Here is a 57,671-nt window from a genome sequence, read left to right as displayed (position 1 = left end):
CATGGATGAAATGAAATTCGATATGTGTGGTGCAGCCTCTGTACTGGGTACGATCCGTGCACTATGTGAAGCAAAACTTCCTATTCATGTGGTGGGTGCAATTGCAGCAGCAGAAAATATGCCTTCTGGTAAAGCAACCCGTCCGGGTGACATTGTGACAACCATGAGTGGTCAAACTGTTGAAATTTTAAACACCGATGCAGAAGGCCGTTTGGTACTGTGTGACACATTGACTTATATCAAACGTTTCAATCCAGCTGTAGTGGTTGACATTGCGACCTTAACAGGTGCGTGTGTAGTCGCTTTAGGCAAAGTACTTAGTGGATTGTTCTCACCAGATGATGCCTTGGCAGCCGAACTCCAACAAGCTGGCGAGCAATCTTTTGATCGTGTATGGCGTATGCCCGTGATTGAGGATTATCAAGAGTTACTTGATTCACCATTTGCAGATATTGCAAACATCGGTGGTCCACACGGCGGTGCAATTACCGCAGCATGTTTTCTTGAGCGCTTTACACGGGAGTATCGTTGGGCTCATTTAGATGTCGCCGGAACAGCATGGCTTTCAGGTGCAGCTAAAGGTGCAACTGGCCGTCCAGTACCACTCCTCATGCAATTTTTAGCAAATCGTGTAAATACGAATGGCTAAAGTTAGTTTTTATCTGTTTGAAACCAGCGAAGAACGGCAAGTCGATAGTGCTTGCCGTTTATGTCGGAAAATTTTACAGAAGCATCCTAAAATCTGGTGGTATTGCCAAGATGGGCAACTACAACAGACTCTTGATGAAAGATTATGGGAATTTGACCCTATCAGTTTCATTGCACATGGTGTTGACCAGACTGATGCGGCTGTATGTATTTCGGCTAAACAACCGCTTGAACAAGGCCTGTTGGTATTTAATTTTAACAATCATGCACTTGAACAAGTTGATCATTTTAGCCACATTATAGAAATTGTTGAAAATAATGAAACAGCCAAGCAAATTGGTCGAGAAAAATTTAAAATGTATCGCCGTTTGGGTATAGAACCGCGGACCTTTAAATTATAACGCGCTAAAATGTAAATACTGTTGATCAAGGAGAAACATGGTGGCATTAAATGTCGGGCAAGATTTTAAAAAAAGATGGTTAAATGCGCCTGAAGCTGTCCGTCATGCCTATCAACAGGATCTGGCACGTATTTGTGACTTACTAGAGCCTCAAACGCCTATTCAGCTTTGGGTTTTAAATGATGAAAAAGCGCAGTTAGAATCACAGCAAAAAATTGAACAAGCCTATGCAGACCGCAAAGCAGAGCTTATTGAGCAAGCCCGTATTCGTCGTCAACTTGCTTTAGAAAAAGCGCTTGCGGACAAACGTGCATCAGAGGCTGCTTATGCTGCTGAGTTGCAAGCAGACGAAATTCGCAAGTTTAATGAACAGACTGAAATATTACACACATTACGTAATCATTTAGAACAAGAAGTTGCAGAACAAACTGCGCGTTATCAGAAAAACCCTGAAACACCCGTAGTCAATTACTCTGCTGGCGTAAAACTTAGTATTACCGATGATCAAATCTTATCTGAGCTTGAAAGTCTACGCCTTCGTTTAGAACTTGAAGCTGAGAGCTTAATTGAACAGTCTGTAACGGCTTTCCGAGCCAAGCTAAATTCGGCAGCCCAAGAAGAAATTGAATACATTTTAAAGAATTCTAAGTTTTCTGATGAAAAAATAGAAAAGTAAAGTTTTTAAGACTCTCTTTGTCATCAAAATGACATTTAATTGTCACAAAATAGACATAAATATTATTCTTGTAGATCAATTGATTATAAGAATAAAAAGTAACTATTTAAGATAATTAATGAGGGTAAGAGATGGACATTCTGCATCAGATTTCAAAGCAAGTTGAACAGCTTGATCAGGGTGAACAATGGACGTTTTCAGCACAAGAATTTTATATGAGTCATAACGACTTTAACTCTTTATCTATATTACTTACACGCGAGTCCGAAAACCGTGATTTTACAATTACTCGCACTCAGCATAACAAGCCATGGGTCGGCACCCACTCTGTTACGCTAACCAAGCATTAAATTTTCAAAATAAAAAAAACCGGAACATGCGTCCGGTTTTTTTTATTTTAACGATCTAGCTTTTTATTTTAAAAAGCCATTTTCAGCTAAAAAAGCCATACTAATATTGGATTCTGTTTTTTGTTCAGCAGCTTTATCACCTAGCAATAAACGCTCGATATAACGCGCTAAAACATCGACTTCAAGGTTTACTTTGCTGCCTACTTGCCATGTTCCAATGTTAGTACGCTCTGCTGTATGCGGAATTAAGTTTAAGCTTAAAATATTTCCACGTAAGTGGTTAATCGTTAAGCTAATTCCGTCAACGGTCACAGAACCTTTTTCTGCTAAATATTTAGCTAGTTCTGCGGGTGCCGTAACTTCATAATAGATTGAGCGAGCATCTTCACGCACTACGGTAATTTCACCCACGCCATCAACGTGACCACTTACAATGTGTCCACCAAAGCGTGTTGTCGGCAACATTGCCTTTTCAACATTGACACGTTGCCCAACTTTCCAGTGACCCAAAGTTGTTCGATTCAAGCTTTCACGAGAAACATCAGCTGCGTACCAGTTTTCGCCCCATTCAATCACGGTGAGACAGATTCCATTGGTCGCAATTGAGTCACCCAAATGTACATCTGACATATCCAGATCAGTCTGAATACGTAAACGCACATCACCACCTACGCTTTGCAGGCTTTCAACTTTTCCTAAACTTTCAATAATGCCTGTAAACATGGCTCAATCTCCAAATCTTTTTACACTGCTTAAATTGCAGTGCTTACCAAAGTGCGAGCTGTGTACTATTACCTGAAGTATCTACACCACCTAGCTCGGCGAAGTGGTAAAGCTGGCCTAATAACTGACGTAATGGTGGTCCTGACTTGGCATGAGTATCCGTAATCACAATAAACTCAAGCACGCGTGCACGTTCAGACTGTCGCTGTTTACTTACTCGATAGCGCGGAACATCTTGTGTTAACAAGGTGACTTTGCCGCGCTCCAGATTGGCCATAAGCAAATCTTTCGGCTCGATATTACCATCAGTTGAATAACTGGTCAGAATATAGCGGGCATTGATGGTTGAAAGTAGTTTTTCATACGCATCTTTCGCATATTTAGAAGAGTTATATGGACTTGGACGCTCTTTACGCCATGCTCTGTCAATTCCACTCTTATAACCTTTAGTATCTGGTGATGGTAAATCGACCTGATCCCATAAAGTTAGTGCGTTTAAAACATGGTAATTACTACTATATGCATGTTGGTTATAAGGTGGATCGAGATAGGCAACATCGACTTCAAAACCACTCATTTGATTTGCTAGATGCTGTGAATCTACACACCACATTTCAGCAGCAGGACGTTTACGGTCACCAATCTCGCAAAAACGGCTTGGTGTTAACCAAAGTAATGACTCAATTCGTTCTAATGCAGTTTGAGTACGTCCGCCCCACCCTTGATGAAAGCTTTTAAATACACCACTGGTGTTACTGACAAAACTTGCTGAATAGAGCAATGGCGCGAGCAATGCACTCATCTCTACATCATTAATTGCGCCTTGAGATTGCCATGTTGCAATCTGCTGGCGAATCGCATCAATACGCATACCATTACGGCGTTTAAAGAACAAACGGTCACGAGCTGGATCATAAATATCATCATTACGTGGGCAAAGGTTATGCGTTACCCAGCCTTTAACTTCAGGTAAGCGATTTAAATAATCGATTGCCTTCTGATAACCACCCAACTCTTTAAAAGCAGGTGCATCGGTACAAGCTAAAATCGCATGATTTAATGCATGGCTATAAGGTTCCCAGTCATTTGCAATCACACGGTAACCATTTTGACGCGCCAAACGAGATACGACACCACTGCCGGCAAAGAAATCGGCAAAAATCGGAGGATTCTTTTTCTTGCTATTCAGCGTCCCTGTAATTTCAAGGGCTTCTAAAATTAGATGGAGCAATCGGCGCTTATTACCCAAGTAAGGAACAAGCTGATGGAAAAGATATTCGTCTGTCGTACGGGCCGCATGACGACGTTTGTGATAAACCGAAGACTCTGGATTCATACTTTCTCTTGCGTAGGGATTAACCTTAAGCGTATATCTTGATCAAGTTGTGTCACATCAAGAAGTGTAAAACGAAGTTGTTGTGCCATATATTCAAACTCTGCATTGAACATGGCTCTTGCACTTTTCCCCAAGAATGTCGGGGCAATATAAATGATCAATTCATCGACCAAACCTTCTTGTAAAAAGGCAGTAGATAAGGTCGCACCGGCTTCCACCAACACATCATAAATTTGATGTTGCTTAGAGAGGATCTGTAACAGCATTTTTAAAGGCTGAATTTCTAATTGTATCACGCCTAAATCGGCAAGTTCTTGACGATATGGCCCCATCACCATCACAGTTTCAGGATTTTCTAAAATTTTAGCAGCAAGCGGCAGACGACCTTGGCGGTCTAAAATAATCCGTTTTGGCTGTGCAATTGTCTCAATATCAACACTGTCCAGACTTCGTACATTAAGCTGACAGTCATCTGCAATCACAGTTTCAATACCTGTAATCACTGCTCCTGAAATGGCACGCCAATGCTGGACATCTTGACGTGCAACTGCACCGGTAATCCACTTCGATTCACCAGATGCCATTGCAGTACGCCCATCTAGGCTTGAAGCTACTTTTAAGCGTACATAAGGCATGCCCGTAGACATCGCCTTTAAAAAACCTTGGTTTAATTTTTCTGCCAAATCTTCACAAATGCCAACTTCTACTTCAATTCCGGCATTTTTCAGAATCTGAACCCCCTTACCCGCAACAAGTGGGTTTGGATCAGGACATGCCACAACCACCTTTTTAACCTGTGCCTTAACCAGTGCTTCGGCACAAGGAGGAGTTCTCCCATAATGTGCACATGGCTCAAGCGTCACATAGGCTGTTGCACCTTGAGCCTGCTCAGCTGCCTGACGTAAGGCAAAAACCTCTGCGTGCGGTTGACCTGCTTTAGGATGAAAGCCCTCACCAATTAACTGATCATCTTTGACAATGACACAACCAACATTTGGATTAGGCTTAGTCGAATATAGACCTCGTTTGGCAAGTTCAATAGCTTGCTGCATCCAATATTGATCTTTTTTCAACTCAGACATAAAAATCTCAAATAATTATTGTTCACGTTGCTGCATTTGCTCAATTTGACGGCGAAAAGCTTCAACATCCTGAAAGTCTTGATAAACAGAAGCAAATCGGACATAAGCGACATGGTCAAGTGCAAATAGGGATTGCATAACGACCTCACCAATTGTTCGAGACTTCACGTCACGCTCACCTAAACGGCGAATCTGCAATTGAATATCACTTAAAACAGTTTCGATCTGTTCTTGAGTGACCGGACGTTTTTGCAAAGCATGCATTAACGAACGGCGTAGCTTGGCCTCATCGAAAGGTTCATTTTTTCCATTCGATTTGATCACACGAGGCATTACCACTTCATAGCTTTCAAAAGTGGTAAAACGTTCACCGCAACTTACACACTCACGACGTCGACGAATCTGACAGCCTTCGGCGGCTAAACGTGAATCGATGACTTTACTATCTGCGGCGTTGCAAAATGGACAATGCATAGCGGATTTATAGGGTCGATTACTTTGACCTAGTGTAGCAAAATTTCTACACTTACAGAACCAGCATTCTATAAGACAAAAAAACAGTCCGAAGACTGTTTTTTTCATTGGAATATATTACGAATTATTCTATGCGTTCGCCATGTTGGCTCAAATCCAGACCCATGCGCTCATCATCAGCGTTAACACGGATACCAATCACAAGATCAATCACTTTAAGAATTACAAAAGTAGCAACACCACTGTAAATCATAGTTGCCAATACGCCTTCAACTTGTACCCATAATTGACCAGCAAATGTTGGAGCTAAAGTCACGCTGGCTGCTTTGATAATTTCATCACTGTAAAATACGCCAGTTAAAATCGCACCGACAATACCGCCTACTGCATGTAAACCAAAGGCATCCAAAGCATCATCGGCTTTAAGTAAACGTTTAAGTGCAGTAATACCCCAGAAGCACACTACGCCACCAATAAGGCCCATGACTAAAGCACCGCCTACGCCGACAAAACCTGCTGCTGGCGTAATCACAACCAAACCAGCGACAGCACCAGAAGCACCACCTAATACAGATGCTTTACCACGAATCATGCGTTCAACAACTAACCATGATAATGCAGCAGCAGCGGCAGCAACTTGAGTCACTAAAATCGCCATGCTTGCACGAGCACCAGCACCTAATGCACTACCACCATTGAAGCCAAACCAACCCACCCAAAGTAAACTTGCACCGACGACAGTTAGAGTCAAGTTATGTGGAGCCATAGATTCACGGCCAAGGCCAATACGTTTTCCAAGCATGTAAGCAGCAACTAGACCTGCAACACCTGAGTTAATATGTACAACCGTACCACCAGCGAAATCTAATGCGCCTGCTTTAAACAACCAACCATCTGTTGCCCAAACCCAGTGAGTAATTGGCGCATAAACAACAAGTACCCAAATCGTAATGAATGCCATGAAAGCTGAATATTTCATACGGTCAGCAATCGAACCACTCAAAATTGCGACAGTAATGATGGCAAAAGTCATTTGGAAAATAACAAATAAGCTTTCAGGAATTGTTCCGCTTAGTGCATTAAAGCCTACGCCATTGAGCATTGCCTTAGACAAGTCACCAAAGTATGCACCTGTGCCAGAGAACGCGATTGAATAACCAGCAATCACCCAGATTAAACTTACCAAAATTGCAGCAGAAAGGCTGAACATCATGGTACTTAAGACATTTTTCTTACGAACCATACCGCCGTAGAACAATGCCAAACCAGGAATCGTCATCAACAGTACCAAAGCTGTTGAAACTAAAATCCAAGATGTATCGCCTGTATCGAGTTTTGGTGTTGGTGCTGGAGCTGCCGGAGTTACTGCGGCGGCTGGTGCTGCTGCAGTCGTTGCAGGAGCTGCAGACGTTGATGTTGCTGTAACCTCAGATGTCGGTGTTGTTACAGTCTCTTCTGCCCAAGCGGCAGTACCACCTAAAAGTGCGCCTGTTAGACTCAGCGCCATAAGCATTTTTTTCATTCGTGTCCCCCAACCTCATTTGCGAGTTATTTTCTACTCAGCAAGCTTTGTGCCAATTAGACAGCATCTGGTCCAGTTTCACCCGTACGGATACGGATTACTTGTTCCAGGTTAGTCACAAAAATCTTACCATCGCCGATTTTTCCAGTGCTTGCCACACGTGTAATTGATTCAATTACCGCATCGACCATTTCATCACTAATCGCAATTTCGATTTTTACTTTAGGTAAGAAATCAACCACATACTCCGCGCCACGGTAGAGTTCTGTATGTCCTTTTTGACGACCAAAACCTTTAACTTCAGTTACGGTAATCCCTTGTACACCAATGTCAGAGAGCGCTTCACGCACATCATCCAATTTAAACGGTTTTACAATTGCAGTTACAAGCTTCATGTTTGTTTCCTTCGGCTTCTTTTCACCAGTAAGGTTTTATGTTCAATTTTCATGCCAATATTTCAAAGGTTGAGGGAAATGAATCTATTGCATGAACTTTCTTTATAACCTATTTAGTGATCAAGATGTAGATGAGCTATTAAAAATAAAATGAATTTTCAGTATGGTTACATGCTGATTTAATGTTCTATTTATAGTAAAAGAATTGAAACCTATATCCCACGTTCAAGCAGTGGTAAACTGTAAAGCATAAGGTAATACAACACTTTGGATATTTCATGCTAGAAACTTTATTACAGGCCATTTTGGAACAAATTGATGAGCCTAAAAAAGATTTGGAAAAAAATTTACGTGCATTATTAAATGAAGCAGTCGAAAAGTTAGACCTTGTTTCCAAACAAGAGATTGACCGTCAAAAGACCGCACTTCAATCTGCCAACCAACGTTTAGCAGAGCTACAGAAACAAGTGGGTCTATTAGAAGAAACTTTAAAGAATAAAAAATAAGCACCAATGTAGCGCACTTATACTTTACAACGATTAAAAATGAAGCACCATAATGGAACAATAAGATGTCTTTTTCTAAAATTTATACACGGGGACTTTTGGGTTTACATGCACCTCTCATTGAAGTAGAGGTCCATGTGAGTCAAGGCTTACCTTCTCTTACCATTGTAGGACTAGCTGAAGCGGCCGTAAGAGAAAGTAAAGACCGAGTTCGCTCAGCAATTATTAACAGTGGATTTCAATTCCCGACTAAACGCCTGACCATTAATCTTGCACCAGCAGATTTGCCCAAAGATGGGTCACGTCTGGATTTACCAATTGCTATCGGTATTTTAATTGCCTCTGGTCAGCTCCCAGAAAACTGTGCCGAAGATTTTGAATTTATTGGAGAGTTAGCACTTGATGGCCATGTAAGGCCAGTGTCAGGTACTTTAACTTTGGCAATGGCTTGTCAACAGGCTAAGCATAAAATGCTTTTACCGTTTGATAATAGTCAGGATATTAGCCATTTACCTGACTTTAAATGTTATCCAGTGAGCCATTTAAAAGAAGTCTGTGAACACTTCCTGGGCACAAAGTCTCTATCTTCGGTTGAGCCTACGACCACTTCAAACCAAATGCCTTATAAATTTGATCTTGCAGATGTAAAAGGTCAACTACGACCACGTCGTGCGCTCGAAATTGCTGCCGCTGGGGGGCATTCTTTACTTTTTAGAGGCCCACCCGGAACAGGTAAGACTTTACTCGCCTCAAGGCTTCCTTCAATTTTACCGCCTCTGACTAATCAAGAAACGCTTGAAGTTGCGAGTATTTACTCTATTTCAAATACATCACATACTTTTGGTCAACGACCATTTCGAGCGCCCCATCATACAGCATCAGCAATTGCACTCGTTGGGGGCGGCTGTCAGTTCCACAAATAAATCAGAGTTTACACAAATAAACTAGAGCAAGAATAAAAAGTATATTATCTATAAGCTTTAATTTTTCATTTTGTAAAGATATATGCCTGTTAATAATGACAAAATAACGACTATTGATTGCTTCCCAAATGATAATATTAGTCGAGTGGTTTATAGATATGGTGGACTTGTTCGAAATGAAGATAACGACTCAACTAATCCTTTTGTTGAAGTGTTATTAATTGAGATTAGAAAAAGTGATCAATGGTTGTTTTTAGATAAGTGCTCAACATTCCTTGTTCCCGTACTTGATCTTGATGCTGTTCAACATGGCAGTATTTGGGATGGAAATGTTTTAACCGATCAATCCTATCGATTTTCAGGAAAACTCATTACAAAACGATTTTCTTTCGACTTCACCAATAATAAACCTAAGAATATAAAACTTACGGACAGAATCCCCAATACGTCAGAGTTCTACATTCCATTAAAAAACTATTTTCTCCCCAATAAAGTTGATTATGTTCTACAAGGCTATCCATTCACTAAATACACCAATGATTCATATCGTAAAGTGAATCATTGCCTAATGCATTCCAATGATGGAACTCAAGTCATCACATCATCAATTCATATTTTGCATAGCTTATTCGTCAATCGGAAGGATATTAGGGGACTTTTATTAGGAACTTCGAGTCAATCCATCATTAATCGTTTTTTAGAATCTTATACAACAGAAATTGTGGACGATAATGTTGAATATAAAATTAAAATCAGAAAGCCATATGAAGATATTGGTGAGACTGCAATTATTTTTCTTGCTAATCTAGCCTTAAATCAGCATGTTCAGACGATAGTTGATAAAATCCAAAGAAGTATGGAGATTACTGAGTTTAATCATCTTCAGCATGCCACAGGCACACGATATCCAATTGTATTTCCGCCACATCCCACAAAGCTTTTCCTTGAAGCAGAAGGAATTTGGCTAGATGACAATAAGACACGGTTTTTTATCACTAGAGTGAAAAAATTTGATCCTATTAACGATCACATGATTGATGTCAACAAAGACCTGACCAATACAATTTCAAAGCCTGATGAGAAAAACCCTCGACCTCGTGAAAAAAGTCAAAATAAGAATGAGCACATCAATACTCAAAAACCACCATCAAAAACAAGCGGTGAATATCGTAAGCGTTCTGAGGTGGAAACTGGAAATACACAAGGTATTCTGAAGTATTCTTTTAATGAACCAATCAATGATCCAATTGAAGTCGGAGCATCTAATCAACCTTATTCAGATAAATCAGAAGAGGTTGAAACATCTTCTGATGAACCCTATGGTAATCAAAATACTAAGATCAAAAAATCTGAAACGACAGATACACCACCTAGCAGAGATGAACGTTTTGACATTGAATATATTATCCAATCTCTCCAAGAACTTGCCTCAGAAATGGACTCTCCTCTAGAACATATTTCTGCAATTAATGAACATGGTGAAATGATAGCGAGTATTAATTTGCTTCAAATCAAAAAACTTGTGCGTGAACCCAAGCACCCCTCATGGATTGATTATGATAAAGGGCGAAAATTATTGTTCTTACAACTAGATTTAAAAGATCAAAATAGTTTTTCCTATCTCATCGATATACATAAAAATAAAAATCATGAAGCATTTTGTGCTTTTCTTATTTTTACTCAGCATAAGTTAACAAGTGAACAAATTAAAAAAATCTGCATTGAACTAGAAGGTGCCAAGGGAATAAAAAAATGGGCACTCTACTGTGATAGTTTCATTCATAAAATGATTGCAATAAAACATTTATACTCAACACCAGATGAGTGGAAAAATCGATTTAAGAAACTGCTCTTAACTTTAGGTAATACAAAGTCAAATATTTTATAAAGGTATATTTAAAAATCATCGTATTAACAACAGGAATAGAAAGGCTAATAATTATTTATTCCTGTTGGTTGACCAAATAAGAACTAAAAGACTAACTCAATACCTACTCCATATAACCACCCCTTTTCAGAATTTGTAGCTTCTTGAAAAGTTGTTAATTTCTGCCCTTTTTCATATTGATAAGCGACATCAACAAATGGTCTGATACGCTTATTAATCTCGTAACGAGTTTTTATACCTGTCTTTAACTCAGACAAACCTGACTTTGCAGCAAAATCAGAATTATCATTAAGCACAATATCTGCTGCAATATATGGCTGAGTAATTAGCTTTTGAGTGAGTAATAGATCTCGATCAAACTCAAAACTGGCTCCCCAAAAATTATTTTCACCACCATAAATGTAAGCTTTTGTCTCAAAGAAATAAGGAGCGAGACCTAATAATCCAATAACGCCATCAATGCGATTACTATTACGGTTATTTTTGTCCTCACTATACCTTACCCCAGCTTGTACATCCCAAAATGGTGCAACATTTCTACTGTAAAGAGCTGATACATCATATTTGGGATCATTACTCTCCGCTTTATTCATATTAGCTTCAACAAACATTCGATTTTCATCTGTTCCAATCAATGTTTCGAAACTCGAACCTAAACTGCCCTTACCATCTTTATCAACTATCCACTCATTGGAAAATTTAGTTGTTTGATAGATTTGCCCACCATGCTCGTTCAAATGTTTATTATGATTTTGGCTAAAAGCTAAAGTTTCAAGTTCTTTGCTGTTTGAAGACTTTTGATCAGTATTACGTTCAACATAGCCTAATCCGCCTGATTCTCTTAAAAGCACATTCATACTTGACGTACTCTTATTTAAATTCTCAGTCGAATTATCATTCGCAAATGCCATACCCGCTAAACTAAATAAAGCAACAGATAAAATTGTTTTTGAATATAACTGTTTAGTGATGTGCATGTTGATTCACTCCCTCATGGCTAGTTTGAGGTTGGGCAACGATACTTTTCTTATCATCATCATTGCTATCTACATTTGCCACAATGAGTTTGTTCATCATTCCAGCTGCCATGTGATATAACAAATGGCAGTGGATAGCCCATTCACCTAATTCATCAGCAGTAAGTAAAGTTGTAACTGTTTTCCCCGGTGGCACAATGATAGTATGTTTATTCGGCATATTACTTGGATCTTGACCATTTTCAAGCTGCATAAACATACCGTGCAAGTGCATTGGGTGAGCCATCATACTGTCATTCACAAATTTCAAGCGTATACGTTCCCCGTATTTCACTTTGAATGGTTCTGTTTCATTAAACTTCTTACCATTAATTGTCCAAATATAGCGCTCCATGTTCCCACCAAGACGGATTTCCATTTCACGTTCTGGGGCACGAGTATCTGGTTGAGGATTTAAAGATTGTAAGTCACTATATTGAAGTGCTTTTTGACCAACAGGTGTTGAAGCATTTGCCCAGCCATATACAACATCACTATTTTTCTCTTGTGTAGATGCACTCATTTGCATGCCATGGTTCATTCCAGACATTGACTGATCTTTTGAGCTGCCTGCCATAGACGACATATTGTGGTCCATGCCTTTCATTGAAGACATGTCATGGTTCATTCCAGACATTGGCTGATCTTTTGAGTTGCCTGTCAAAGACGACATATCGTGATCCATACCTTTCATTGAAGACATGTCATGGTTCATTCCAGACATTGGCTGATCTTTTGAGCTGCCTGTCATAGACGACATATCGTGATCCATACCTTTCATTGAAGACATGTCATGGTTCATTCCAGACATTGGCTGATCTTTTGAGCTACCTGTCATAGACGACATATCGTGATCCATACCTTTCATTGAAGACATGTCATGGTTCATTCCAGACATTGGCTGATCTTTTGAGCTGCCTTTCATTGAAGACATGTCGTGATTCATGCCCACCATAGAAGACATATCATGCCCCATCCCCATATCTTCCATAGTTAATAAAGAACGAGGACGTGACTTCGGCATTTTGATTTGATTTATTGGAGGAGTATTCTCATCATGTAAGGAACCAACTGAAAAACCACTCCTATCAATTGATTCTGCTTCAATTTGATAATTCGATTGTTTGGGTTCTACAATAACATCATACGTTTCAGCCGTTCCTATTCTGAACTCATCAACTGGAACAGGTTTCACTGGTTGCCCATCTGCACTGACTACCGTCATTTTCAAGTTAGGGATTCTGACGTCAAAGAATGACATTGCTGAAGCATTAATAAACCGAAGACGTACTTTTTCACCCGCCTTAAAATTACCAGTCCAATTTTGTTCTGGAGTCTTACCATTCATCAAAAAAGTATATTTTGTCACATCAGACATATCGGTCTTAAGCATTCGCATCTGATTCCACATCGAACGATCTTGCCAAGTTGCCTTCACACCATCACGTTTAACTTGCTTGAAGACATCAAATACTGTTTCTCTTTGATTTTGGTAATAATCAGCTTCTTTCTTGAGATTCTTCATAATCTGACCACTAGTAGAATTATGAAAGTCAGAGAGTAAGACTACGTAGTCTCTACCAACCTTTTCTCCTGCTGTTAAAGGCGCTTTATCCTTTGGATAAATAACTAGGGGACCATACAAACCATCTTGTTCTTGCCCTTTGCTATGCGAGTGATACCAATAAGTACCATTTTGGCGAACCTTAAACTTATATTCGTAGGTCTTATTAGGGGCAATACCGTCAAACTGATTAAATCCGGGTACGCCATCCATGATGCCCGGTAGAATTAACCCGTGCCAATGAATAGAAGAATCTTGTTTTTTTAGCTTGTTATGGACACGAATAATAGCATCATCACCTTCCTCAAATTCAAGAAGAGGTGCAACAAATTTCCCGTTGACCGTAATTCGTTTTAAAGGCTTACCTGTGATATTCACCGTTTGCTCAGCGATTGTTAAATCATATTCTTTAACCGCTGCCACAACCCAAGTTGATGAAAATAAACCTACTCCTATTAAAAGGACATGACTTAATTTTTTAGACATTTATTTCACCTATCTAATATAAAGATGGGGAGCTCAAGCAAACCAATTATTCGCTTTAATCTCCCCAATCTTTCATTTATCGTATTTGTTATTTATTTGATGTATTTGACATGTTCATCTTTGAGTGGTCCATGTTCATCATATTTGAATGATCCATATTACCCATTTTAGACTGATCCATATTCATCATCTTAGAGTGATCCATCTGAGACATATCAGCCATATTGCCATGCTCATGCTGACTATGATCCTGTTGGGTTTTCTCATCATTCTTCATATTACAAGGTTTTTGGCATTTCTCTGACATTTTTGAGTCCGCTTTAGTTTCAGTGACTACAGTGGTTCCCTGTTTAGCATCGGCTGCCCAAGACTGAGTTCCTGCAATTAAAGTTCCAATACACAAAAGTGTAGTTAAGCTACGACGGAATAGAGTTTTCATGTTTTGCTCCAAAAATTAACTTTATGTAAATACCTTAAAGGCCTTCACTAAACATCTATGTGACATGAAAATGACATTTTTGTAATCTACAACGAATCACGTATTTATAACGTTATTATGTTCTTAATGAGTGATATGGGATTTTTATCAATGAGAATCTTACTAGTTGAAGATGAACAAAAAACCGGTGACTACCTTAAACAAGGTCTATCTGAAGCTGGGTATATAACGGATTGGGTCACAGATGGATTATCTGGTAAACATCAAGCGCTTTCCGAAGAATATGACCTCATCATTTTAGATGTGATGCTTCCAAAGCTAGATGGTTGGGATATCATTTATGATATCCGAAAAAGTGGCAAAACTATGCCTATTCTTTTTCTTTCAGCACGTGATCAAATTGAAGATCGTGTGAAAGGCTTGGATTTAGGTGCTGATGATTATCTAGTCAAGCCTTTTGCTTTTGCTGAGTTATTAGCACGAATTAAAAGCTTACTCCGACGGGGACAACAAAAAGAAGATAGTAACCTTATTACAATTGCTGATCTTGAACTTGATCTTCGTAAACGCCGCGTCACTCGCGCTGGGCAACGTATTGACTTAACAGCTAAAGAATTCGCGCTGATGGAATTATTTATGCGTAGACGTGGTGAGATATTACCTCGTACGCTCATTGCCTCTCAAATATGGGACATGAATTTTGATAGTGATACCAACGTTGTAGAAGTCGCTATCAAACGTTTGCGCAGTAAAATTGACAGTAATTTTAGCCCAAAGCTGATACAGAACATACGTGGAATGGGGTATGTTTTAGAGGTAGAAGATGACTCGTAAATTGTTTAATGCAATCAGCTTTCGTATAGCAATCATCTTTTCTCTTTCTACTGTTATCATCTTAATGATTATGGGGTTGGTTATTCACAAGCTCGTAATGCATCATTTTGAAGCTCAAGACCGAACTCAATTAGAAGGCAAAATTCAACTTATAGAGAATCTACTTGAACAGAACCCATCTAACTCTCAAGAACTAAATTTATATTTAAAAGATGCCTTAATTGGACATCACGATCTGATTGTTCAGATTGAACGTCCAACAGGTCAAGTTATTTTTAGCTCAGCACCATCAGTAATTCATCCCCAAGCACTCAACAAATCAAAACAAGATCCATGGCTTGAATGGAAAATTAAAAATAAGACTTATCGTGGCTTAATTTATAAAAAGACTTTTGATCATAATGACTCGTTTATATCAGCTCAGATTATTGTTGGAATCGATACCTCTGAGCATCTACATTTCTTAAATGACTTTAGACGTCAACTTTTATACATTGGATTTGTGGGTACAATTTGTTTAATGTTCTTAGGGTGGTTCGCAGCATGGCGAGGGCTACGTCCAGTACAACAAATGGCAAAAGTAGCAGAGGGTATCTCAGCCCAACATCTTTCTGAACGTTTAGAAGTCGAAAATACTCCAACCGAACTTAAATCACTGGCTGTCGCTTTTAATGATATGTTAGATCGGCTAGAAGCCGCAGTAGAAAAACTTTCAGATTTTTCATCTGATCTTGCTCATGAAATAAGAACACCTATTAACAATTTGATGACTCAAACTCAAGTATGTTTATCTCGTAGTCGAAATATTAATACTTATCAGGAAGTTCTATTTTCAAATTTAGAAGAGTTTGAGCATTTAGCTCGCATGGTCTCTGATATGCTATTTTTGGCAAAAGCAGAACATGGTCTACATTTACCTAACCTACAACAGGTTAATTTAGTTAAAGAAGTTTCAGCATTATTTGATTTTTATGATGCTATCGCTGCTGAAAAGGGAATGTCACTAGAACAGAGTGGTTCAGGTAGTATAAAAGGTGATCCTTTAATGCTACGCCGCGCTTTGAGTAACTTGTTATCGAATGCAATTAAATATGGCAAATCAGATTCGGTCATCAAAATCACATGCCAACAAAACTTTGATACAACAACATTCATCATTGAAAATGAAAGCTCCCCACTATCATCAGAACAACTTAATCGGTTATTCGATCGTTTTTATCGAACAGATGTATCTAGACAGAGAGTTGAAGAAGGTACTGGCCTTGGTTTAGCAATTACCAAATCTATTCTTGATGTGCATGGAGCTTCCATTCAAGCGACTTATAACGAGGGACATATTTCTTTTAAAATTATCTTTAAAAATTAGTGATATCTCGGTTATTAAGCACTCATTCTAATGAGTGGTAAGTCGTGATTATTTTTGATGACGTAATCGTAAGGCATACCAATTACCAATGCAGAGCTTAGGCTCATTGCTAATGCAGCAATCATAGGAGAGAGTAACTAGTTATTGAATACTTTGTTTTCACGATGGTGATGATCCATAAAAGCCTCCTTCACATTTAATTTTTTAAATTAATAATTTCATTAAGATGGAAATAGACTCCCTCTTATTAGTTTATTTAATGATCATTGTTTTATTTAAAGTCAGTGTATCACTTGCGGTTTTTTAATTTTTAAAATGACAAAAATGTAATTTTGAAGTCATCGGGATGTTTCTCTCATTCTTTAATAATAAGCATAAGACAAGTGATGATCAGGTGATCCATGAATGCATTTCATTTGGTCATTACTGAGCCCAAGATTAGTTTAAAGAGGATGAAGAAATGAAAATTTTCAAAAATAAAATGTCAGCTCTACGTAACACTCTCGTAGGTGCAACACTGATTGTTACTGCTTCAAGTGCATTTGCACACGTGAAACTTGAAAGTGCGACACCTGCTATTAATGCATCTGTAGCTAGCCAACCGAAAAATATAACTTTGAATTTTGGTGAAAAAGTTATGTTAATGAACGTCAAGTTGCTTGATGCACAACGTAAGGACATTCCTTTAAATTATAAAATAACTCATGATATGAAAAAATCATTTGACGTCGCTGCACCTAAACTAAAAAAAGGAAAATATACAGTCGTGTGGACCACAATGGGAGCGGATGGCCACAACATGAATGGCGAATATAATTTCACCATTAAATCAGCAAAATAAAAATCAAGTGCTAATAGCAACATGCCAGCGAACTGCTGGCATGTTGCTATTACGATGGAGAAAATTATGATTCCTGAATCTTGGATATATGCATCATGGCTTGTTAAAGTCATTTTATATTTAGGGATTGCATTTATTATAGGTGGTGCTTTCTGCTATTTCTTACTTGGACGTTATGTTGAAATAAAGGGAACTATTCTCAAATACATAACTATTGGTACAGGATTAGGTCTTTTTTCAAGTGTTCTCGGCTTCTTCATTCTTATAGGAAGTTTTGCCAACACTGGCCTTTCAGGTATGTGGGATAGCAACTATATAAATATACTAGTCAATACTCCTACTGGACATGTCTATATCATTCGATCAATCAGTTTTGCACTTTTACTCATATTTATGATAGTCAAACTTAGTAAAGGGACGATTGATATTTCCAAAACTGAAGGAGCAATCTTTACCATACTGCTCACACCAATCGTTTTAAGTTTTTCACAACTCGGACACGTCACGAATTTACCCTTATTCGCTCAAGCTTTGTTATCAATACATGTACTTGTAATGTCCTTATGGATGGGGTCGCTTTATCCATTATGGAAAACAAGCAAAAAAATTAATGGCTTACCACTTAAAGAACGTATGCATCTATTTGGGCAAATAGCAGCCTTTATTGTAGGAATACTCATCGCTTGTGGTCTTAGTATTGCTTTATTACTCTTTAAAGATTTTAATACTCTAATCAATACACCTTATGGGCATGGATTTATTATTAAAATATTATTTGTCCTAAGTATTTTATTGTTAGCAGCCTTTAACAAATGGTATTTCACACCTCGCTTACAAAACCCGAAATTTGCGAAACAATTGGGCTATGCCATTTTATTTGAGATGTCATTAGGTCTATCAATTCTTTTAGCCACTGGTTATATCACCACTGTAGTCGGTATTGAATAATAAAGGATCACGCTATGACTTTATGGGTTAAAAACAACTTTATTATACTTATATCCTATGTATTAATTAGTTTCTAAGCTGGGCTAAACCTGCTTCAACTATAACGATGCATGTCCTTGATGATAGTGAGTTAAGTAAAATTACTGATCAAAATCACTCAGATAAATCATCTCTCTCACATAGACATGAACCCCTTATGAACAAAAAAAAGGTACCACAGAATTTAACTAAAGAAAATAATCCCAGAAAATAGGAAGTTTATAGTTTATCTAAACTAAATAGTAGAGCTCTTGCGAAAGTATACTTCTACGCGATTTTTAAATTAGCTAAACCTTATAAAACATAGATTACAACTGTTTGAATTTTAATGAAATAAAGAATTAAAATATATTGATTTATCAAATTATTTAGATAAAAACCTCCCAACAAAAAACTGAAAAATTTGAGATTTTGGATCGAAATTTAAACCTTATCTAGTACAACCCCTTATTTTTAAATCTAAGATTAAAAATAATTAATTTTATCCGACTAAAGTTTATAAAAATTGACTTTAAATTCCTAAGTATTAGCTAAGTTTACCTAGTTCACAATTATCTTAATTATCTGTAATAGGACTAATACCGTGCAAAAAAAACTACACTATTTAATGAATAAAGTTCCGCAAGTCACATTGATCTTTTGGCTCATCAAAATGATGTCTACAACTGTCGGTGAAACGGGTGCAGATTATCTTGCATTTAATTTTCATTTAGGCTTGCCTGTTACAGCACTTATTACAGGCTTATTATTATTATTCGCCTTATTCTTTGAAATCACATCAACTACTCAAAAACATTGGTTGTATTGGCTCAATGTACTCTTAATTAGTGTGTTTGGCACACTAACAACCGATTTGTTAACTGACCAATTTGGTGTTCCGCTTATTGTATCTACCCTCGTCTTTAGTGTCACCATGATCGGAGCATTTTGGGTATGGTATCGCTCTGAAAAAACTTTATCTATTCATCATATAAATACACCCAAACGTGAAATGTATTACTGGATAGTGATTTTATTTACTTTTGCCTTGGGAACTGCTGTTGGTGACCTTGTGGCTGAATCATTTAATTTAGGTTATTTAAACGCTACCTTGCTGTTTAGTGGGATCATTTCGAGCATTGCTCTAGCATTTTTTGCTAACAAAAAGTACAGCGTGTTGTGGTTTTGGTTGGCTTATATTTTAACAAGACCCCTAGGAGCCGCTTTGGGAGATCTATTATCACAACCGACTAGCAACGGTGGATTAGGTTTAGGTACTAGCATTGTAAGTATCGTCTTTTTAGGATGCATTTGTACTGCTGTTGCTTACAGCCATCATCAAGCAAAACAATCGCAATATCTACGCTAAACACGTACATTTGTTTAGCTCTAATATTTATGGAGTATCTAAGATGAACAATATCACCTCAAGTAATCCCCCCCTATCGAGCACCCAACTTAGCTTAACTAAAGTTCCTGAGATTGTTTTATTGTTTTGGATTATTAAAATTGCAGCCACGACCTTAGGAGAAACAGCAGGTGATGCCGTATCTATGTCGATGAATCTTGGATATTTAGCAGGCACAGCTCTTTTCGCAATCCTATTTATTGGCTTCGTTACAGCTCAAATTAAAACTACTAAATTTAACCCATGGTTGTACTGGACAACTATCATTGCGACAACAACTGTTGGTACGACATTAGCCGATTTTGCAACTCGCTCATTAGGTATAGGCTATGCAGGTGGAAGTTTATTGCTGCTTGGTCTCTTATCACTAAGCTTATTGAGCTGGTATAAATCAAGCGGTACTGTTGCAATTAGCTCATTAACTACACCTAAAGCTGAAGGATTCTACTGGTTAACTATTATGTTATCCCAAACATTAGGTACTGCACTAGGTGACTGGACAGCTGATACAGCGGGTTTAGGTTATCTCGGTGCTGCAATTATCTTTGGTGGATTGCTTGCCATTATTGCACTTGCACATTACAAAACTAAGATTTCATCAACAGTACTATTTTGGTTAGCATTTATTTTAACTAGACCTTTGGGTGCGGTCGTAGGTGATTTTTTAGACAAACCGATTGCTAAAGGAGGCTTAGAGCTTAGCCGTTACTCGGCATCTCTCACTTTAATTATATTTATTGTCGCATGCCTCATTTTATTTAAACAACGTGCTGCAACAAAAACACATTGATTTCGCTGATATGATATTAGAACCTTTGGATCAGGTTTAGTTTTTGAAATTAATCAAATACATCTTGAAATGTATAAAACGTTTCTTTCTGGGTGGCTAAACTATGATCTTTCAGGAATTATTAACGTTCCAAATCATTAACAATAATACGTTCGCAAGAATGTCAATTATTCAACTCTCTACAGTCTTAGGTCAATAAAATGAGAATATTATTAGTCGAAGACGATGAAATGATTGGTATAGCTATACAAGATGCTTTATTGAAGGCAAGCTATGCTGTAGATTGGGTTCAAGATGGTGAAAAAGCCTTAAGTGCCTTGTCATTTATCGATTACGATCTTATGCTCTTAGATATAGGGTTACCTCTAAAGAATGGTATTGAAGTTCTGAGAACGCTACGTTCACAAGAAAAATATTTACCCGTACTAATCATTACAGCCAAAGACCAATTACACGACCGAATTATAGGTTTAGATGCTGGAGCAGATGATTATTTGATTAAGCCTTTTTATGTACCTGAGCTCATGGCTCGATTGCGAGCACTAATTCGGCGTAACAATGGTAAAGCAGCCCCAATATTATCAAACGGCATTATTACATTAGATAGTAGCACCCGTGAAGTCACTATTAATAACCAGCCTAACATCCAATTTATGTTGTCGAATAAAGAATACGCTCTACTTGAACAGCTTTTAATTAAACCAGGTGCTATTTTGTCTAGAGGTGAATTGGAAACTCGGATATATGGTTGGGGCTATGAAGTAGAAAGTAATGCTATCGAATTTTTAATTCATGGTTTACGAAAAAAACTAGGCAAAGAGATCATTCAAAACCTGCGTGGTTTAGGATGGCGAGTGGCTAAACCTATATGATAAAAACTAGTCCATCTATTCAATTAACATTATTTCGCCAACTAACTATTGCAGCTACTCTTATTGCATGCTTGTCAGGTGTTGTTTCATTTATCTTTGGTTATGTATCAGCCATGCATCAACAAGATGACATGTTAATGCAAATGGCTCATCTAAAGCTTAACACACAAATAGTACAACCAAAAATTGCAGCACAGACGTTAAGTGATGATGATGCAACAGTTTTTCTAAATATCATTGATGTATTACCAAAAACTACGATGCCAACAACTGGATTACAAACTATTGAGCTCAATCACACGTCTTATCGTGCTTACATTAAGCCTATTAACACCAACCAATATTTAAGAGTATTGCAAGAAATAGAATACCGTAACAATACAGCCATATATCAATCTTTGGTTTCTTTATTACCTTTTTTATTGCTTATTCCCTGTTTGTTAATGTTAATTAAAATAGTTATCAAGCAAACAATTGAACCCATTGAGCAAACTGCTCTGTTATTAGACAACCAAATTAGCACAGAGTTGGATGGCATTAATGTTACCCGCTTGCCTAGGGAAATTCAGCCCTTTGTTCATTCAATCAACAATTTGTTAGGGCGTGTGCGTACCCTAATCCAAAAAGAACAACAATTTCTAGCCAATGCCGCACATGAGCTTAGAACTCCTCTAACTGCACTTGGGTTACAAGCAGAGCAATTTAATCCTGAGGAACTGAGTAACCAAGCCAAACAAACTTTAAATACATTAAAAAAAGGCATTGATCGATCTCAGAATATGGCTAAACAGCTATTGACCTTCGCGCAGGTACAAGCTCAGACCACTCATCCACAAACCATTACGCCTGATGAAATATCACAAGTATTACGTAATGTGTTAGAAGACCTACTACCAATTGCTGAAAGCAAAAACGTTAAGATAGAACTAGATATACCCATTTTAAATTCGAACGTTGCAATCAATCCTTTTGATTTTAATGCCTTGGTTAAAAACTTATTGGAAAATGCCATTCGTTACACACCTAACCAAGGAGATGTATCGTTAAAGCTAATAAAACAAGAACAACGACTTTTACTACAAATTATAGATACAGGCATAGGTATACCAATCGAATTACGAGAACAAGTATTTACACCTTTTTTCCGTATCTCACAACAAGGGCAGGGTTCTGGACTGGGATTAGCAATTGTACAATCCATACTTAATCAAAATGGCAATACTATGAAGATTCAATTTAAGGATGAAGATAAAAAGACAGGAACTTTTATACAGATTACGTTAAAAATGGACTGTTCTAAGTTGTATTATTCGGCAACCAATAAGACTGTCCATTGAATACAACAGTGAAACCATCCTCGATCTCAGTAATCATTTCCGTTTTAATCTTTAGGGCATCAATGTAAGGAAGTTGGTGAAAATATCTAAGTCCATTTCTAACCCAACTTATAATAAGTTCACTGTCACTTAAATCAGTTTGGGTAAGTGCAACAAGTGCCATTTCTAGTTTTTTCTTTTGTTTAGTCTTTAAAAAATCAGATTTTTTCAATTTTAAATAATCAATGGAAGCACCGTAATTCTCATTTAAAAAGTTAATGAATCCAGTGAGTGCAGCAGCTTGACCTGAATACTCAGCCAAATATGCCTTGATATGTTCCAAATTAGGTAATTGTGTATTCTCTTGTCCGATTGACAGCATCAATGCCACAGCAGGCTTTACAGCCAACCTCGCTGAACGTATTGAAGTCTCACCTCGTTTGATTTTTTCTTCTAATTTATTCTTGTATTCCAGTACAACATCATAAGCCAAAGATGGTTGCAAAATACGTTGCACAAGCTTTTCCATCTGATCTCGTTCTGAACAACTTTTTTTGTTATCCATATCTATTCGAATGTCATGCACCTCTTCAAGCCATTGCATCACCAATTCAAATTTTCTAAGCCCACTACTTCGTAACTTTACTAATAACTGCTCTGGGGTAGGCACTGATTGGTTCCAATCTATTTCGGTTTTCATAAAGAAATGGGTATGTTTATTTATATATAATGCAGCTTTATGTGATCCAACTTTCTTTTCTAGCCAGCCTATATAGTTTTCATACTGCTGTTTTAAGTAACTAGACTCAAATACTTTCTGATTTTGATCAAATTTATTCCATAAATTTTGATGCCAATAACAATCATCGCATAAATCAGCACAACCTGCTGCAATCATACAATGACATGCTTTACAGAATTTCTGAGGCTTATCTCTACATTTTTTGCACATTCTTTGTCCTGATACATCAGACTCCAATAAGCGATGTTTTTGGCACGATGGGCATGTCTCATAATCTCGTGTCGCACATTTTGGACATACCCGTAGATCATCATTAAATCGTGAAATTCGGGTCATTTTTTGTGATGGCGTACCACACCGTTCACAAGGCTCAATGGGTCTAAAATACACGGAACAACTATTACACACCACACCATATTCGGTCAGCTTACCTATTGGTTTATTTGTCTGATTACATCGAATACAGGGTTGTTTCTTAATACATTCATTGCAAATGGCTTGTTCATCATCTCTAGGGAGTCGGGCAAAGTCACCACAACTTGGGCATAATCGTTTTTTAAAGATACGAGCATAACAAGTCGAACAATATTTCTTGCCTTTATATCGTTTTTTTATGAAAGAAACCGGCTGGTTGCATCCATGACAGTCATGTGCAATAACATTTTCAGTCAATATGCCTCGCTCCACTATTATTGCTTCTTCTTAATAAATTTAACCATTGACGTTGTACACTTGCTTTAGATTTTGGCTTAGTAACAGTTATTGCTGCACGAGAGACAGGATAATGTCTTGTAGGCTTAATCATTAAATCTTTCATCTGTTGGAGCTGAACAGGCAGCTTCTTACGCTTATCCCAAAAGTTTGCATGACTAATTCCGTATTCCTTTGAACGCTGTATTAGTAAATTACTTGGAATATCCATAATCTGATCCAATATTGAAAGCAAAACTATTCGCTCCTCAGTATTCAGATATTCAAATGCCAAAGGAGTAATTGGATTTGGAAGATGTAAGTTTACGTCAAAACTTTCAAATAATTGAATCACATTTTTATTGGGCGTATTGACCAATAATCTGATCTCACTGAGCCATGCACGAGCAATTTCAAACCATACTTGAGAAGTCACAGGGGTTTGATTATAAAAACCAAATTTTTGTTTTAAGACTTGCTCTGCTTTATTTTGGAAGTTTAAAGCATTTAAATTGATGTTTTTGTTTTCCTCACAACGCCTTAAATCAAAACCACATGTCGTACAGATCGCTAAACAACCATGTTCCATATCGGCTTTAAATGGTTGGATCGTCACACCACATTCAGGACAATGGTCAATTAAACTTAACTGATGCTCAACACAACTACAATGCCACCCCATACGCCACATTAAACGCAAATAAGGCGGATTTTCACGACTTTTCAAGCATTCAACACACACTTGCCGACCTGATGTATTTGAGCGGTTTCGTGTGCCCAAGGATAAAACCCAAGGGATATTTTGATTTGGATCATAATTTGGCTGTATCTGAGAAACGACGCTACTCAACATCGATTGCTGTATATTCTGTTTTGACTCCAAACTATGAGATAACAGAGCATCGAACCTGTCTGCATCTACTCCTTTGTCTAAATCAATCGTTAAAGCTCTCCATTTCCCCCATAAAGCCTCAATGAGAACCATAGGTGAGCAACCTACATCTAAGGCGGAACGAATCAACCACGATGAAAATATTTCCCCTTGCTGAATGGGAGTTCTGATATACCAACATTGTTCAGGTTGACTCATCTCTACCTCCCTATAATGATTTAGCAAAATTAACTCAGGCTGAGATTTATATTTCTAATATTTCTTAAACCCTCCGTAGGTTTAAGCCATTTAAACTTATGTACGATGTCATAGGTAATTTCTTCATCACCTTGTAAAATGGCTTCTTTGGCACACTCCACCAGTAATCGATTTAAATCCCCCAAATTTCCACCTGACACTTCAAAAATCAACGTAGCAATCTCTTTGGATGCAAGATTAGACTGTTTTTTTAACGGCAATAGTCGAACATAGCTCACTAATAGTCTTAAAAAGTCTTGATTGAGTTCCCATTTGGGTAAATTCACCACATCAAAGCGACTGGCATATTGCGGATCAGTATGCAGTATGGTGATTGCTTCACGAGTACCGACACCTACGATATTCAGACTCAATTCATTACTGAGGTTCTTGAGCGTATTCATGACTTCGGGAAGCAATTTGGCTGAACCTGTCAGACAATTATGAATTTCATCGATAATCAACATTTTTGTTTCATACTTACGCATCAAGTGTACGGCTTGATTTCTTAATTTGGCTTCAGGATCACTTGCCCGAAATGGCACAAAGAAGTGATTTAAAATATTAATATAGAGTTCTTTAACATTGGCTTTTGCTGGAGCAAGTATCGGTAAAACAGGCTTGGTCACGGACAATAAATCCATGTCAGCATCACTTACGGTTTTTGTATAATACTGTCTAGCAAACTCATGAATGATGGTTGTTTTGCCCATATTAGAGTCGCCAACAATCAACAAGCATTCGGGTCTTAGTTTCCTAGGGCGATTCAAAATATCGGTCAATGTATTCATGATGGTAATGGCTTTCTTATAGCCAATCCATCGATCAGTAAATAATGTCTCAATCCGTTCACTATCGCTTAATTGCATGATTTCAAGTACATGCTCTGCAAGATGTTCATATTTTTCCATCACATCACCTCAAATCATCAAATGCAGTTAAAGGAGTACTCCACAAATCATCACTTGTCTGAATGCTTTCAGAAACTACAGCCTTTTTAGACTGATTCTGTTCGGAAAGCTGAGTGATGGCTTTTTCATTTTCCTTTTTTCTTTGGTTTGAGCGACGTTGCTTTCTAGTCAAGCTTCGAGCCTGATTAAGCTGTTCACGTAGATGTAAAATCGCCTTGTAAATCTCATCTTGATTCTGAACATTCTGACGCTCACTTTTGAGATAGTTCTGAACCTGCTTATATTCAAATAAGCTAATCGGTGGTATCTCTCGCTTTGCAGTGGGTACTTTAAAATAGGTATTAGAAAATGGCTCATAAAACCAAATCTGTGAAATATCCCTCGGATCACGCTTAAACAAGAATTTTCTTTTACGCTTTCGATTATTGTCCTCTGGATCAATAGAATTAACCCATTGTCTTAAACAGTCGGCAAAATAGAATAAGTTATCTTTTTGCACCCCTGTACGCTGAATAGTCGCTTCAAATTCAGGTAGAAAATCAATAAACAAGGTATCTTCGTCTGATACACGTTCTTTCAAACCTGTACCTGCTGTCGTCCTCGTTCCCCAAACACCTTCTTCCCATTTAACGATTGGGGATGTTCCTAAAGCGGAATGCTTCTTCTGGTGATAAACTTTAGTAATCCAATACACGATATAGTATTCAAGCTCTTTTAATGTCATACAGGCTTGTTTAGCGGAATTATAAGTTCCACGCTGCTGTACATTTGAAAAAGTTGTACCATCCAAGACATGCATTTCAAGATTGACTATACCAAGCATACGCTCGATGTGACCGCCAAACCTTGCCCCACCAATTGGTCGGTATTCCCAATGAATCCCATACTTTAGACAAGCTTTACTGATGTGATTGGTTCTAAAATCGGGGCCATTATCTGTATGTACCGAATCCATGATCCCTTCGACCTGCCATTCAGCATCAATATCTAGTTCGATCAACTTACGTTTTTTTGACAAAATACAAGATGCGATACACATCGCCACTGAAGTCGTACTTGGCGCTTCTAGTGATAGGTAATACCCTACTATCATCCGACTGAAAACATCTATTGCCAAGGTTAAATGAGGTTTTCCAATCGCTTCTCTGAACTCGTCATCCACGATTTCAATATCTAGAGGAGTATGATCAATCTGCACATATGCCAAAGGGTAATCAGCATTTGGAAATGAACCCGCAGCAGCCTTAAATTTATCTATTGCAGCTTTTGATCCAAGACGTGCTTTCGTGACTTGATAATCATTTAAAGCCTCGATTCTTCTACGAATAGAGTTTTCATGCGGTGCTTCAAGCTGAAGTCGTGAACACTCTGCTTTTACAATTTCAATCGTTTTGGAAATACTGGGTTTCTTCGCATTCAAATATTCATCATTGATAGCTTGTTTAATGATATTGCTCACTTGAGGTGACAACCTTGATTTTTCAGTTGTCCAACCTCTTTTTTTGGGAATCAACGCCATTAGAGAATTATTTTCACGATAATCTTTAAGCCATTTCCACAATGTTGAACGATTCACATCATATTCATTCGCCCTATTTTCGACCAGTTCAGTCGTTGAATACTCAATCAATGGCTTAATAATCTCATAACGTTGTAAAGCAATCTGCCAAGCTTCATTACTTATATCCTGATCACCCTTATTCAAACTCTCAGTTAGCGTATTTTCCCCATCAAAAACGGTCAAACTTTTAGCATTAACCTGTAAGCTACGAACGGAATCTAGACTAGATATGACAATGTCATTGGCATTTAAAACATTCACAATCTTATAAGGTTTTCCCTCATAACCAACAACCACATTGGGTTTAAGTGTGATACGACTACGATCAATACTGACAGCATTAGATTCAATCATTTAGATACTCCTCACAAACGCATCATCTTGGTTCACCCAAATCACTGTTTCAGCCGTTAAAGGGAAATACAAGTCACAAGCAATCATTCGCTTTGCCACTAATGCCCAAACTTGGTGAATCCCTTTTAAAACATTGGTTTTATCTTTAAAAAGATGAGCAGGTAACTGATTAATTGTTGATTGACCTAGTTTTTGCAGAGTATCGAGTAATAATTTTTGATCAACGGCATCTACATGAGAGCGTCTAAATTTTTTTAAGAAATTAATATTTTCCCAATACTGATCATATAATCTTGTTTCACTGATAATCTTAAATTTCCACCCTTTATCAGCAGCAAAACGATGAGCTGCTCTAAATTTTGGTTTTAACTTATCCCAGTCCTCAATAAGCTTTTTCTTAGGCTTAATTTCGATGAGCATTGGTACAGGAAAATCCTCAAAATCATCACAATTCGAGCTTGAAAACTGCACTAAAAAGTCAGGAGTGTAGGTTGATTGATTACCCAATTCAGTGATGTAGGGGATAACTACAGGTTGACCGATAACATCAATCACATTGTTATTAAATTCTTGCTTAAGTATGAAATCACGCTCAAGGGTCGATTCAAACCATATGGTTTTCTCACCTCTAAAGGCATAATTTCCCGAAATACTCCCATAAACAGTTTGAGCTTTTCTAACAGGTAAGTATTCGTCACTCAATTTTTTCATAAAATTTCACCATTCAGGCACTCGCGCCTATTAATGTAATTTTGCAAGTCACTCTTATCTATTTATGTAAATAATCTAATTTAATTGTGTGAAATTAGAGTGACAACCTATTGATTATCTATAATGCCACTCTATTCTATTGCTGTAAATGACAGCACCGTCCAGTATTGATTTTTCAGTTTTCGATCAAATTAATAGTCTTCCCATCTTTTCTCCAGATGATGAGGGAGAAAAAACGCCTACTGTAGTGGAAGAGTTCATCAAGTCTGTTTCTGCCTCAGATGGCATTATCATCTCAAGTCCTGAATATATTCGTTGTATTCCAGGCGGTCTTAAAAATGCAATTGATTGGATGGTTTCGCGCACCGAAATCATAGACAAGCCTATTGTTTTGGTTCACGCATCCAGCCGTGGTGACGATATGCTGGTTTCTTTAAGAAGAGTACTGTCGACTGTTAGTAGCAATTTTTTTGAAGATTTATTTTTACGCTTCTCTCTTCTTAGCAAATCTCCTGAACAAATTCTTGAGATGCTACAAACTGAACAATATAAGTCACAAATTACACCCTTTCTAGTTAGCTTTGTCTCAGAAATTCAAAAATATAAAGATCAATTAGAGTGAGCTTATCATCGTGTTTTACGAGTAGCACGGACTATTGCCGATTTGGCTCAAAGTAAGGTCATTCAAAGTTCTTATTTTATAGAAGATATTTCTTCCTCATCACTAATAAAAAAAGCGGGTCAATAAACCCGCTTTTTTCAGCATAAACTTAGAAAGTTTTAGTTAAACTAAATACTAAGCCAGCGTCATAAGGTTTTTTCTGAGCATCAGTCATACCAGAAGTACTGACATCTGTACCAACCACATCTAGCTCAGCCAAAATACCCAAAATATTACGGTTTACACCAACTTTATAATCGATATAGCCGTCATCTGTACCGGGTCCACCCGCCACTACAGCTAAAGCTTCTTTATTTTTGAATTTGTTATAGCCAACTGATGCAAGTCCAGTAAATCCTGTGTCTGCAATTGGCGCTGAATAACCAACATTAAAATACCAGAACTGCTTAGAATGAGCCCAGTAGTCATTTGAATAGTTGACACCTACACTCAGTGCATCCCCTTTAAATAAAGAATCAGCAAAAGTTAATTTACCGTAAACTTCATTAAAATCTAATCCATTTTTGCCATTATAGCCAATACCATTACGGTCAAAACTATGACCAGAACCAATGTAACCATAATGAATTACGCCGACATCATAGGTAGGTGCAAGCTTATCGGATAATTTTAAAGTATTGGTATAGCCTAAAGCGACATCAGTTTCTGTTGAGTTGCCAGTTACCCCAAAATCGACACTTGAACCCCAGAGGGATAAATAAGCACCTGATTTATGAGAAAAAGTAAAACCACCTTGAATGGCTGGGTTATTTGATGATTGAGTAACTCCGCGGAAACGGTAGTCTGTAGTTGCCGCTACACTCCCGGTCGCGGTGATGCCATAAAAAGATGGTGCAGGTTCAGCCATAGCCATGGTTGAGCCTGCTGCAAAGATACCAAGACCTAAGGTCTTAAGTGCAAATTTCATCATTTTGATCTCCCCCATAATGAATGCACGATTTATGTATATAAAACACATTGTGTTACTTAAGCTTTAGCAATTGCTGTGCCAAGTCCATATTCCCCATCCTTACAGCTCATTAATATTGAAATCAAAATATCTCTACAATAAAAATTTCATTTCATTTTTATAAAAATATATTAATAAAAAACAATATTATAAAGTAATACCTCTATCCAATTAGAAAAGAGCGACATGAGAAAACACCTTGTCGGAAATAAATTAGCGACATCAGCAGTATCTATTTACTCAATGTAAAATTTCTATTTAAACGTCAATAAGAAATATAAAAAGTACGTAAATTTCTTAAAGCTGGCTTTTAATGGTCTGTGAATGGGCATTTCTTTTAATTAAATTTTTTTATTTTTTCTGCTTTAAAACTTATGAACTATTTTGGGTCTTTTTTAATCAATACTATGAACCAAAAAATTAATGCACAAAATTTATGCAAAATATCGCACTAATTTCGATCAACTTAACTAAATTCGATTTGCTTATTATCGTGAACTTTTTTTATACAACACCCTTTAAAACAATGTTATATAGTAACATTTCAGAAAGCGTGTAAAAGAAATCGTCGAAAAAATCAATTCAAGAAGAGATTAAAAAGTAAACATATCCACCAAAAAAGATCAAAAAACAAACACAAGAATCAACTATTTTTTGAGCTTTGAATATAAAATAAATGGTAAAAATCCACTAAGAAATAAATTACTTTTTTTATTTTAAACAATAGATTAAGTGTAAAAGCTTAATATTAAATTTATTAAAAAACCAGTAACACATTAATCAATTTCTGCATAGCATATATAAAATAAAATCAACAAAAATATATCTTTTTTATAGATTACTTATACAATTGATTGAAATTTCAGGTCCTGAACAATAACAAGGCTTGGGATTTATCGTTTTTATGAGGTTCTTTAAATATGCTAAATGCACAAAAACTTACATTAGCAGTTCTCATTTCTGCGGCAATAATTTCCTCAGCTCAGGCAAGCGAGCAAAGTGAGGCAAAAGGATTTGTTGAAGATGCGAACGGTTCTATTCTCTTCCGTACAGGTTATCTCACTCGCGACAAAAAACAGGGCGCGAAAGATAGTAGCTCAGTTGCTCAATCGGCAATTGTAAATCTTGAATCTGGCTTTACTCCTGGTATTGTTGGTTTCGGTGTAGGCGTTGTTGGTGACGGTTCATTTAAAATCGGTGAAAACAATCATGCAGCCAACCAAATGATTCCTCAGCACAATGATGGTTCAGCTTATGACCATTGGGGTCGTGGTGGCGGTAGCGTTAAAGCTCGTTTCTCAAATACGACTGTACGCTATGGTACTCAAGTACTCGATTTACCAGTTTTAGCAAGTAACACTGGCCGTATGGTTCCTGAATATTTTACAGGTACTTTATTAACAAGCCATGAAATCAAGAATCTTGAAATCGTTGCGGGTAAATTCACAAAAGACCAAATGTCTAACCAAATCAATACCGATGCTGATGTAAACGGCAATGGTCTTGATCGTGCGATTGTTTGGGGTGCTAAATATAAGTTTAACGATAACTTAAATGCATCTTACTATGGTCTAGACAGCAAAAATGCGCTTGAACGTCATTATGCAAATGTGAACTTTAAACAGCCGTTAACGAAAGATAGCTCATTAACTTATGATTTCAGTGGTTATCACACTAAATTTGATAAAGATGCTATTACTTACTCAGCAACTGGAGCAGTAGCACCAAATTATGGTAATACTGGTGTAGCAGGCGAAGAAAAGACCAACAACATTTGGGCAGTTTCTACAACTTATAACACTGGTCCGCATAGTGTTATGGTTGCTTACCAACAAAACACTGGTAATGTTGGTTATGACTACGGTCAAAATGCTGACGGTTTCCAAAGTATTTATTTACCAAACTCTTACATGTCTGATTTCATCGGTAACCACGAGAAATCTGCGCAAATTCAGTACAACGTTGATTTCGGTAAATTAGGTGTATTACCTGGTTTGAACTGGACAACTGCATTTGTATACGGTTGGGACATCAAAGTTAGAAATGTGACTGATGATGCTAAAGAACGTGAATTCTTTAACCAAGTAAAATACACAGTTCAAAGTGGTTTCGCTAAAGATGCAAGTCTTCGTATTCGTAACTCTTACTACCGTGCAAGTGATGCATATCAATCTAATGCTTACATCGGTGATACGAACGAATGGCGTATCTTCCTTGATATTCCTGTGAAATTATTCTAATTCATAGATCTATCAAGCATAAAAAAAACCTACCTATGGCAACATAGGTAGGTTTTTTATTAAGCCCAGAATATCAATTGAGAAATTCTGAGCTTATCAATTAAAACTTATTTAGCAGCTTCAATTGCTTTTAATACTTCAGCTTTAGCAACATCAGCACCTTCCCAACCACTGATTTTTACCCATTTTCCTGGTTCTAAATCTTTATAGTGTTTAAAGAAATGCTCAACTTGGCTAATTAACAATTGAGGAAGATCTGTATATTCCTTAACGTCTTTGTAAAGTGGTGATAATTTTTCGTGTGGAACTGCGATTAATTTCGCATCGATACCACCATCATCTTCCATATTTAATTTGCCCACTGGGCGGCAACGAATCACAGAACCAGCAACAACAGGGTATGGAGTTACAACAAGTACATCTAATGGGTCACCATCTTCAGACAAAGTATTTGGTACATAACCATAGTTTGCTGGATAGAACATTGCTGTGCCCATGAAACGGTCTACAAACAATGCATCAGAATCTTTGTCAATTTCATATTTAATTGGCGCTGCATTTGCAGGAATTTCAATGATGACATAGATGTCATTTGGTGCATCTTTACCTGCTGGGATATTGCTGTAACTCATATCAATACTCTTTCGTTATGAAGTCAGATGTAAAATCCACTCGATTATAGCGTGGATATCATCAAAATGATGCCGATTATACAATGCGCGCACGCGAAAGTTGATATGAATGGTGACAGAATGACACTCAAGTCAACTTAATTGTCACGATCAACAAGAATATTGGGCACAATATAGATAAAAACCAGACAATCGAGCGCAAAGTTGCCCAGTTACTTAAATAACAGATCCCATAAATAACTCTTAAAATAATATATGCCCAACCTAATCTCAGAATAAAATATTCCGGAACGACCATATACTCAGCCATTAAAATAGCCGTTAAGAATAAAGGTAAGCTTTCAAAGCTATTTTGTTGTACGGCATTCGCACGAGCAGCTAGACCCGTTGTTTTGGCAAAAAAAGCTCTCGGGTTTTGATTATCCGAGGGCTGAAAACCACCCTTAAATTTTGCAATTACGGTAAATGCATATGGCAGCAAACATGCCACTAAAATAATATAGATAATGCCGCTGATGCCGTGCATAGTGCCATCCATCACTGAAAATACTGTTGATCATGCTATCATAACATTGCGTTTTTACCTGAATTTTTATGCAATCACTTGTCATCACTGATTAATAGGGCCATGTATGCAACAACCTGATCAAAAAGAATTGTTTGAAGTCCTGGAGAAACAAAAACAGAATCAACTTCAGATAGATCTTATATTAAAGATCGTGCTCCCTATTGTCGCTTTTTTACTAAGTGTAATTTGTGCAAATTTGAATTGGCAATCCACACTTGGCACCTTTGTTATTTTAACAATTACCTTTATTGCGGTCGGTATTAAACGACTTACTTTGTGGCACTGGCTCAGTGTAATTACGATATATTGCTTAGCAGATAATTATTTAAGTTATGGTCAGCTTGATTTAACTCACCTACGCCTACAACTTGGCACAATGCTTGTTTTTGTTGGGATGGTCGGAATTGGTCGTCCTTATATAGACCGCTGGTTTATAAAAAGTCATAAAATCTAAAATAAAAAAAGCGCCCTAAGGCGCTTTTTTTATTAATTGATTAGGCTGGTTTACGTAAGTCTTTACGTAAAATTTTGCCTACATTTGATTTTGGTAATTCATCCATAAACTCAACATAACGAGGACGCTTATACCCTGTTAGGTTTTCTTTAGCGAAGCTCAAAACTTCTTCAGTCGTTAAGCTTGGATCTTTTTTCACAATAAAGAGTTTTGGCACTTCACCTGATTTTTCATCTGGAACACCAATCGCTGCAACTTCCAATACTTTTGGATGTTTAGAAATAACTTCTTCGATTTCACTTGGATAAACGTTAAAGCCAGAAACCAAAATCATATCTTTTTTACGATCTACAATTTTTGTATATCCACGGCTGTCCATAACGCCGATGTCGCCCGTACGGAAGAAACCATCTGCTGTCATGACTTTAGCAGTCTCATCAGGACGATTCCAGTAACCTTTCATTACTTGAGGACCACGAATTGAGATTTCACCTTGCTCACCTAAAGCAACTTCTTTACCGTCATCATCTAAAATAGCAACTTCAGTTAAAGGTAATGGAATACCAATTGTGCCGCTAAACTCAGTAGAAGCAGGTGGATTTGCAGTTGCTACTGGTGAAGTTTCTGATAAGCCATAACCTTCAATAATGGTTGTGCCGGTAATTTTCTTCCACGCTTCTGCTGTAGAAGGTAAAACGGCCATACCACCGCCCATCGCCATTTTTAACTTGCTATGGTCAAGTTGACGGAATTCTTCATTGTTCACTAAAGCATTAAACAATGTGTTTACCGCTGGGAAGAATGATGGTTGATATTTACGTAATTCGTTAATAACAGCCGGTAAATCACGAGGGTTCGGAATCAAGATATTTGCTTGACCTTTATACATACCGTACATCGCGCAAACCATGAACGCAAAAATATGATAAAGCGGTAATGCACAAACAATACGGTCGCCTTTAGCACCATCATTTGCTCCAAATTTACTTTGGAAAATACCATCACACTGAAGTAAGTTTGCTACAAGATTGCGATGAGTAAGCTCTGCACCTTTTGAAACGCCTGTTGTACCGCCAGTGTATTGAAGTACAGCAGTGTCACTTAAAGTTAAAGTTGGGCGCTTATAATTACTCGCATTTTCTTTATTTAATGCTGAGTTAAATTTAACGTGTCCTGGAATATTCCAAGCTGGAATTTGTTTACGTACTTTACGTAATACAAAATTCACCAGAGTACCTTTGAGTGTACCGAGCATATCTCCGACTGATGCAACTACAACATGCTTCACTGGTGTTTTACCTAAAATGCTTTGGTAAACACTGGCAAAGTTTTCGATAATCACAAGTACTTCTGCACCTGAGTCATTCAACTGATGCTCAAGCTCACGCGCAGTATAAAGTGGGTTAACATTCACTAATACTAAGCCTGCACGTAATACAGCTAATGCAACTACAGGATACTGCAACACATTCGGCATCATTACTGCCACACGAGTTCCTTTTGCTAACCCCAAATTTTGCAAATAGGTCGCGAACTTACGGCTTGCAAGTTCTAACTCATTAAATGACATCGCTTTATCCATAAAGATAAAGGCATCACGAGAACCAAATTTTTGGAAATTACTCTCAAAAATATCAACAAGTGAGGTATTTTCCGCAGGCAATGCTACTGTTTCTGGAATCCCTGTCTTTTGGTATTCTGCAAACCAAATTTTTTCCATAATGCCATTATCTCCGATTCGTAATCCTTAGTAATAACTGTTATTCAATGCCCCAGCTATTCTTTAGCTTCTTGGTGCCAGAACATATTTAAAACTTATTGGCACATTCATGACACTTTCGAACAAGATTATGAGACAGAAGTTTTGACAATTTAACCCTGCCAAATTTTTTGCATGGAGTACAAATTACGTACTCCAAATTGCTGTCCTTTTAATCGTTATTCAATACCAACAAGTTCAGTTCATTGCTTGAACATGTTGCCATATATAGCGTATTTATGTTGCCAGACGCTAGCTTTATCTCTGAATCAACAGTTTATTTGCTTTTTGATATCCACGTGGTAAGAGCTGACCTTTTGAAGCTCGTTTACCCATATATTTTTGTAGATCATCACCTTTTAATTTTAGATGTTGCTGACCTGCAACCACCTGAATTATTTCATCTAAGTTCAGGGTTGTCATGGATAAAATTTGCTCTTTCGCTTCAAGTTGTATCAACTTATTACCTTTACCCTTATTTAAATTTGGGAGTTCTGCCAAATCAATAATCAAGAGTCGGCCTGCTGAACTGAGCACAGCCAAATGTGTCATATTCTGAGCAGATATCAATGGTAAAGCTTTTGATTTTTCAGGAACAGATAAGAATGTCTTACCTGCTTTTGCATTGGTATCTAACTGTTTAGCTTGAGTTTTAAACCCATAACCAGAGGTACTCGCAGCTATAAGTTCAGACGCTTCATCTTCTAGATAAACCTGAATAAACGACACGCCACTTGCAGGAGCAAGTTTAGAACTTAATGGTTCACCCAAACCTCTTGCTGATGGCAAACTGCTAATAGGCAAGGCATAACTACGCCCTGTCTCATCAAGGAAATAAATCCGTTGATTGGTTTTACCCACAGCGTGACTTAAATATTGGTCGCCCGCACGATAGTTTAAGTTCTCTGCATCAACATCCGCACCTTTTGCAGCACGAATCCACCCCGCTTCAGATAAAACCACCGTTACTGGTTCAGCTGGCATTAAATCCTGCTCTTTAATCTGAACAGCTTCAGCACGCACTACAATTGGAGAACGGCGTTCGTCACCGAACTTTTTCGCGTCTTCTTTTAATTCACCAATAATCAGATTTTTTAAAGATTCTGGATTTTCTAATTGCTCACGAATAATGGCAGCTTTTGCAGCAAGCTCATCTTGTTCTTGACGGATTTCCATCTCTTCAAGTTTTGCTAAATGACGTAACTTGAGTTCTAAAATTGCTTCTGCCTGTATCTCATCAATTTTGAAATGTTCCATCAATACAGGTTTAGGCTGATCTTCTTCACGAATAATACGAATGACGGTATCAATATCAAGATAAGCAATTAAAAGACCTGCCAAAATATGCAGGCGTTTTTCAATTCGGTTTAAATGATATTCTAAACGGCGAGTTACCGTTTTTTTACGGATTTCAATCCATTCAAGCAAGATACGACGAATCGATTTAACTTGAGGACGACCATCCTCACCAATCATGTTTAAATTAACACGGTAGCTCGACTCTAAATCAGTGGTTGCAAATAAGTGGCTCATTACCGCTTCTGCATCGATGCGGTTAGAGCGAAGTACAATCACTAATCGTGTTGGGTTTGCATGATCCGACTCGTCACGAATATCAACGACTAATGGTAGCTTTTTGGCCTGCATTTGGTCGGCAATTTGAGTAATCACCTTAGAACCCGATACTTGATAAGGCAATTCAGTAATCACGATTTCATTTTTTTCGATGGTATAAACCGCTCGCATGCGGTAACTGCCACGACCAGTAGTCTGGATTTTGAGTAATTCTTCTGGCGGAGTAATAATTTCAGCTTTTGTTGGTAAATCTGGCGCTGGAATATATTCAGCCAATTTTTCATCTGAAGTTTGCGGGTTACGAATTAAGGCAATCGTTCCTTTAATCACTTCACGTAAATTATGCGGCGGAATGTCTGTCGCCATACCAACCGCAATACCCGTTGTGCCATTGAGTAGAATATTAGGAATACGCGCTGGCAACGTAATAGGTTCTTTTAATGAACCATCAAAGTTATCTTGCCAGTCAGTTGTGCCCTGACCTAACTCATTTAACAACAACTCACTGTAGGCAGAAAGTTTTGCTTCGGTATAACGCATCGCAGCAAATGACTTAGGATCATCTGGCGCCCCCCAGTTACCTTGTCCTTCAATTAAAGGATAACGATAACTAAACGGCTGTGCCATCAATACCATCGCTTCATAACATGCCGAGTCACCATGAGGATGGTATTTACCAAGTACATCACCGACTGTACGCGCTGATTTTTTTGGCTTACCACTATTTTTCAAGCCTAATTCGCTCATGGCAAAGACAATACGGCGCTGTACAGGCTTTAAACCATCACTGATATGCGGCAATGCACGGTCCATGATGACGTACATGGCATAATTCAGGTAAGCCTGTTCAGTAAATTCGGCTACAGAGCGGTTTTCTGTCGCTTGATGCGCAAGGCTGGTCATAGTCAGCTTATCTTCCAAATCAGTCGTTATTTTAAATGAGTCTTATGCTAAGTGGGCTATGTTACAGACACAAGAGGGAGTCTGTCACCTGAGCGTCAAATTATGTCTCATCTCTCTATATTTTTAGTTACTTGCTATAAAGTTAGGCAAAACTAGAGGCCTATTGACTCTAGTCTTTTTCCTTGGGTTTCTTCACCTAATATTAAAATTACAGCAGCAACCAAAAGCAAAACAACTGTAAACATCATGAAAACATGACTAAACCCGTGCTTTGCAACCATCATATGGGTAACAACGATTGGCGCCAAAATTCCACCTAACCGTCCCATTGCCGATGCCCAGCCCGAGCCAAAAGCCCGAATATTGGCTGGATATTGTTCTGGCGTATAGGTGTATAAAACTCCCCATGCCCCTAAATTGAAGAACGACATGAGGCAGCCCCAAAACATAATGCTGTTTACGCTGTCGGCTTGTCCAAAGAAATATGCAGACAGTGCACAAAACCCGATAAATGAAGCGAGTGTAATTTTTCTACCCAATCGTTCTACAAACCATGCCGCTGCTAAGTAACCTGGTAGCTGTGCCAAAATCATCAGCAAAACATATTCAAAAGACTTAACGATGTCATAGCCCTGTTTCACCAATAAACTTGGCAACCACGTGAAAATACCGTAGTAGGAATATACAATCCCAAACCAGATGAGCCACAGCATTAAACTACGGCGTGCAAAAGGCCCACTCCAAAGTTGTTTAAAAGAGACTTTTTGTTGTATGGCTACAGGTACCACTTCAATGTGATGAACGATTTGGACACCTGCCTGAGCTTCTAGTTTTTGAACTAATGCATGCGCTTCTTCGATATGACCACGGTTAATCAAGTACGGTATCGACTCGGGGAGTTTTTTCCAAATGACCAAAATATAAATCAGTGGTAGGCCACCCATCAGGAATGCAATATGCCAACCAAATTTAGGAATAATAAAATAAGAAATTAACGCAGCAACTAACCAGCCTAAACCCCAAAAACTTTCAAGTAATACAATAAAACGACCACGTACATGTGAGGGTATATATTCACTCACCAATGTCACTGCAACAGGTAATTGCCCGCCAAGTCCAAGGCCAACAATAAAACGAAAAATCAATAACCATTTTAAATCTGGAGCAAAAGCACATAAGGCAGTCGCGATACTATAAATTGCCATGGTCGTGGCAAATATTGTCTTTCGACCAAACCGATCTGCTAAAGCCCCCGAGCAAACTGCTCCAATAGCCATTCCTACAAAGCCAATACTCACAATCCAACCGCTTTCGGCTGGTGTTAATGCCCAGTCTTTAACAAGCGTTGTCATGATAAAAGCAATGATGCCGGTGTCCATCGCATCAAACATCCAACCTAACCCAACCACCCACAATAATGTGTAGTGGAATTTGCCAATCGGAAGATTTTGTATACGTGAAACCAGATCCATAAGAAAACTCTACTGGAAAGAATAAGTGAGCAATACAATATTTAATTGTTATAGCATGCTCACATCGCATTCTGCATAATTAATGTTCATCGGTTGATGAAGCTGATTCTGCATCGTCATCTTTATAAATAAACTTAGGCATTTCTAAGCCGAAATAGATCGCAATCAGACGCAGAGTAAAACCGAAAATTAAGGTTGAAATAACAGTTAACTCTAAACTGAATCCCAAATCTAAGCATACCCAGTAGCAAATGACTGCTACAAAAGCAATACTCGCATAAAGTTCACGACGGAAAACGAACGGGACATCGTTACATAAAATGTCACGTAAAATACCGCCAGAAACTCCAGTTAACACCCCTGCTACTGCCGATACGACAAAACCATGCCCCATTTGCAAGGCAATCTGACAACCAATAATAGTAAAGCCGATTAGACCTAAGGCATCGAGCACCAAAAAGATGTTATGTAAGTGACGCATCCATTTGGCAATAATGATTGTGACAAATGCAGCACAACACGTCAGAACCAAATATTCAGGATGTTTTACCCAAGTTAAAGGATAATGGCCGAGTAATACATCGCGTACAGACCCACCACCTAAAGCAGTCACACAGGCAATCAGTACGACACCGAACCAGTCCATACTCCGTCGCCCAGCAGACAATGCGCCTGTCATGGCTTCGGCAGTAATCGCAATAATATAAATAACGGTGAGTAACATCGCCCTTTCCCTCAGGCCAAACGGTGCGCGTATTTTAAGGTAAAGTTATATGAATTGTGCACAGCATTGTTTAAATTTTTTTCCTGAGCCACATATACAAGGTTGTTTCATAGTGACATGCATATCTACCGTGGGATCAAGAAAAAACCATTGTTGTTGATGATATACAAAATGTGAAACTTCATGGTGAACTTGGGCTTTTTGACCATCATGATAATGTGCCTTGAATTCAACTTGTGCATGGGTTTTATCTAGTTTTTCTTTAACGTTAACGACTTCTAAACCCAACCATTGATTTTGTTTACTCCAGTCTGCAATGGCATCTTTATCAAGTGCATTTTGCTGACCTAAAGCGGTTGTTTGGACAATATAATCAATTTGCTGTAATGCAAAAGCACTATAACGCGAACGCATCAGCTGCTCTGCTTTCAGGGCTTTTGCTGTGCCTAAATGTAAAGGCTCACAACATTGTGCATAGTTGCCGTTTCCACATGGACAAGTGTGTTGAGTCATTCTGTGTTTCTCAAATAAAAAAATAGCTCAGAGTTGAGCTATTTTATGACGTTTCTAGACTTAAAATGTCATTTAATCTTTTGATTCATCTTGTTCGATAGAAACAATATGAACTTTCTCGATTTTATGACCTTCCATTGTAATCACTTCAAAGCGATAACCATCTGCTTCAACAGCTTCACCATTTTCTGGTAAACGGCCTAAATGGAATAACAAATAACCTGACAAAGTTGAATATTGTTCGCTTTCATCAACCAAATCACGGCCTAATAAAAGAGATACGTGGCGAATGTCCGTTGAACCTTCAAGTATTAATGAACCATCTGCCAAACTCTCAGCGGCTGCATCTAACTCATCTTCATCAGGGAATTCACCCGCAATGGCTTCTAAAATATCGATTGGCGTTGCAATACCTTCAATTGAACCGTATTCATTTAAAACGATTGCCATTTGTAAAGGTGCTTGACGTAATTGCTCCATCACCATAAGTACTTGAGCATTTTCATGCACAATAACAGGTTCACGTAAATGTTTTTGGAAATCGACCACACCTGTTTCAATAAAGCCATTTAGAACTTTATGAGTAAGTGCAATACCTTCAATATTATCAAGCTCACCACGTGCAACAATCAAACGAGAGTGTGTCATTGACATTAACCGTTCTTTTAAAACTTCCGGTTCGTCGTCTAAATCAATCCATTCAAGTTCAGGTCGTGGCGTCATAACAGACTTTACAGGACGCTCTGATAAACTAAGAACACCTTGTACAAGCACACTGTGATAAGCGCCATTTTCTTCGTCAAAGACTTCATCTGCAAAAGCTTGTGTAGCCAATACATCTTCTTTATCAGAAGATTGCGTATCTGAGCTAGAACCACTGCTTTTACTTCCTAACATACGTAAAACGGCAGAGGCAGTGCGATAACGCAAGTCTGTGGTTGTAACCAGTTTTTCCTGATTGCGGCGCATGCTCTGATTGATAATTTCCACCAAAACCGAGAAGCCAATTGCAGCATATAAGTAACCCTTCGGAATATGGAAACCAAAACCTTCCACCACCAAAGAGAAACCAATCATCATCAAGAAACCAAGACACAGAATAACTACCGTTGGATGCTTATTCACAAAGTCCATGAGTGGTCTTGATGCCCACAACATGATTCCGACAGCAATTACCACCGCAACCATCATGATTGACAGCTCTTTCACCATACCTACAGCTGTAATCACACTATCTAGCGAGAACACGGCGTCAAGCACAACAATCTGGACAATAACCATCCAGAACGCAGCATGAACAGGATTATCTTCTTTATGAAGTTGGTTACCTTCCATGCGCTCATGCAATTCCATGGTGCCTTTAAAGAGCAAGAACACACCACCGAACAGCAAGATCAAATCACGACCAGAGAATGGGTGATTAAGAATATGGAAGAGTGGTTCAGTCAGTGTCACAACCCAAGCAATCGAAGCTAAAAGTATTAGCCGCATTCCTAAGGCAAGTACCAGACCCACTATACGCGCTTTAGCTCGCTGCTCTGGCGGCAGTTTTTCAGCCAAAATAGCAATGAAAACGAGGTTATCGATCCCCAATACAATTTCAAGAACGATTAAAGTTGCTAAACCCACCCAAGCAGAGGGATCAGACATCCATTCAAAGATCATCGATCCTGCTCCTGTGCTGATTGGATTTTATCTTTATTTGGCAACACAACAGGCATGCCCATACAAAGGAGGGAAAATGTTTTTTTAAGACAAGAAATTAAAACGGAGCGACTACAACCACTACCCATATTTGTTCATATGTTGTTAAACGAATTTTTAGTATAGGCAAGATTTAACATAAATTCATCATTTTTATTTGTTCATGCTGGGCATTCACCAAACCCATACAAAACATAAGTCTTTCCTATAAATCTGCTTATAAAGTTGTCATATCTTTTGCTTAGTGTAGACAAGAAATATGAACGTGATAAGGTAAAAATAAAGCAATGAATAGCGTATTAACAATGGCAGTAAATGATTCACCAATAACGGCTGTAAAAACAAAACAACCTCTTATTGCATTATATTGTGGTTCACGTGCAGGAAATAAACCAATCTACCGAGAAAAGGCAATTGAACTCGCTCATGGAATTGCTGACCAAGGTTTCGGTTTAGTCTATGGTGGTGCCAGTATTGGTTTAATGGGACAAGTTGCTGAAAGCGTTCTCGCAAACGGCGGAGAGGCTATAGGTGTCATTCCTGAATTTATGCTCGATTATGAAGTAGCGCATGCAGGCTTGACCGAATTACATGTCGTAGAAACCATGCACGAGCGCAAGGCCATGATGGCAGAACGTGCAAGTGCATTTGTTGCATTACCCGGCGGTTTAGGAACATTCGAAGAAATATTGGAAATAGCTACTTGGGGCCAACTTAACCAACACCAAAAACCCATGATTTTGTATAACGTAAATGGCTTTTATAATGCATTGATTGCCCAGCTAGACCATGCTGTTCAAGAAGGTTTCCTTCCCCTTCAGCACCGAGCTAAATTAATTGTATGTGATGATGTCGATCAAATTTATAACGTCATTAAAAATTTAAAAATGCCGAAAAGATTTGTTGTTTAGTTACCCACCTACTCTCCCTAAAAAAGCGGTTCTGCCGCTTTTTTTGTTTTAACTATTTTCACCGCTACCTTCAAAAGCACTTAGATTTATTAAAGGGGTAATCAACATTGTCTTACTTTTTTACTTTCAATTTGTTTTACACTAGACCAAAACGTTAACTTTCAAATGTTATGAATGCCACGCCGACTCACCAAGCCTTGCAACCTGAATATCGCTTACTCGTACTTTTGGTTTCCATTGGCTTTTTTATGCAGGCTTTGGACACAACAATTGTAAATACAGCTATTCCTGCAATGGCTCACCATCTAAATGAAGACCCTCTACGCATGCATAGCGTAGTGGTGGCCTATGTTTTATCAGTAGCCGCCTGCATTCCTTTAAGTGGATGGTTAGCAGACCGCTTTGGTGTTAGAAATATTTTCTTATCGGCAATCGTTATTTTTACTCTAGCTTCTTTGGGTTGTGGTCTTTCTCAGAGCCTTAATGAACTCTTATTTTTCCGAGTCATCCAAGGCGTAGGCGGAGCATTATTACTTCCTGTTGGCAGACTATCACTTTTAAAGATTATTCCACGCACTCAGTTCTTAGCTGCAATGAGCTTAATGAGTCTTGCAGGTTTACTCGGGCCTTTGGCTGGTCCAACTTTAGGAGGCTGGTTAGTTGAAGTTGCAACTTGGCACTGGATTTTCCTGATTAATATTCCCATGGGTATCTTAGGCATCTTAATGACATTAAAAGTGATGCCTAATTTAAAAGAACCTTCGGTCAAAACATTTGATTTAGGCGGCTTCATCTTATTAGTGGTGGCCATGATTGGATGGTCTTTGGGTATCGAACATCTGGCCTCGCCTGAATATTCAAAATGGTTCAGCATTTCACTATTAATAGTCGGCATAATCGCAACACTTTGGTATGCCTATCACTCACATACTCATCAAAATGCGTTGTTCCGTAGTCGACTCTTTAGAAATAAAATTTATGCGATTGGTATTTTAGGTAATTTCTTTGCTCGCTTCGGTGGTAATGCTTTACCTTTTGTTTTACCGCTCATGCTACAAGTCGCTTTTGGCTTTGAACCTTTCATAGCCGGTTTAATGATGATTCCTTTGGTCTTAGGTTCATTATTTTCAAAGCCAATCGTCAGACCTATTATTCAAAAAATTGGCTACCGACGTTTTTTACTCATCAATACCACGTTAGTCGGGCTATGTATTGCCTCTTTTGCCATCATGACAGTCGACACTCCAACTTGGTTTAGAGCCTTGCACTTTTTCTTATTTGGCACATTAAACTCACTGCAATTTGTAGGTATGAATACACTCACCTTAAAAGATCTGCCTCAACAAGATGCGAGTAGCGGCAATAGCTTTTTATCGATGATCATGATGCTATCAATGAGTATTGGCGTGGCACTGGCAGGTACACTCATTAATATCTTTACTGACTATTATGGAGCTGACCATGTGACCACTGCATTCCATGTCACTTTAATTTGTCTCGGCTGTATCAATGTAATTGCGGCTCTTATTTTCTGGCAAATTCCAAAAAATACCCCCGTATAAGCCGTTGCATTTTTAGCGTGGTTTCTCTCTCTTGAATCACGTTATGATGTCGGCTTCAAATCTTTAATGAGTTTTGCATGACCAAACTGGCTAAAACCTTTTTCACAGCACGGTACAATACCTTTATCGGAATTGGCTTAGCATGTGTTATGGGAGTTCTGGCTTATTTTGGTCTGTTCTATCAGCAAAAAGCCGTTGCACAAGATTATCCAGTTCAAGGGTTCGATGTTTCTCATCATCAAGGTGATATTGACTGGAAAAAAATATCGCCAGAAAAGTTTCAATTCGTCTATTTAAAAGCAACTGAAGGCGGCGATTACAAAGATTCAAAATTTCAAGAAAACTGGCTCAAAGCTCGCGAACATGGGCTTCATGTAGGGGCTTATCACTTTTATCGTCTATGTCGTGATGGTAAAACGCAAGCAGATAACTTTATTGCGACTGTGCCTAAAAAATCAGATGCGCTTCCACCTGTCATTGATCTGGAATATGACGGTAACTGTATTAATTCGCATACCAAAGAACAATTACTTAAAGAAATAGGCATCATGCATGATCGCCTAAAAGAGCATTATGGCAAACAGCCGATCTTTTATATTTCTAAAACTTTTTACCACATTGTGTTAATAGGTAGTTTTCCTAATACACCACTTTGGGTCAGAGATTACGAAGGAAAACCTGAACTTAAAGACAAGAGAAAATGGCTCTTCTGGCAGCATAGTAATCAGGGTAAAATTGAAGGGATGGTAAAGACAGTAGACTTAAATGTTTATGATGGTTCAGTCAAAGAGTGGCACCAATTCTTACAGCAGCAAGGCATCGTGAAAGCACAATAATATGCGCAAAATCATTCATATCGATATGGATGCCTTTTATGCATCAGTCGAGCTACGGGAACACCCTGAATTGAGGCATTTACCCGTTGTTATTTCATCTCATCATCCGCGAGCTGTGATTGCTGCTGCATCTTATCCTGCCCGCGAATTTGGTTTACGTTCAGCCATGTCGATGACTCAGGCAAGAAAACTATGTCCTCAAGTCGTTATTATTGAGCCAAATTTTGAAAAATATCGTACAGTCTCCGCTCAAATTCACTCGATCTTTCAGCAATATACTCTGCTTATTGAACCTTTATCTTTAGATGAAGCTTATTTAGATGTCACTGAAAACTTAAAACAAATTACAAGCGCAACAGAAGTTGCCATGCACATTCGGGAAGATATTTTTAGGTTAACTGGACTGACTGCATCAGCAGGTGTAGCCCCTAATAAATTTTTGGCAAAAATTGCTTCGGACTGGAACAAACCTAATGGTTTATGTGTAATCAAACCTTCGCAGGTTGCCAATTTCATTCAAGACCTTCCACTTAAAAAGATTCCTGGCGTCGGTAAAGTCACTCAGGAGAAATTACAGCAGCTTCAATTACATACTTTGGGTGATTTACAGAAAATTGAAGAGGCTGTTTTAGTTCACCACTTTGGTAAATATGGACAACAGCTCTACCTATATGCACAAGGAATTGATCATAGGCCTGTTCAAGCTGAAAGAGCACGTCAACAAATTTCGAAAGAGACCACTTTCGATAGTGATTTTACTTTAGTTCAATGTCAGCCCTACTGGCAGGGATTAGCCGAAAAAGTATGGCAAAGCTTAGAGAAAAAACAGCTCAATGCGCGTGGTGTGAATATTAAGCTTAAACTCAAAAATTTTCAGACTTTACAACATAGTAAAAGCTTTAAGAGACCTATCCAGTCGCTACAAGACTTAATCCAAGTTTTATTTTTATTATTAAATGAAATGCAGATTCCTGAACATTTCCAGTTTCGCTTAATTGGTATAGGAGTTTATCAATTACAAACTCAAGCAGATGACTTCCAACTTAACCTTTGGTGATTGTCTAATTTTCACTCAAAAGAGCAACTTTTGAACAAAAGCTATTCCCTTTTACTTCAAGTTTAGAGTAACCTAATCAGCGCATATTCATTATCCATGTATTTGCACCATGCCAAAAGCAACCTTTACTTGCGGCATATCGTCCTGTGATTGGCGTGACGACCAAATCCGAATATTACAGGGCCCTTCCAATACATGGTTGATCTGATTTCCTCATCACAATAATCTACTGAAATTCTTTTCTACTTGCTTGCACACGCATAGCAACTCTTCATAAAATCAAAACTATTAAATAAAGCCACTCTAGAGCATTTTTATGACGGTAAAGCGTTTACACGTGACTTCACGCTACTGCGAAGTTGCGATTTCAGGTAATTTAGTACACTTAGCTGGGCAACTCGCAGATGATACCAGCGTAGATGTTACATCGCAGACTCAGCAAACTTTAGATAATATTGACCGCCTATTGGCAGAAGCCGGAACAGATAAAACCCACATTCTTTCTGTCATGATTTTTCTAAAAGATATCGACAAAGATTATGCAGCAATGAATGCTGTTTGGGATGCATGGATTAGTGAAGGACATCCACCAGCGCGTACTTGTGTAGAGTCTAAACTTTATGCACCGGACGTACTTGTAGAAATGACGGTTGTTGCCGTACTTCCATAATTTTTATAAATATAAAACGACATTAAATTGAGCAATATCTCTAATTATATTGCTCAATTTTTTAGTGGATTTAAAATTTTTAATGTCATCATGTTATCTAGATCTTCTTTAAAGAGTTCTCCAATCAATGGCTATAGTCTCTAATTTTTAAGACTTCACAAAAGCATTCGACATTCTTTCGAGTTGCGGCGTTGCATGTAAAGTTGCCATTTCTGTTTCTGGAGTCAACAAGTCTCTTCTCAGATCATGATAATCAGGCACCTCACTGTAATGCAGTACACGATAACCAGCGAGTTGCAACAGACGACGTTCATATTGTTGATGCGCTCGGCGTAAACCATTTTCGCCAAGAACAACAACTACAACAACCTGATAATTTTGATCAAGTACAACAAAATCAGCTGCCATATTTTGATATTTTCGACGTGTATGCGCATATTTTGTAGTTAATAGTGCATCAAAGGATACATGTGCCAATACCGTAAATTTAGGCAAAACTGTTTGTAGTCTGGTTAATGTTATTTGCTCATGACTCGTTAAGACTGCACGGCGCTTCAAGGCACTATCATGTTGATGCCTTCGTGAAAGACTTTTCACTGCCATCACAACAGCCAAAAATAATAATAAGATCGTAATTAGATAATACATGGGCTTAATCCTTTAAGTTTTTTATAATGATTTTGCTAGATCACACTTTGTTTTAATTGATAACGACACAGCCGTTCTTTAAAAGGTTCACTTAGTAATTTCACTTGTAGTTATCAAGCTTGGCTTAAATTTAGCCACCCTCACATTATTTATAATCATAGAGTCAACAACAATCAAGTGCAGCTCGTCAGATTTATGGTATTTATCATTTTTCGTTACGTTTTTTGTACTTTAAATCTGCAAAAATCTCACTATGCGATTTAAATAGACACATTAAAAACAAAAAAGGCTCTGTTTAAGAGCCTTTTTTATCATTATCCACGAGCTTTTGATTTTGGTTTACTTTTACCACCAAACGGTCTTTTCTCACCTGTTTCACGAGGAGGCAAACCTGTATGCTGGGTTAGAACCTGTCCTTTTTGTGGACGTTTTTGCCCTGCTGCCGAGTGAGATTGTCCTTGACCACGTTTTGCTGAATCTCCCGCTACAGACGAGTTCTTCTTACGTGCTGACTTATATTCACCTTCCGCAGTACCTTGTGGCTGATAGGTCGGAATCAAATGCTGCTTTGAATTACCAATTAAATCGGCACGGCCCATTTCTTTTAAAGCCTCACGAAGTAATGGCCAGTTGTTTGGATCATGGTAACGTAAGAATGCTTTATGCAAACGACGACGCTTGTCACCTTTTACAATATCAACTTTTTCAGTGTAGCGAGCTACTTTAGCAAGCGGGTTTTTACCCGAATAGTACATGGTCGTTGCGGTTGCCATTGGCGATGGATAGAACGTCTGTACCTGATCGGCACGGAAACCATTCTTTTTCAACCAAATTGCAAGATGCATCATGTCATAATCTGAAGTACCCGGATGTGCTGCAATAAAGTAAGGAATTAGGTATTGTTCTTTTCCTGCTTCTTTACTAAAGCGGTCAAACATTTGCTTGAAGCGATCATAGGTACCAATACCCGGCTTCATCATCTTAGATAAAGGGCCATTTTCGGTATGTTCTGGCGCAATTTTTAAATAACCACCAACGTGATGTTGTACCAACTCTTTCACATATTCAGGGTTCAGTACTGCAAGGTCATAACGCAAACCCGAACCAATCAGAATCTTCTTCACCCCTTTAATTGCACGTGCTTTACGATAAAGCTGCACTAAAGGTGCATGATCGGTATGCAAGTTTTGACAAACGCCCGGATATACACACGAAGGTTTACGGCAGTTCTTTTCAATTTCAGGGTCTTTACAGTGCAAACGATACATGTTTGCTGTTGGACCGCCTAAGTCGGAGATAATTCCGGTGAAGTTTGGTGCCGTATCACGAATTTTCTCAATCTCACGCAAAATTGATTCTTCAGAACGGTTTTGAATAATACGACCTTCATGTTCTGTAATCGAACAGAACGTACAACCACCAAAACAGCCGCGCATAATGTTGACTGAGAATTTGATCATATCAAATGCAGGGAATCGTGCATCACCATACGTAGGATGCGGTAATCGTACATATGGTAAATCAAACACATAGTCCATTTCCTCAGTGGTTAGAGGAATTGGAGGTGGATTGATCCAAACATCACGCTCACCATGGCGTTGAACCAATGCACGTGCATTACCCGGATTAGTTTCAAGGTGCAAAATACGGTTTGCATGCGCGTAAAGCACGTGATCATTTGACACTTCTTCAAAAGAAGGTAAACGAATGACCGCCAACTCGCGTGGAGGCAACTTGTGTTTAATTGCTTTTGACGGTGCCGGTTTTAATTGAACGATTTGAGTGTCGTCATCTAGTTTGTCGCCTTCACGCACAATCGGGTTTGCAACAATCTCTTTCTGGAAATCTTGATACTGAGCTAATGAGTTACCTTTTTCTTTTTCAACCTCACAGCCATCAATATCTTCAGTCATAACATATGGGTTAATAATTGGATCAACACGCCCAATGCTATCTACATCATTACTTGCAACTTCAACAAACTTTGCTTTTGATGCTTTGTTATGTTTATTAATAATAAATGCTGTACCACGAACATCTGTAATTTCGTGGATTTTTTCACCTTTAGCCAAACGATGCATCACATCAATAATGGCACGCTCACCATTACCATACATTAGCAAATCGGCTTTTGAATCCATCAAAATCGAACGACGGACTTTGTCTGACCAATAATCGTAATGCGCGATACGACGTAAACTACCTTCAATACCACCCAATAACACAGGTACATCTGGGAAGGCTTCACGACAACGTTGGCAATATACAGTCGCAGCACGATCAGGACGTTTATTTGGTTCATTATTTGGAGAATAAGCATCATCAGAACGGATTTTACGATCTGCCGTATAACGGTTAATCATCGAATCCATATTACCTGCTGTCACACCCCAAGCAATCGTTGGCTTACCTAGAACGCGGAAGCTTTCAACATTGGTCCAGTCTGGCTGGGCAATAATTCCGACACGAAAACCTTGTGCTTCAAGCACACGCCCAATCACGCCAGATACAAACGATGGATGATCAATATAAGCATCACCACAGACTAAAATAAAGTCACACGCATCCCAGCCAAGCAGATCCATTTCTTCTCGTGACATCGGCAAAAATGGTGCGGGTTCAAAACACGACGCCCAATATTTGTCGTAATCAAACAGCGCTTTGGGCGCAGTCTGCATGGTGTAGGCAGTAGACATGGCTTGCGAATCTCGGCTAGCAGATGGAGGAGAGACATCTAAAGATGAAAGCCGATCATTTTAACATGAATTCCATTCATTTTCCCTGTTTATAAAACATGCTAAAACAAGAATGTAGAAATTAATTTGATTAAACTTTATTCAATATTTTATTCTTCGAATAAATGCGGCGGAATAAAATCCGCCGCATTTTTAATTTTTATCTATAAAGCTTAGAACAAAGCTTTTGGCAAACGAATCTGAATAATCTCATTGTCGTCAGCCAGTTTTGCATTACGCCCTGAAGAGCCTGGGAAGTTATTGTCATTTAGAACAGTGAGAGTTGTGCCATTTTCAATAATCACATCTTCAATAGTTTCAAATGGAAAAGCAAAAACCTGTCCCGTACCAATATCCCCTGTTCTAGCTGTACCATATAACAAATTTGGGTTAGCAATTTTAATTAAATCGACTAAATCCTCACGGCTTACGAGCTGACCTGACTCATTTAATTTAATACGGATTAATTTTTTATAGCCGCCTAAATTATTCTGAGTCGCATCACGTTCAATAATGATTCCTTCTTTATCATTAAAGAGTTGGAAGTCACCAATATTGGTTGCTTTACTGTCTAATTGGAACCAATAATATTTTCCTGTATACGCCTTTTTCTTCACATCAAATTGAGAAATCAATAATTGTCGTTCCGTTTCTCGAATTGATTTAATTGGCTTTTCTATAAGAGGGTAAAGATACTGCCCATCTGGTGAAATTGCCATTCCTTCAAAACCACCACTTTGCTGAACCAGAGGCTCTACAAAATTAATTCTCGCTTTATTAAACTGATTTTGTGGTGAACGTAATTCTTGAGTCGGATTTAACGGATTTGGCAGAGCAATCGGTGCATCTAGCAACACACCATCTGCTGAAAAATGAAGTAAATAAGGTCCAAACTCGTCCCCAATCCAGTAAGTCCCGTCATTAGTACGTTGCATAGATTCTGGATCAAAATCAGCACCCGTTAATAATCGATCAGTTGTATCACCATTCACGATATTAAAAGGAATTAACTTATTTGGATCACGCAGCTGGATAAAGCTTTGCACAGTTACTTGACCCGTGCCTTTAGCTTTAGTTTTGAAATCAGGCTTTAGTTTATAAATACGAAGTAAAAAATCTGCTGAATTATCTTGAGTCCCAAAACCATTATCAGCCATTGCCATATAGCTGCCATCTTCATTTTTTAATGCAGCAGAAAAACCTTGTACAGGCTGACCTTTAAACGGAGGATAAATTCCATTTGCACCTTTCACATATGCGCCAGAGTCTGGACCAGCTGCATAAGTTTCTACAGGTAACTTAGCAAAAGAAATTAAGGTTGGTTCGGTAACATTTTCAGTTGGTGATGTTTGTTCTTGATTATTATCATCGTTACATGCCGTCAATCCTAAACTGGCACAGCATAATAATGCCACTAATGTTTTTTTGCTCATGGTTTTATACAATTGGTAAAAATTAAGCAAATTTAATCAAGCTTATATGAAGTTTTTACTTCAAGTAGATGAAATCTTTATGGCGAAAATATGACAAGCCCAACTGTTCAATACAAACACAAACCAAATAACTTCTTCAAAAAGAATTAAATTTTCGTTGGCTCATATTCTCCAGCAATGGCTGCTTTCAAAAAATTCTGAAAGGTTGGACATTCCATATGATTGTCAGCAGGACATACAGCAGCATGCTCTAATCCTTGACTAATAAAATGTAATCGCTTTGCCATTTGTTCTAGTTGTTCAGCTTTATCTTTTAATTTCTGACGATTAAGATCAGGCTTACCATCTTGTCCAAACATTGTTGCGATTTCATTTAAAGAAAAACCTGCGGCACGACCTAAAGCAATGAGTGCCAATTGATCAAGCACTTGTTTCCCATATTGCCGACGTAAACCTTGCCGCCCTATCGATTTAATTAATCCTTTCTCTTCATAAAAGCGTAGCGTAGCCGTTGTGACTTTTGCTCTTTTAGCAACTTCACCAATATCCATAACAACCTCTTGACTTCAAGTGAACTTGAACTTGCACAATAAATTTATCACGTTTCAGACTTATAAAAGCAAGGTTTCAAAATGAATCTCTCCACATTGTTCTTTCAGGCTTTATGCCTTGGTATTGGCGCAACAATTATTATGGATATCTGGCTGTTAATATTAAAGATATTCAAAATTCCGACCTTAAATTTCGCCTTTCTCGGACGCTGGGTCAGCTGGATATTTAAAGGGAAAATCATCCATCAATCTATAGCTCAAAGCCCTCAAATTAAGCATGAGTATTTACTGGGTTGGATTGCTCACTATAGTGTCGGACTAATCTTTTCATTTAGCTTTCTTTTAATTGTTGGTTCAACTTGGCTTAGCCCTCCTCAGTTTTATTCAGCACTACTGTTTGGAGTAGTCACAGTTCTCATTCCTTTTTTTACTATGCAACCTGCCATGGGTAGTGGTTTTGCTTCTTCAAAAACCCCTCATCCTTTTTTGAACTGCCTAAAAAGTTTGATGAACCATAGTGTTTTTGGTTATGGCCTATATCTCACTGCAAAGCTATTTCAAATTTAAATAAAGAGGAAACTGCTCATGAAAACTGTTGCCATTATTTACCATAGCCGCCAAGGCCACACCCAATTTATTGCTCAGCAAATTCAAACTGGTATCTTGAGCCATAAAGATATTAAAGTAGATTTGCTCAGTGTGGAACATCTTGTCGAAAACCCAGAAACACTAATTCAATATGACGGCTTAATTTGGGGATCTCCTACTTATTTAGGGGGTGTATCTTCCAAGTTAAAACAACTCATGGATGCGACGGGCCCATTATGGAAAAAACAGAAATTTAAAGGAAAACTGGCGGCTGGCTTTACCGTATCTTCCCTTCCCGCAGGTGATAAACAATCGACACTAATTTCACTTTTTACCTTTTGTATGCAACACGGCATGTTATGGGTCGGCAACCCGATCATGCCTGAACAGCACCAAGGCATTCCTTATATTCAAGCAGCCAATCGTCTAGGCTCATGGTCAGGCTTAATGGCTCAGGCTGAACATGGCAGTAATGCCGATAGATTTGATGAAGGAGATATTAAAACTGCTCAACAATTTGGAGAAAATTTTGCATTGACCTTAAATGCTTTTCAAGGAATATGAGACTATGAAAGCACAGAAGCTTTTATTTCTCTTAATTTTATCTGGAATGATGTCTTTTATAATTTCAGGTATTTCAACTTTTAAAGTAGTGGGACTAAATCATCATTTCCTTTCATTGTGGGTATCGGCTTGGATTATTGCATGGCTGTTAGCTTTTCCAAGTGTATTGATTTGTGCTCGCGTAGCACAAAAACTAGTCGACATCGTATTTAAGAAGCTTGAAAAAGTACGCCTGTAAGTTAAAACGTACAAAACTTGCAGTCATTAACGAATATCCAACTTTAGTATTTTTTCATAATATATGAAGCATAGAGAGACAGGATGTCTCATTGAAGAAGAATAAGAACGCAGGAAGCGGTAGTTGACAGGAGTTAGCTACATAAGCTGAATACGAAAGAACCTCGACAGGATGTCGGGGTTCTTTCATTTTAATTATACAAAATTCTCACTATTTGCTTGTGCTGAGCAACAGAACTAATATTGATCCGATGAGTATGGCTGAATACCATGATTTCATTTGAAATTTGATTATCGGTTTTGTATTTTGCTTACCTCATCTTTATCTCACAATTATTTTAAACCGACTCAAATACACATTTTGGGTCTCAAATTTTTCGTAATTACTTTAATGACAATAATGGCTGGGTGTACAAGCCTAGGCCCGAATAGTGGTTCATTTTCATGGCGTTCAAATAAGCTCTCATCAGGTCTACAAAAAGCTTACTCTGTTCCACAAAGCACAGCGAATCGGTTATCTCCGATTATTATTCAAAGTGCTGACAAATATAATGTTCCCCCACTTTTACTGGCGGCAGTCATCAGACAAGAGTCTAACTATAATAGTAATGCCCGCTCTCCTACTGGAGCCGTTGGTTTAACTCAAATTATTCCAAGCTATTGGCAGCAAACTTGTGCTGGTAATTTGTATGATGAATCTACAAATATCCAATGTGGGGCTTATATTTTAAATCATTATTATCAATCCGCGGATAGTTGGTTCAAAGCAACGGCCTATTATAATGTTGGGCCAACAGGCTATGAACGAAGCTTCTGGACCCGGCACAAAGCTAAAAAATATGCTCGATCTATTAAACATCATCAAAAAAATTTAAAAAGTGCCCTATAAATAAGCTTAAAAACGCCCATCAATAGATGGGCTTTTTCATATGATTAATTTTATTCGTCAAATAAACCTTCAAATAACACAGAAGATAAATAACGTTCCCCACTGTCTGGCAGAATAACAACAATGGTTTTACCAGCATTCTCAGGGCGCTCTGCAATTTTTGCAGCGGCTGCCAATGCAGCTCCACTTGAAATACCTACTAGAATACCTTCCTGCGTTGCACAGTTTCTTGCCCACTGAATTGCTTCTTCGCTAGTCACTGGCAAAACTTCATCTACAAGATCCAAATCAAGATTCTTTGGAATAAAGTTCGCACCAATTCCCTGAATTTTATGTGGTGCAGGTGTAATGTTCTCTCCATTTCTAGTTTGAGTAATAATTGGAGACTCAGCAGGTTCAACAGCTACAGAATACAAAGGTTTATTTTGAACTTGTTCGAAATAACGAGAAATACCGGTAATTGTGCCGCCAGTACCTACACCCGCAACCAAAATATCGACTTGTCCATCTGTTGCTTGCCAGATTTCAGGGCCAGTTGTATCCACATGGATTTGTGGATTCGCTGAGTTTTCAAATTGTTGTGGCAAGAAATAAACATCTGGCTGTTCAGCTGCTAATCGTATAGCTTCATCAACTGCACCTTTCATCCCTTTCGCAGGTTCAGTTAAAACTAAATTGGCACCGAGTGCTTTTAATACTTTTCTACGCTCAAGACTCATACTTGCAGGCATAGTTAAAGTAATCGGATAACCCTTAGCCGCTGCAACAAAAGCTAATGCAATCCCCGTGTTACCACTGGTTGGTTCAATAATATGCATGCCTTCTTTTAACACACCACGCTTTTCTGCATCAGCAATAAGTGCTGCGCCAATACGACATTTCACAGAAAATGCAGGATTCCGACTTTCTACTTTTGCTAATACAGTTGCATCAGTTTTAATCAAACGATTGATACGCACCAAAGGTGTATTACCAATTGCTTCTGCATTATTTGAATAAACTGCGATCCCTAAATTATTGGGTGTTGGAAATTGCTGGTCGGTAGACATGTTATATCCTTATTAAATTTGGAATGATTCTGAATCATTATAAGCTTCTCTAATAAACAGGAAAGCAGAAAAGCCAAGTAATGCCTAAATTCTCAAATTAACTTCCTGTCTTGTCATAGATTTATTTTTAATAAATAACTATTTAAAAATCAAATTATTAGACTTATTAATTTATTTTCCTATTCACATACTACATTAGAAATAATAGGACTTCTGACGAATATTTCACATTATTAAGACTACACTAATCTTCGGGTCAAACACTGAAGCTAATGTTTGTTCAAGATTTTATATAGTCAGTTTTACCAAACCTCACCCTCTCGCCATTCTGCGCAAATAGTATTCTCTTCTGAACGATGTGAGAGTAGATTTTTCATGTGAACACTCAAAGGATATAGCATAATTTCATAGTCATTGGTCACATAAGTAGAAGTATCTTGTTTGATATATAAATCTCCCCACCATGAAGTCCAACCTAATTTTCTATAAAATGCTTCATCTTCTGGTTGTAATGCGGCAAGCCCATATTCTAAATTAGTTAATACATCAACTAAATGTCTCAATAATTGCGATGCAAGCCCCTTACCCCTCATCGTATAATCAGTAGTGACATACTCTACATAAGCAGTTTTTACATTGAGACTACCATTTATGGTGAAAGTTCTGTCGGTCCATAAAGCATGTGACACAATTTGATCATCCGATATACCCACGATATGAACAGCTTTTTGCATGAAGGTATATTGACTCCAAGGATCTTCATCAAAAGCAGAAAAACATAGATCAGCAATCTGTTGTCGCTGTTGCTCATTTAGGTCTTGGGCTGCGATGATTTTAAACTGCATA

54 protein-coding genes and 4 pseudogenes (1 of these 58 running past the window's edge) are annotated in these 57,671 nt (G+C 38.1%); 28 read left to right on the top strand and 30 right to left on the bottom strand.

The window, feature by feature from the left end; translation table 11 throughout:
* From WA249_RS15620 to WA249_RS15605, 4 genes are all read left to right on the top strand, one after another.
* Positions 1-649: the 3' end of a leucyl aminopeptidase gene (locus WA249_RS15620; RefSeq protein ID WP_336170013.1), read on the top strand. 800 nt of this gene lie to the left of the window's left edge; the window shows 649 of its 1,449 coding nt (coding positions 801-1,449); the start codon falls outside the window, past its left edge; its stop codon occupies positions 647-649.
* Positions 642-1,049: a DNA polymerase III subunit chi gene (locus tag WA249_RS15615; RefSeq protein ID WP_336170011.1), complete on the top strand. Its 408-nt coding sequence runs from the start codon at positions 642-644 to the stop codon at positions 1,047-1,049. Before WA249_RS15620 ends, WA249_RS15615 begins: the two co-directional genes overlap by 8 nt.
* Positions 1,050-1,086: 37 nt before the next feature.
* Complete coding sequence (gene blhA, locus WA249_RS15610; protein WP_336170009.1) at positions 1,087-1,725, top strand: cell division protein BlhA; 639 nt, start codon at positions 1,087-1,089, stop codon at positions 1,723-1,725.
* Between the two features lie 131 nt (positions 1,726-1,856).
* Positions 1,857-2,075, top strand: a complete 219-nt coding sequence (locus WA249_RS15605; protein ID WP_336170007.1) for a hypothetical protein — start codon at positions 1,857-1,859, stop codon at positions 2,073-2,075.
* A gap of 63 nt (positions 2,076-2,138) precedes the next feature.
* Here the strand turns inward: WA249_RS15605 and WA249_RS15600 are convergent, their stop codons facing one another.
* The 6 genes from WA249_RS15600 to glnK form a co-directional block, all read right to left on the bottom strand.
* Entirely contained in the window at positions 2,139-2,798 is a 660-nt protein-coding gene (locus tag WA249_RS15600; protein WP_336170005.1) for a riboflavin synthase, read from the bottom strand.
* A gap of 43 nt (positions 2,799-2,841) precedes the next feature.
* Positions 2,842-4,134 (bottom strand): DNA adenine methylase, encoded by a 1,293-nt coding sequence (locus WA249_RS15595; RefSeq protein WP_336170003.1) that lies wholly within the window; start codon positions 4,132-4,134, stop codon positions 2,842-2,844.
* Positions 4,131-5,216, bottom strand: coding sequence for a bifunctional diaminohydroxyphosphoribosylaminopyrimidine deaminase/5-amino-6-(5-phosphoribosylamino)uracil reductase RibD (ribD, locus tag WA249_RS15590; RefSeq protein WP_336170001.1), 1,086 nt, complete (start codon positions 5,214-5,216; stop codon positions 4,131-4,133). The genes WA249_RS15595 and ribD overlap by 4 nt, the downstream gene beginning before the upstream one ends.
* A 15-nt stretch (positions 5,217-5,231) precedes the next feature.
* Positions 5,232-5,690 (bottom strand): transcriptional regulator NrdR, encoded by a 459-nt coding sequence (nrdR, locus tag WA249_RS15585; RefSeq protein ID WP_003654416.1) that lies wholly within the window; start codon positions 5,688-5,690, stop codon positions 5,232-5,234.
* A gap of 124 nt (positions 5,691-5,814) precedes the next feature.
* Positions 5,815-7,212: an ammonium transporter gene (locus WA249_RS15580; RefSeq protein WP_336169999.1), complete on the bottom strand. Its 1,398-nt coding sequence runs from the start codon at positions 7,210-7,212 to the stop codon at positions 5,815-5,817.
* Between the two features lie 56 nt (positions 7,213-7,268).
* On the bottom strand, positions 7,269-7,607 hold the full coding sequence (glnK, locus tag WA249_RS15575; RefSeq protein WP_000780326.1) for a P-II family nitrogen regulator: 339 nt from the start codon (positions 7,605-7,607) through the stop codon (positions 7,269-7,271).
* 278 nt (positions 7,608-7,885) lie between these two features.
* Between glnK and WA249_RS15570 the strand changes: the two genes are divergently transcribed.
* The 3 genes and pseudogenes from WA249_RS15570 to WA249_RS15560 all read left to right on the top strand — a co-directional run bounded on the left by WA249_RS15570 (position 7,886) and on the right by WA249_RS15560 (position 10,924).
* Positions 7,886-8,113, top strand: a complete 228-nt coding sequence (locus tag WA249_RS15570; RefSeq protein WP_336169997.1) for an accessory factor UbiK family protein — start codon at positions 7,886-7,888, stop codon at positions 8,111-8,113.
* Positions 8,114-8,178: 65 nt separating this feature from the next.
* Positions 8,179-9,018: pseudogene (locus WA249_RS15565) on the top strand (YifB family Mg chelatase-like AAA ATPase); the annotation flags it as partial.
* Positions 9,019-9,118: 100 nt separating this feature from the next.
* Complete coding sequence (locus WA249_RS15560) at positions 9,119-10,924, top strand: hypothetical protein (protein WP_125510194.1); 1,806 nt, start codon at positions 9,119-9,121, stop codon at positions 10,922-10,924.
* Positions 10,925-11,007: 83 nt separating this feature from the next.
* Here WA249_RS15560 and WA249_RS15555 read toward each other — a convergent pair whose 3' ends face one another.
* The 3 genes from WA249_RS15555 to WA249_RS15545 all read right to left on the bottom strand — a co-directional run bounded on the left by WA249_RS15555 (position 11,008) and on the right by WA249_RS15545 (position 14,429).
* Positions 11,008-11,901, bottom strand: a complete 894-nt coding sequence (locus tag WA249_RS15555) for a copper resistance protein B (protein WP_336169994.1) — start codon at positions 11,899-11,901, stop codon at positions 11,008-11,010.
* Positions 11,888-13,990: a multicopper oxidase domain-containing protein gene (locus WA249_RS15550; RefSeq protein ID WP_336169992.1), complete on the bottom strand. Its 2,103-nt coding sequence runs from the start codon at positions 13,988-13,990 to the stop codon at positions 11,888-11,890. The genes WA249_RS15555 and WA249_RS15550 overlap by 14 nt, the downstream gene beginning before the upstream one ends.
* An 88-nt stretch (positions 13,991-14,078) precedes the next feature.
* Positions 14,079-14,429, bottom strand: a complete 351-nt coding sequence (locus WA249_RS15545; protein WP_114193612.1) for a hypothetical protein — start codon at positions 14,427-14,429, stop codon at positions 14,079-14,081.
* A 150-nt stretch (positions 14,430-14,579) separates the two neighbouring features.
* Between WA249_RS15545 and WA249_RS15540 the strand changes: the two genes are divergently transcribed.
* The 8 genes from WA249_RS15540 (at position 14,580) to WA249_RS15505 (ending at position 22,843) form a co-directional block, all read left to right on the top strand.
* Positions 14,580-15,263: a heavy metal response regulator transcription factor gene (locus tag WA249_RS15540; protein WP_004722337.1), complete on the top strand. Its 684-nt coding sequence runs from the start codon at positions 14,580-14,582 to the stop codon at positions 15,261-15,263.
* Positions 15,253-16,629 carry a heavy metal sensor histidine kinase gene (locus tag WA249_RS15535; protein WP_004801537.1) on the top strand — a complete coding sequence of 459 codons (1,377 nt, stop codon included), beginning with the start codon at positions 15,253-15,255 and terminating at the stop codon, positions 16,627-16,629. Before WA249_RS15540 ends, WA249_RS15535 begins: the two co-directional genes overlap by 11 nt.
* Positions 16,630-17,089: 460 nt before the next feature.
* Positions 17,090-17,470 carry a copper resistance CopC family protein gene (locus WA249_RS15530; protein WP_114193608.1) on the top strand — a complete coding sequence of 127 codons (381 nt, stop codon included), beginning with the start codon at positions 17,090-17,092 and terminating at the stop codon, positions 17,468-17,470.
* 66 nt (positions 17,471-17,536) lie between these two features.
* On the top strand, positions 17,537-18,418 hold the full coding sequence (locus WA249_RS15525) for a copper resistance D family protein (protein ID WP_114193606.1): 882 nt from the start codon (positions 17,537-17,539) through the stop codon (positions 18,416-18,418).
* A gap of 622 nt (positions 18,419-19,040) precedes the next feature.
* Positions 19,041-19,805, top strand: coding sequence for a COG4705 family protein (locus tag WA249_RS15520; protein ID WP_114193604.1), 765 nt, complete (start codon positions 19,041-19,043; stop codon positions 19,803-19,805).
* Positions 19,806-19,848: 43 nt separating this feature from the next.
* Positions 19,849-20,634 carry a COG4705 family protein gene (locus tag WA249_RS15515; protein WP_114193602.1) on the top strand — a complete coding sequence of 262 codons (786 nt, stop codon included), beginning with the start codon at positions 19,849-19,851 and terminating at the stop codon, positions 20,632-20,634.
* Between the two features lie 200 nt (positions 20,635-20,834).
* Positions 20,835-21,506, top strand: coding sequence for a response regulator (locus WA249_RS15510; protein WP_114193600.1), 672 nt, complete (start codon positions 20,835-20,837; stop codon positions 21,504-21,506).
* A complete protein-coding gene (locus tag WA249_RS15505) occupies positions 21,503-22,843 on the top strand; it encodes a sensor histidine kinase (protein WP_114193598.1) in 1,341 nt (446 codons plus the stop codon). The genes WA249_RS15510 and WA249_RS15505 overlap by 4 nt, the downstream gene beginning before the upstream one ends.
* On the opposite strand, the gene WA249_RS15500 is transcribed toward WA249_RS15505, so the two are convergent.
* The 5 genes from WA249_RS15500 to WA249_RS15480 are packed head-to-tail and all read right to left on the bottom strand — an operon-like array spanning position 22,803 to position 28,920.
* Positions 22,803-24,236 (bottom strand): transposase, encoded by a 1,434-nt coding sequence (locus WA249_RS15500; protein ID WP_336169984.1) that lies wholly within the window; start codon positions 24,234-24,236, stop codon positions 22,803-22,805. The genes WA249_RS15505 and WA249_RS15500 overlap by 41 nt on opposite strands.
* Positions 24,229-25,344: a TniQ family protein gene (locus WA249_RS15495; RefSeq protein WP_336169983.1), complete on the bottom strand. Its 1,116-nt coding sequence runs from the start codon at positions 25,342-25,344 to the stop codon at positions 24,229-24,231. Before WA249_RS15495 ends, WA249_RS15500 begins: the two co-directional genes overlap by 8 nt.
* 29 nt (positions 25,345-25,373) lie before the next feature.
* Positions 25,374-26,294 carry a TniB family NTP-binding protein gene (locus WA249_RS15490; protein WP_000417085.1) on the bottom strand — a complete coding sequence of 307 codons (921 nt, stop codon included), beginning with the start codon at positions 26,292-26,294 and terminating at the stop codon, positions 25,374-25,376.
* Between the two features lie 4 nt (positions 26,295-26,298).
* Positions 26,299-28,209: a Mu transposase C-terminal domain-containing protein gene (locus WA249_RS15485; protein WP_114193593.1), complete on the bottom strand. Its 1,911-nt coding sequence runs from the start codon at positions 28,207-28,209 to the stop codon at positions 26,299-26,301.
* Positions 28,210-28,920 carry a TnsA endonuclease N-terminal domain-containing protein gene (locus WA249_RS15480; RefSeq protein WP_114193591.1) on the bottom strand — a complete coding sequence of 237 codons (711 nt, stop codon included), beginning with the start codon at positions 28,918-28,920 and terminating at the stop codon, positions 28,210-28,212.
* A gap of 154 nt (positions 28,921-29,074) precedes the next feature.
* Between WA249_RS15480 and WA249_RS15475 the strand changes: the two are divergent.
* Both WA249_RS15475 and WA249_RS15470 read left to right on the top strand, forming a co-directional pair.
* Positions 29,075-29,542, top strand: a pseudogene (locus WA249_RS15475) (NADPH-dependent FMN reductase); the annotation flags it as partial.
* Positions 29,543-29,668 (top strand): annotated as a pseudogene (locus WA249_RS15470) (hypothetical protein); the annotation flags it as partial.
* A gap of 22 nt (positions 29,669-29,690) precedes the next feature.
* Here the strand turns inward: WA249_RS15470 and WA249_RS15465 are convergent.
* Positions 29,691-30,512 (bottom strand): TorF family putative porin, encoded by an 822-nt coding sequence (locus WA249_RS15465; protein WP_336169978.1) that lies wholly within the window; start codon positions 30,510-30,512, stop codon positions 29,691-29,693.
* A 959-nt stretch (positions 30,513-31,471) separates the two neighbouring features.
* Between WA249_RS15465 and WA249_RS15460 the strand changes: the two genes are divergently transcribed.
* On the top strand, positions 31,472-32,791 hold the full coding sequence (locus tag WA249_RS15460) for an OprD family outer membrane porin (protein ID WP_336169976.1): 1,320 nt from the start codon (positions 31,472-31,474) through the stop codon (positions 32,789-32,791).
* Positions 32,792-32,898: 107 nt separating this feature from the next.
* On the opposite strand, the gene ppa is transcribed toward WA249_RS15460, so the two are convergent.
* A complete protein-coding gene (ppa, locus tag WA249_RS15455; protein WP_336169974.1) occupies positions 32,899-33,423 on the bottom strand; it encodes an inorganic diphosphatase in 525 nt (174 codons plus the stop codon).
* A 127-nt stretch (positions 33,424-33,550) separates the two neighbouring features.
* Complete coding sequence (locus tag WA249_RS15450) at positions 33,551-33,949, bottom strand: MAPEG family protein (RefSeq protein WP_336169972.1); 399 nt, start codon at positions 33,947-33,949, stop codon at positions 33,551-33,553.
* Between the two features lie 106 nt (positions 33,950-34,055).
* Between WA249_RS15450 and WA249_RS15445 the strand changes: the two genes are divergently transcribed.
* Positions 34,056-34,445, top strand: a complete 390-nt coding sequence (locus WA249_RS15445) for a hypothetical protein (RefSeq protein ID WP_336169970.1) — start codon at positions 34,056-34,058, stop codon at positions 34,443-34,445.
* 40 nt (positions 34,446-34,485) lie between these two features.
* Here WA249_RS15445 and WA249_RS15440 read toward each other — a convergent pair whose 3' ends face one another.
* The 6 genes from WA249_RS15440 to WA249_RS15415 all read right to left on the bottom strand — a co-directional run bounded on the left by WA249_RS15440 (position 34,486) and on the right by WA249_RS15415 (position 43,056).
* Complete coding sequence (locus WA249_RS15440; RefSeq protein WP_336169968.1) at positions 34,486-36,165, bottom strand: long-chain-fatty-acid--CoA ligase; 1,680 nt, start codon at positions 36,163-36,165, stop codon at positions 34,486-34,488.
* 297 nt (positions 36,166-36,462) lie between these two features.
* A complete protein-coding gene (gene parC, locus WA249_RS15435) occupies positions 36,463-38,682 on the bottom strand; it encodes a DNA topoisomerase IV subunit A (RefSeq protein ID WP_336169966.1) in 2,220 nt (739 codons plus the stop codon).
* Between the two features lie 152 nt (positions 38,683-38,834).
* Entirely contained in the window at positions 38,835-40,154 is a 1,320-nt protein-coding gene (niaP, locus tag WA249_RS15430; protein ID WP_336169964.1) for a niacin transporter NiaP, read from the bottom strand.
* Between the two features lie 79 nt (positions 40,155-40,233).
* The gene (locus WA249_RS15425; RefSeq protein WP_336169962.1) at positions 40,234-40,878 is read right to left on the bottom strand and encodes a trimeric intracellular cation channel family protein; all 645 of its coding nucleotides are present in this window, start codon (positions 40,876-40,878) and stop codon (positions 40,234-40,236) included.
* A gap of 45 nt (positions 40,879-40,923) precedes the next feature.
* Positions 40,924-41,391, bottom strand: coding sequence for a YchJ family protein (locus tag WA249_RS15420; RefSeq protein WP_336169960.1), 468 nt, complete (start codon positions 41,389-41,391; stop codon positions 40,924-40,926).
* Positions 41,392-41,463: 72 nt separating this feature from the next.
* On the bottom strand, positions 41,464-43,056 hold the full coding sequence (locus WA249_RS15415; protein ID WP_336169958.1) for a TerC family protein: 1,593 nt from the start codon (positions 43,054-43,056) through the stop codon (positions 41,464-41,466).
* A 326-nt stretch (positions 43,057-43,382) separates the two neighbouring features.
* Between WA249_RS15415 and WA249_RS15410 the strand changes: the two genes are divergently transcribed.
* From WA249_RS15410 to dinB, 4 genes are all read left to right on the top strand, one after another.
* Complete coding sequence (locus tag WA249_RS15410) at positions 43,383-44,006, top strand: TIGR00730 family Rossman fold protein (RefSeq protein WP_336169955.1); 624 nt, start codon at positions 43,383-43,385, stop codon at positions 44,004-44,006.
* Positions 44,007-44,176: 170 nt separating this feature from the next.
* Entirely contained in the window at positions 44,177-45,568 is a 1,392-nt protein-coding gene (mdtD, locus tag WA249_RS15405; RefSeq protein WP_336169953.1) for a multidrug transporter subunit MdtD, read from the top strand.
* Positions 45,569-45,645: 77 nt separating this feature from the next.
* On the top strand, positions 45,646-46,404 hold the full coding sequence (locus tag WA249_RS15400; RefSeq protein WP_336169951.1) for a glycoside hydrolase family 25 protein: 759 nt from the start codon (positions 45,646-45,648) through the stop codon (positions 46,402-46,404).
* A 1-nt stretch (position 46,405) separates the two neighbouring features.
* The gene (gene dinB, locus WA249_RS15395) at positions 46,406-47,461 is read left to right on the top strand and encodes a DNA polymerase IV (protein WP_336169949.1); all 1,056 of its coding nucleotides are present in this window, start codon (positions 46,406-46,408) and stop codon (positions 47,459-47,461) included.
* Positions 47,462-47,465: 4 nt separating this feature from the next.
* On the opposite strand, the pseudogene WA249_RS15390 reads toward dinB, so the two are convergent.
* Positions 47,466-47,552: pseudogene (locus WA249_RS15390) on the bottom strand (hypothetical protein).
* A 225-nt stretch (positions 47,553-47,777) separates the two neighbouring features.
* Between WA249_RS15390 and WA249_RS15385 the strand changes: the two are divergent.
* Positions 47,778-48,131: a RidA family protein gene (locus WA249_RS15385; RefSeq protein WP_013199158.1), complete on the top strand. Its 354-nt coding sequence runs from the start codon at positions 47,778-47,780 to the stop codon at positions 48,129-48,131.
* 147 nt (positions 48,132-48,278) lie between these two features.
* Here WA249_RS15385 and WA249_RS15380 read toward each other — a convergent pair whose 3' ends face one another.
* From WA249_RS15380 to WA249_RS15365, 4 genes are all read right to left on the bottom strand, one after another.
* Entirely contained in the window at positions 48,279-48,779 is a 501-nt protein-coding gene (locus tag WA249_RS15380) for a DUF2726 domain-containing protein (protein ID WP_092709699.1), read from the bottom strand.
* Positions 48,780-49,093: 314 nt separating this feature from the next.
* Positions 49,094-51,475 carry a YgiQ family radical SAM protein gene (locus tag WA249_RS15375; RefSeq protein ID WP_336169944.1) on the bottom strand — a complete coding sequence of 794 codons (2,382 nt, stop codon included), beginning with the start codon at positions 51,473-51,475 and terminating at the stop codon, positions 49,094-49,096.
* 212 nt (positions 51,476-51,687) lie between these two features.
* Complete coding sequence (locus WA249_RS15370; protein ID WP_336169942.1) at positions 51,688-52,947, bottom strand: esterase-like activity of phytase family protein; 1,260 nt, start codon at positions 52,945-52,947, stop codon at positions 51,688-51,690.
* A 146-nt stretch (positions 52,948-53,093) separates the two neighbouring features.
* Positions 53,094-53,498, bottom strand: a complete 405-nt coding sequence (locus WA249_RS15365; protein ID WP_336169939.1) for a helix-turn-helix domain-containing protein — start codon at positions 53,496-53,498, stop codon at positions 53,094-53,096.
* Between the two features lie 81 nt (positions 53,499-53,579).
* Here WA249_RS15365 and WA249_RS15360 point away from each other — a divergent pair, with 81 nt between their 5' ends.
* The 4 genes from WA249_RS15360 (at position 53,580) to WA249_RS15345 (ending at position 55,776) form a co-directional block, all read left to right on the top strand.
* Positions 53,580-54,065 (top strand): DUF2938 domain-containing protein, encoded by a 486-nt coding sequence (locus tag WA249_RS15360; RefSeq protein WP_336169937.1) that lies wholly within the window; start codon positions 53,580-53,582, stop codon positions 54,063-54,065.
* A gap of 18 nt (positions 54,066-54,083) precedes the next feature.
* On the top strand, positions 54,084-54,650 hold the full coding sequence (locus tag WA249_RS15355) for a flavodoxin family protein (protein ID WP_336169936.1): 567 nt from the start codon (positions 54,084-54,086) through the stop codon (positions 54,648-54,650).
* Positions 54,651-54,654: 4 nt separating this feature from the next.
* Positions 54,655-54,888 carry a DUF2798 domain-containing protein gene (locus WA249_RS15350; RefSeq protein ID WP_336169934.1) on the top strand — a complete coding sequence of 78 codons (234 nt, stop codon included), beginning with the start codon at positions 54,655-54,657 and terminating at the stop codon, positions 54,886-54,888.
* A 279-nt stretch (positions 54,889-55,167) separates the two neighbouring features.
* Entirely contained in the window at positions 55,168-55,776 is a 609-nt protein-coding gene (locus WA249_RS15345) for a lytic transglycosylase domain-containing protein (protein ID WP_336169932.1), read from the top strand.
* A 50-nt stretch (positions 55,777-55,826) separates the two neighbouring features.
* On the opposite strand, the gene cysK is transcribed toward WA249_RS15345, so the two are convergent.
* Positions 55,827-56,825 (bottom strand): cysteine synthase A, encoded by a 999-nt coding sequence (cysK, locus tag WA249_RS15340; protein ID WP_336169930.1) that lies wholly within the window; start codon positions 56,823-56,825, stop codon positions 55,827-55,829.
* Positions 56,826-57,127: 302 nt separating this feature from the next.
* Complete coding sequence (locus WA249_RS15335; RefSeq protein ID WP_336169928.1) at positions 57,128-57,670, bottom strand: GNAT family N-acetyltransferase; 543 nt, start codon at positions 57,668-57,670, stop codon at positions 57,128-57,130.
* Between the last annotated feature and the right edge of the window lies 1 nt (position 57,671).

Origin of the sequence: Acinetobacter sp. 161(2023) (assembly GCF_037027805.1) — a bacterium.
Classification (GTDB): domain Bacteria; phylum Pseudomonadota; class Gammaproteobacteria; order Pseudomonadales; family Moraxellaceae; genus Acinetobacter.
This window is presented reverse-complemented; position numbering and strand designations above follow the sequence as displayed.

Excerpts from the sequence above, each read along its gene's own strand:
- ppa (WP_336169974.1), bottom strand. The coding sequence starts at position 33,423 with ATGAGTTACAGCAATATCCCAGCAGGTAAAGATGCACCAAATGACATC.
- WA249_RS15420 (WP_336169960.1), bottom strand. The coding sequence starts at position 41,391 with ATGACTCAACACACTTGTCCATGTGGAAACGGCAACTATGCACAATGT.
- WA249_RS15515 (WP_114193602.1), top strand. The coding sequence starts at position 19,849 with ATGAACAATATCACCTCAAGTAATCCCCCCCTATCGAGCACCCAACTT.
- WA249_RS15490 (WP_000417085.1), bottom strand. The coding sequence starts at position 26,294 with ATGGAAAAATATGAACATCTTGCAGAGCATGTACTTGAAATCATGCAA.
- WA249_RS15540 (WP_004722337.1), top strand. The coding sequence starts at position 14,580 with ATGAGAATCTTACTAGTTGAAGATGAACAAAAAACCGGTGACTACCTT.
- WA249_RS15425 (WP_336169962.1), bottom strand. The coding sequence starts at position 40,878 with ATGTTACTCACCGTTATTTATATTATTGCGATTACTGCCGAAGCCATG.
- WA249_RS15450 (WP_336169972.1), bottom strand. The coding sequence starts at position 33,949 with ATGCACGGCATCAGCGGCATTATCTATATTATTTTAGTGGCATGTTTG.
- WA249_RS15510 (WP_114193600.1), top strand. The coding sequence starts at position 20,835 with ATGAGAATATTATTAGTCGAAGACGATGAAATGATTGGTATAGCTATA.
- glnK (WP_000780326.1), bottom strand. The coding sequence starts at position 7,607 with ATGAAGCTTGTAACTGCAATTGTAAAACCGTTTAAATTGGATGATGTG.
- WA249_RS15350 (WP_336169934.1), top strand. The coding sequence starts at position 54,655 with ATGAAAGCACAGAAGCTTTTATTTCTCTTAATTTTATCTGGAATGATG.
- WA249_RS15370 (WP_336169942.1), bottom strand. The coding sequence starts at position 52,947 with ATGAGCAAAAAAACATTAGTGGCATTATTATGCTGTGCCAGTTTAGGA.
- WA249_RS15525 (WP_114193606.1), top strand. The coding sequence starts at position 17,537 with ATGATTCCTGAATCTTGGATATATGCATCATGGCTTGTTAAAGTCATT.
- niaP (WP_336169964.1), bottom strand. The coding sequence starts at position 40,154 with ATGGATCTGGTTTCACGTATACAAAATCTTCCGATTGGCAAATTCCAC.
- cysK (WP_336169930.1), bottom strand. The coding sequence starts at position 56,825 with ATGTCTACCGACCAGCAATTTCCAACACCCAATAATTTAGGGATCGCA.
- WA249_RS15605 (WP_336170007.1), top strand. The coding sequence starts at position 1,857 with ATGGACATTCTGCATCAGATTTCAAAGCAAGTTGAACAGCTTGATCAG.
- WA249_RS15480 (WP_114193591.1), bottom strand. The coding sequence starts at position 28,920 with ATGAAAAAATTGAGTGACGAATACTTACCTGTTAGAAAAGCTCAAACT.
- WA249_RS15400 (WP_336169951.1), top strand. The coding sequence starts at position 45,646 with ATGACCAAACTGGCTAAAACCTTTTTCACAGCACGGTACAATACCTTT.
- WA249_RS15440 (WP_336169968.1), bottom strand. The coding sequence starts at position 36,165 with ATGGAAAAAATTTGGTTTGCAGAATACCAAAAGACAGGGATTCCAGAA.
- dinB (WP_336169949.1), top strand. The coding sequence starts at position 46,406 with ATGCGCAAAATCATTCATATCGATATGGATGCCTTTTATGCATCAGTC.
- WA249_RS15570 (WP_336169997.1), top strand. The coding sequence starts at position 7,886 with ATGCTAGAAACTTTATTACAGGCCATTTTGGAACAAATTGATGAGCCT.
- WA249_RS15600 (WP_336170005.1), bottom strand. The coding sequence starts at position 2,798 with ATGTTTACAGGCATTATTGAAAGTTTAGGAAAAGTTGAAAGCCTGCAA.
- WA249_RS15335 (WP_336169928.1), bottom strand. The coding sequence starts at position 57,670 with ATGCAGTTTAAAATCATCGCAGCCCAAGACCTAAATGAGCAACAGCGA.
- WA249_RS15485 (WP_114193593.1), bottom strand. The coding sequence starts at position 28,209 with ATGATTGAATCTAATGCTGTCAGTATTGATCGTAGTCGTATCACACTT.
- WA249_RS15580 (WP_336169999.1), bottom strand. The coding sequence starts at position 7,212 with ATGAAAAAAATGCTTATGGCGCTGAGTCTAACAGGCGCACTTTTAGGT.
- WA249_RS15380 (WP_092709699.1), bottom strand. The coding sequence starts at position 48,779 with ATGTATTATCTAATTACGATCTTATTATTATTTTTGGCTGTTGTGATG.
- WA249_RS15375 (WP_336169944.1), bottom strand. The coding sequence starts at position 51,475 with ATGTCTACTGCCTACACCATGCAGACTGCGCCCAAAGCGCTGTTTGAT.
- WA249_RS15530 (WP_114193608.1), top strand. The coding sequence starts at position 17,090 with ATGAAAATTTTCAAAAATAAAATGTCAGCTCTACGTAACACTCTCGTA.
- WA249_RS15415 (WP_336169958.1), bottom strand. The coding sequence starts at position 43,056 with ATGATCTTTGAATGGATGTCTGATCCCTCTGCTTGGGTGGGTTTAGCA.
- blhA (WP_336170009.1), top strand. The coding sequence starts at position 1,087 with ATGGTGGCATTAAATGTCGGGCAAGATTTTAAAAAAAGATGGTTAAAT.
- ribD (WP_336170001.1), bottom strand. The coding sequence starts at position 5,216 with ATGTCTGAGTTGAAAAAAGATCAATATTGGATGCAGCAAGCTATTGAA.
- WA249_RS15505 (WP_114193598.1), top strand. The coding sequence starts at position 21,503 with ATGATAAAAACTAGTCCATCTATTCAATTAACATTATTTCGCCAACTA.
- WA249_RS15365 (WP_336169939.1), bottom strand. The coding sequence starts at position 53,498 with ATGGATATTGGTGAAGTTGCTAAAAGAGCAAAAGTCACAACGGCTACG.
- WA249_RS15460 (WP_336169976.1), top strand. The coding sequence starts at position 31,472 with ATGCTAAATGCACAAAAACTTACATTAGCAGTTCTCATTTCTGCGGCA.
- WA249_RS15385 (WP_013199158.1), top strand. The coding sequence starts at position 47,778 with ATGACGGTAAAGCGTTTACACGTGACTTCACGCTACTGCGAAGTTGCG.
- mdtD (WP_336169953.1), top strand. The coding sequence starts at position 44,177 with ATGAATGCCACGCCGACTCACCAAGCCTTGCAACCTGAATATCGCTTA.
- parC (WP_336169966.1), bottom strand. The coding sequence starts at position 38,682 with ATGACCAGCCTTGCGCATCAAGCGACAGAAAACCGCTCTGTAGCCGAA.
- WA249_RS15560 (WP_125510194.1), top strand. The coding sequence starts at position 9,119 with ATGCCTGTTAATAATGACAAAATAACGACTATTGATTGCTTCCCAAAT.
- WA249_RS15595 (WP_336170003.1), bottom strand. The coding sequence starts at position 4,134 with ATGAATCCAGAGTCTTCGGTTTATCACAAACGTCGTCATGCGGCCCGT.
- WA249_RS15355 (WP_336169936.1), top strand. The coding sequence starts at position 54,084 with ATGAAAACTGTTGCCATTATTTACCATAGCCGCCAAGGCCACACCCAA.
- WA249_RS15555 (WP_336169994.1), bottom strand. The coding sequence starts at position 11,901 with ATGCACATCACTAAACAGTTATATTCAAAAACAATTTTATCTGTTGCT.
- WA249_RS15545 (WP_114193612.1), bottom strand. The coding sequence starts at position 14,429 with ATGAAAACTCTATTCCGTCGTAGCTTAACTACACTTTTGTGTATTGGA.
- WA249_RS15465 (WP_336169978.1), bottom strand. The coding sequence starts at position 30,512 with ATGATGAAATTTGCACTTAAGACCTTAGGTCTTGGTATCTTTGCAGCA.
- WA249_RS15410 (WP_336169955.1), top strand. The coding sequence starts at position 43,383 with ATGAATAGCGTATTAACAATGGCAGTAAATGATTCACCAATAACGGCT.
- WA249_RS15360 (WP_336169937.1), top strand. The coding sequence starts at position 53,580 with ATGAATCTCTCCACATTGTTCTTTCAGGCTTTATGCCTTGGTATTGGC.
- WA249_RS15495 (WP_336169983.1), bottom strand. The coding sequence starts at position 25,344 with ATGAGTCAACCTGAACAATGTTGGTATATCAGAACTCCCATTCAGCAA.
- WA249_RS15445 (WP_336169970.1), top strand. The coding sequence starts at position 34,056 with ATGCAACAACCTGATCAAAAAGAATTGTTTGAAGTCCTGGAGAAACAA.
- WA249_RS15550 (WP_336169992.1), bottom strand. The coding sequence starts at position 13,990 with ATGTCTAAAAAATTAAGTCATGTCCTTTTAATAGGAGTAGGTTTATTT.
- WA249_RS15615 (WP_336170011.1), top strand. The coding sequence starts at position 642 with ATGGCTAAAGTTAGTTTTTATCTGTTTGAAACCAGCGAAGAACGGCAA.
- WA249_RS15535 (WP_004801537.1), top strand. The coding sequence starts at position 15,253 with ATGACTCGTAAATTGTTTAATGCAATCAGCTTTCGTATAGCAATCATC.
- nrdR (WP_003654416.1), bottom strand. The coding sequence starts at position 5,690 with ATGCATTGTCCATTTTGCAACGCCGCAGATAGTAAAGTCATCGATTCA.